Origin of the sequence: Micromonospora sp. PLK6-60, assembly GCF_019890675.1 — a bacterium.
Taxonomy (GTDB): domain Bacteria; phylum Actinomycetota; class Actinomycetes; order Mycobacteriales; family Micromonosporaceae; genus Micromonospora.
In genome coordinates this window covers 225,654-283,324 of the sequence record NZ_JAIOAA010000007.1, presented here as the reverse complement: position 1 = coordinate 283,324, position 57,671 = coordinate 225,654, and the positions used below count along the sequence as shown (strand labels likewise).

General features: G+C 74.8%; 47 protein-coding genes and 1 tRNA gene (2 of these 48 cut by a window edge). 27 read left to right on the top strand and 21 right to left on the bottom strand.

All coding sequences use genetic code 11. The annotated features are described in order from the left end of the window. The 3 genes from K7640_RS16635 to K7640_RS16625 all read left to right on the top strand — a co-directional run. A protein-coding gene (locus tag K7640_RS16635) for a HAMP domain-containing sensor histidine kinase (RefSeq protein WP_222955741.1) crosses the window boundary here: on the top strand, positions 1-622 show its end. Its footprint begins 935 nt before the window's first position; 622 of the gene's 1,557 nt are visible here — the last part of the coding sequence; the start codon falls outside the window, past its left edge; its stop codon occupies positions 620-622. 62 nt (positions 623-684) lie between these two features. Further along, positions 685-2,352, top strand: a complete 1,668-nt coding sequence (locus tag K7640_RS16630) for a trypsin-like peptidase domain-containing protein (RefSeq protein ID WP_222955740.1) — start codon at positions 685-687, stop codon at positions 2,350-2,352. A 269-nt stretch (positions 2,353-2,621) separates the two neighbouring features. Then, positions 2,622-3,665, top strand: a complete 1,044-nt coding sequence (locus K7640_RS16625) for a glycosyltransferase family 4 protein (RefSeq protein WP_222955803.1) — start codon at positions 2,622-2,624, stop codon at positions 3,663-3,665. A gap of 50 nt (positions 3,666-3,715) precedes the next feature. Here the strand turns inward: K7640_RS16625 and K7640_RS16620 are convergent, their stop codons facing one another. Then, positions 3,716-5,191 carry a serine/threonine-protein kinase gene (locus tag K7640_RS16620; RefSeq protein WP_222955739.1) on the bottom strand — a complete coding sequence of 492 codons (1,476 nt, stop codon included), beginning with the start codon at positions 5,189-5,191 and terminating at the stop codon, positions 3,716-3,718. A gap of 170 nt (positions 5,192-5,361) precedes the next feature. Here K7640_RS16620 and K7640_RS16615 point away from each other — a divergent pair, with 170 nt between their 5' ends. Genes K7640_RS16615 through K7640_RS16600 form a run of 4 tightly spaced genes read left to right on the top strand, consistent with a single transcriptional unit; the run spans position 5,362 to position 11,252 of the window. Next, on the top strand, positions 5,362-6,195 hold the full coding sequence (locus K7640_RS16615) for a patatin-like phospholipase family protein (RefSeq protein WP_222955738.1): 834 nt from the start codon (positions 5,362-5,364) through the stop codon (positions 6,193-6,195). Then, on the top strand, positions 6,195-7,217 hold the full coding sequence (locus tag K7640_RS16610; RefSeq protein WP_222955737.1) for a 1-acyl-sn-glycerol-3-phosphate acyltransferase: 1,023 nt from the start codon (positions 6,195-6,197) through the stop codon (positions 7,215-7,217). The genes K7640_RS16615 and K7640_RS16610 overlap by 1 nt, the downstream gene beginning before the upstream one ends. A gap of 9 nt (positions 7,218-7,226) precedes the next feature. After that, complete coding sequence (cutA, locus tag K7640_RS16605) at positions 7,227-7,547, top strand: divalent-cation tolerance protein CutA (RefSeq protein WP_222955736.1); 321 nt, start codon at positions 7,227-7,229, stop codon at positions 7,545-7,547. 48 nt (positions 7,548-7,595) lie between these two features. After that, positions 7,596-11,252, top strand: coding sequence for an SCO7613 C-terminal domain-containing membrane protein (locus tag K7640_RS16600; RefSeq protein WP_222955735.1), 3,657 nt, complete (start codon positions 7,596-7,598; stop codon positions 11,250-11,252). Between the two features lie 67 nt (positions 11,253-11,319). Here K7640_RS16600 and K7640_RS16595 read toward each other — a convergent pair whose 3' ends face one another. Further along, positions 11,320-12,093, bottom strand: a complete 774-nt coding sequence (locus K7640_RS16595; RefSeq protein ID WP_222955734.1) for a hypothetical protein — start codon at positions 12,091-12,093, stop codon at positions 11,320-11,322. A 280-nt stretch (positions 12,094-12,373) separates the two neighbouring features. On the opposite strand from K7640_RS16595, the gene K7640_RS16590 reads away from it, so the two are divergent. After that, a complete protein-coding gene (locus K7640_RS16590) occupies positions 12,374-13,522 on the top strand; it encodes an FHA domain-containing protein (RefSeq protein ID WP_222955733.1) in 1,149 nt (382 codons plus the stop codon). A gap of 60 nt (positions 13,523-13,582) precedes the next feature. Here the strand turns inward: K7640_RS16590 and rocD are convergent, their stop codons facing one another. The 3 genes from rocD to K7640_RS16575 all read right to left on the bottom strand — a co-directional run bounded on the left by rocD (position 13,583) and on the right by K7640_RS16575 (position 17,046). After that, complete coding sequence (gene rocD, locus K7640_RS16585; protein WP_222955802.1) at positions 13,583-14,797, bottom strand: ornithine--oxo-acid transaminase; 1,215 nt, start codon at positions 14,795-14,797, stop codon at positions 13,583-13,585. Then, on the bottom strand, positions 14,797-15,651 hold the full coding sequence (gene ddaH / locus K7640_RS16580) for a dimethylargininase (protein ID WP_374198096.1): 855 nt from the start codon (positions 15,649-15,651) through the stop codon (positions 14,797-14,799). The genes rocD and ddaH overlap by 1 nt, the downstream gene beginning before the upstream one ends. 282 nt (positions 15,652-15,933) lie before the next feature. After that, a complete protein-coding gene (locus tag K7640_RS16575; protein WP_222955732.1) occupies positions 15,934-17,046 on the bottom strand; it encodes a thrombospondin in 1,113 nt (370 codons plus the stop codon). A gap of 505 nt (positions 17,047-17,551) precedes the next feature. Between K7640_RS16575 and K7640_RS16570 the strand changes: the two genes are divergently transcribed. Continuing rightward, positions 17,552-18,361 carry a DNA-formamidopyrimidine glycosylase family protein gene (locus tag K7640_RS16570; protein ID WP_222955731.1) on the top strand — a complete coding sequence of 270 codons (810 nt, stop codon included), beginning with the start codon at positions 17,552-17,554 and terminating at the stop codon, positions 18,359-18,361. A gap of 58 nt (positions 18,362-18,419) precedes the next feature. Here K7640_RS16570 and K7640_RS16565 read toward each other — a convergent pair whose 3' ends face one another. From K7640_RS16565 to K7640_RS16550, 4 genes are all read right to left on the bottom strand, one after another. After that, complete coding sequence (locus K7640_RS16565) at positions 18,420-19,286, bottom strand: aminoglycoside phosphotransferase family protein (RefSeq protein WP_222955730.1); 867 nt, start codon at positions 19,284-19,286, stop codon at positions 18,420-18,422. A 79-nt stretch (positions 19,287-19,365) separates the two neighbouring features. Next, entirely contained in the window at positions 19,366-20,787 is a 1,422-nt protein-coding gene (locus K7640_RS16560) for a WGR domain-containing protein (RefSeq protein ID WP_222955729.1), read from the bottom strand. A 135-nt stretch (positions 20,788-20,922) separates the two neighbouring features. Further along, on the bottom strand, positions 20,923-22,293 hold the full coding sequence (locus K7640_RS16555; RefSeq protein WP_222955728.1) for an FAD-dependent oxidoreductase: 1,371 nt from the start codon (positions 22,291-22,293) through the stop codon (positions 20,923-20,925). A 41-nt stretch (positions 22,294-22,334) separates the two neighbouring features. Continuing rightward, positions 22,335-23,471, bottom strand: coding sequence for a glutamate--cysteine ligase (locus K7640_RS16550; RefSeq protein ID WP_255609252.1), 1,137 nt, complete (start codon positions 23,469-23,471; stop codon positions 22,335-22,337). A gap of 185 nt (positions 23,472-23,656) precedes the next feature. Here K7640_RS16550 and lysX point away from each other — a divergent pair, with 185 nt between their 5' ends. The 5 genes from lysX (at position 23,657) to K7640_RS16525 (ending at position 30,309) form a co-directional block, all read left to right on the top strand. Continuing rightward, positions 23,657-26,980, top strand: coding sequence for a bifunctional lysylphosphatidylglycerol synthetase/lysine--tRNA ligase LysX (gene lysX, locus K7640_RS16545; protein ID WP_308042572.1), 3,324 nt, complete (start codon positions 23,657-23,659; stop codon positions 26,978-26,980). Next, the gene (locus K7640_RS16540; RefSeq protein ID WP_222955726.1) at positions 26,977-27,627 is read left to right on the top strand and encodes a DUF998 domain-containing protein; all 651 of its coding nucleotides are present in this window, start codon (positions 26,977-26,979) and stop codon (positions 27,625-27,627) included. The genes lysX and K7640_RS16540 overlap by 4 nt, the downstream gene beginning before the upstream one ends. 23 nt (positions 27,628-27,650) lie before the next feature. Next, positions 27,651-27,962, top strand: a complete 312-nt coding sequence (locus tag K7640_RS16535) for a DUF6412 domain-containing protein (RefSeq protein ID WP_222955725.1) — start codon at positions 27,651-27,653, stop codon at positions 27,960-27,962. 124 nt (positions 27,963-28,086) lie between these two features. Further along, positions 28,087-28,809, top strand: a complete 723-nt coding sequence (locus tag K7640_RS16530) for a membrane protein insertase YidC (protein ID WP_222955724.1) — start codon at positions 28,087-28,089, stop codon at positions 28,807-28,809. Positions 28,810-28,914: 105 nt separating this feature from the next. Further along, positions 28,915-30,309, top strand: a complete 1,395-nt coding sequence (locus K7640_RS16525; RefSeq protein ID WP_222955723.1) for a chitinase — start codon at positions 28,915-28,917, stop codon at positions 30,307-30,309. 23 nt (positions 30,310-30,332) lie between these two features. On the opposite strand, the gene K7640_RS16520 is transcribed toward K7640_RS16525, so the two are convergent. Further along, on the bottom strand, positions 30,333-30,995 hold the full coding sequence (locus K7640_RS16520; protein ID WP_222955722.1) for a DedA family protein: 663 nt from the start codon (positions 30,993-30,995) through the stop codon (positions 30,333-30,335). A gap of 95 nt (positions 30,996-31,090) precedes the next feature. Next, on the bottom strand, positions 31,091-31,693 hold the full coding sequence (locus K7640_RS16515) for a DUF1349 domain-containing protein (RefSeq protein ID WP_222955721.1): 603 nt from the start codon (positions 31,691-31,693) through the stop codon (positions 31,091-31,093). 84 nt (positions 31,694-31,777) lie between these two features. On the opposite strand from K7640_RS16515, the gene K7640_RS16510 reads away from it, so the two are divergent. Continuing rightward, positions 31,778-33,424, top strand: a complete 1,647-nt coding sequence (locus K7640_RS16510; protein ID WP_222955720.1) for an alpha-amylase family protein — start codon at positions 31,778-31,780, stop codon at positions 33,422-33,424. A 112-nt stretch (positions 33,425-33,536) separates the two neighbouring features. Next, positions 33,537-34,295, top strand: a complete 759-nt coding sequence (gene fabG, locus K7640_RS16505) for a 3-oxoacyl-ACP reductase FabG (RefSeq protein ID WP_222955719.1) — start codon at positions 33,537-33,539, stop codon at positions 34,293-34,295. Positions 34,296-34,728: 433 nt separating this feature from the next. On the opposite strand, the gene K7640_RS16500 is transcribed toward fabG, so the two are convergent. Beyond that, positions 34,729-35,133 carry a hypothetical protein gene (locus K7640_RS16500; protein WP_222955718.1) on the bottom strand — a complete coding sequence of 135 codons (405 nt, stop codon included), beginning with the start codon at positions 35,131-35,133 and terminating at the stop codon, positions 34,729-34,731. Beyond that, positions 35,126-35,530, bottom strand: coding sequence for a hypothetical protein (locus K7640_RS16495; RefSeq protein ID WP_374198095.1), 405 nt, complete (start codon positions 35,528-35,530; stop codon positions 35,126-35,128). The genes K7640_RS16500 and K7640_RS16495 overlap by 8 nt, the downstream gene beginning before the upstream one ends. Before the next feature lie 201 nt (positions 35,531-35,731). On the opposite strand from K7640_RS16495, the gene K7640_RS16490 reads away from it, so the two are divergent. Together K7640_RS16490 and erm are read left to right on the top strand one after the other, a co-directional pair. Then, a complete protein-coding gene (locus tag K7640_RS16490; protein ID WP_222955716.1) occupies positions 35,732-36,631 on the top strand; it encodes a Gfo/Idh/MocA family protein in 900 nt (299 codons plus the stop codon). Positions 36,632-37,121: 490 nt separating this feature from the next. Further along, positions 37,122-37,922 carry an ErmE/ErmH/ErmO/ErmR family 23S rRNA (adenine(2058)-N(6))-methyltransferase gene (erm, locus tag K7640_RS16485; RefSeq protein WP_222955715.1) on the top strand — a complete coding sequence of 267 codons (801 nt, stop codon included), beginning with the start codon at positions 37,122-37,124 and terminating at the stop codon, positions 37,920-37,922. A gap of 4 nt (positions 37,923-37,926) precedes the next feature. On the opposite strand, the gene K7640_RS16480 is transcribed toward erm, so the two are convergent. After that, on the bottom strand, positions 37,927-38,118 hold the full coding sequence (locus K7640_RS16480; protein ID WP_222955714.1) for a DUF2795 domain-containing protein: 192 nt from the start codon (positions 38,116-38,118) through the stop codon (positions 37,927-37,929). An 80-nt stretch (positions 38,119-38,198) separates the two neighbouring features. Here K7640_RS16480 and K7640_RS16475 point away from each other — a divergent pair, with 80 nt between their 5' ends. Beyond that, the gene (locus tag K7640_RS16475) at positions 38,199-39,455 is read left to right on the top strand and encodes an erythromycin esterase family protein (protein ID WP_222955713.1); all 1,257 of its coding nucleotides are present in this window, start codon (positions 38,199-38,201) and stop codon (positions 39,453-39,455) included. 67 nt (positions 39,456-39,522) lie between these two features. Here the strand turns inward: K7640_RS16475 and K7640_RS16470 are convergent, their stop codons facing one another. The 3 genes from K7640_RS16470 to K7640_RS16460 all read right to left on the bottom strand — a co-directional run bounded on the left by K7640_RS16470 (position 39,523) and on the right by K7640_RS16460 (position 42,741). Beyond that, a complete protein-coding gene (locus K7640_RS16470) occupies positions 39,523-41,700 on the bottom strand; it encodes an MMPL family transporter (RefSeq protein WP_222955712.1) in 2,178 nt (725 codons plus the stop codon). A gap of 21 nt (positions 41,701-41,721) precedes the next feature. Next, positions 41,722-42,264 carry a TetR/AcrR family transcriptional regulator gene (locus K7640_RS16465; protein ID WP_222955711.1) on the bottom strand — a complete coding sequence of 181 codons (543 nt, stop codon included), beginning with the start codon at positions 42,262-42,264 and terminating at the stop codon, positions 41,722-41,724. 84 nt (positions 42,265-42,348) lie between these two features. Beyond that, positions 42,349-42,741, bottom strand: a complete 393-nt coding sequence (locus K7640_RS16460; RefSeq protein WP_222955710.1) for a helix-turn-helix domain-containing protein — start codon at positions 42,739-42,741, stop codon at positions 42,349-42,351. Positions 42,742-42,818: 77 nt separating this feature from the next. Here K7640_RS16460 and K7640_RS16455 point away from each other — a divergent pair, with 77 nt between their 5' ends. The 3 genes from K7640_RS16455 (at position 42,819) to K7640_RS16445 (ending at position 46,092) form a co-directional block, all read left to right on the top strand. Beyond that, on the top strand, positions 42,819-44,237 hold the full coding sequence (locus K7640_RS16455; RefSeq protein WP_308042571.1) for an MFS transporter: 1,419 nt from the start codon (positions 42,819-42,821) through the stop codon (positions 44,235-44,237). A 77-nt stretch (positions 44,238-44,314) separates the two neighbouring features. Then, the gene (locus K7640_RS16450) at positions 44,315-45,085 is read left to right on the top strand and encodes an isocitrate lyase/phosphoenolpyruvate mutase family protein (RefSeq protein WP_222955708.1); all 771 of its coding nucleotides are present in this window, start codon (positions 44,315-44,317) and stop codon (positions 45,083-45,085) included. 50 nt (positions 45,086-45,135) lie between these two features. Further along, positions 45,136-46,092 (top strand): DNA polymerase domain-containing protein, encoded by a 957-nt coding sequence (locus K7640_RS16445; RefSeq protein ID WP_222955707.1) that lies wholly within the window; start codon positions 45,136-45,138, stop codon positions 46,090-46,092. A gap of 56 nt (positions 46,093-46,148) precedes the next feature. Here the strand turns inward: K7640_RS16445 and K7640_RS16440 are convergent. The 4 genes from K7640_RS16440 to K7640_RS16425 all read right to left on the bottom strand — a co-directional run bounded on the left by K7640_RS16440 (position 46,149) and on the right by K7640_RS16425 (position 48,881). Next, positions 46,149-46,223 (bottom strand) — tRNA-Arg (locus tag K7640_RS16440). 105 nt (positions 46,224-46,328) lie between these two features. Further along, positions 46,329-47,024 carry a winged helix-turn-helix domain-containing protein gene (locus K7640_RS16435; RefSeq protein WP_222955706.1) on the bottom strand — a complete coding sequence of 232 codons (696 nt, stop codon included), beginning with the start codon at positions 47,022-47,024 and terminating at the stop codon, positions 46,329-46,331. Positions 47,025-47,383: 359 nt separating this feature from the next. After that, positions 47,384-48,052, bottom strand: coding sequence for a DUF305 domain-containing protein (locus K7640_RS16430; RefSeq protein ID WP_222955705.1), 669 nt, complete (start codon positions 48,050-48,052; stop codon positions 47,384-47,386). Positions 48,053-48,059: 7 nt separating this feature from the next. Continuing rightward, positions 48,060-48,881, bottom strand: coding sequence for a DUF3105 domain-containing protein (locus K7640_RS16425; protein ID WP_222955704.1), 822 nt, complete (start codon positions 48,879-48,881; stop codon positions 48,060-48,062). Between the two features lie 97 nt (positions 48,882-48,978). Here K7640_RS16425 and argS point away from each other — a divergent pair, with 97 nt between their 5' ends. From argS to K7640_RS16400, 5 genes are all read left to right on the top strand, one after another. Next, entirely contained in the window at positions 48,979-50,646 is a 1,668-nt protein-coding gene (gene argS, locus K7640_RS16420) for an arginine--tRNA ligase (protein ID WP_222955703.1), read from the top strand. Positions 50,647-50,650: 4 nt separating this feature from the next. After that, positions 50,651-52,036: a diaminopimelate decarboxylase gene (gene lysA, locus K7640_RS16415; RefSeq protein ID WP_222955702.1), complete on the top strand. Its 1,386-nt coding sequence runs from the start codon at positions 50,651-50,653 to the stop codon at positions 52,034-52,036. 8 nt (positions 52,037-52,044) lie between these two features. Further along, positions 52,045-53,358, top strand: coding sequence for a homoserine dehydrogenase (locus K7640_RS16410; RefSeq protein ID WP_222955799.1), 1,314 nt, complete (start codon positions 52,045-52,047; stop codon positions 53,356-53,358). Between the two features lie 96 nt (positions 53,359-53,454). After that, complete coding sequence (gene thrC, locus K7640_RS16405; RefSeq protein ID WP_222955701.1) at positions 53,455-54,504, top strand: threonine synthase; 1,050 nt, start codon at positions 53,455-53,457, stop codon at positions 54,502-54,504. Positions 54,505-54,686: 182 nt separating this feature from the next. Then, positions 54,687-57,671: the 5' portion of an efflux RND transporter permease subunit gene (locus tag K7640_RS16400; RefSeq protein ID WP_222955700.1), read on the top strand. Its footprint extends 456 nt past the window's final position; only the first 2,985 of its 3,441 coding nucleotides appear in the window; its start codon is at positions 54,687-54,689; its stop codon lies beyond the right edge, outside the window.

Below are 57,671 nucleotides of genomic sequence, written 5' to 3'. Positions count from 1 at the left end.
CGCGGCCCGCGAGCCGGAGCAGACCGGCGACCTGCTGCGCCGGATCGAGGACGAGGCGGCCCGGATGGGGCTGCTCGTCGAGGACCTGCTGCTGCTCGCCCGGCTGGACCGGGAGCGCCCGCTGTCGCTCGCGCCGGTGGAGCTGCCGGTGCTGGCCGGCGACGCGGTGGAGGCGGCCCGGGTGGTCGCGCCGGACCGGCAGATCGAGCTGGACATCGAGCCCGGCGCCGGCCCGCTGGTCGTGCGGGGGGACGACGCCCGGCTGCGCCAGGTGATCGGCAACCTGATGACCAACGCGCTCACCCACACCCCGCCGGAGGCATCGGTCGTGCTGCGGCTGCGCGCCGAGCCGGGCAACCTGGCGGTGATCGAGGTGGCCGACACCGGCCCCGGCCTCACCTCCGAGCAGGCCGAACGGGTCTTCGAACGGTTCTACCGGGCGGACAAGGCGCGCACCCGGCGGGCGGCCGGCGTGACCAGCACCGGCCTCGGCCTGGCCATCGTCGCCGCCCTGGTGGCGGCCCACTGGGGCACCGTGGAGGCGGCGGAGACCCCGGGCGGCGGCGCCACCTTCCGGGTGCGGCTGCCGCTGGCGCCCGACGCCGAGCGGGGCAACGAGTGACCCTCAGCGAACATTCAGGTGGATTCCAGGCGGATCGCAGAGCCGAGGGGGAAGGTGTATCCATGAGCGAGTACGAGACCGACCCGCAGCGCCGGCCGGGCCCCTCCGACGCCGAGCCGTCGCACCCCGCCGCCGAGCGCGGCCAGGCCGACTCCTCCACCGCCCCCGGTGACCCGTCGGTCACCGAGGCCGGCCGGGTCGACCCCCCCACCGTCCCGGGCTTCCCGCCCGCCTCCGGCGACGCGCCGACCTCGGCCTTCCCGGCCGCTCCGGGTGACGCGCCGACGTCGGCCCTCCCCGGCCACGCGCCGACCACCGACTACCCGGCGGCCCCGGGCGACGCGCCCAGCACCGGCTTCCCTGCCACCGCGCCGACCACCGGCTTCCCGGCCACCGCGCCGACCACCGGCCACCCGGCGGCCGCGCCGACCTCCGGGCCGTACGGCGGGTCCGGGTACGCCGGCTCCCCGTACGGCTCCGGGCCGGCGCCGGCCGCCGGCGGTTACCCCGGCTCGCCCTGGTATTCCGGGCAGCAGCAGCAGCAGTCGGGCTGGGCGGCGGGACACCCCGGCCACCCCGCCCCGGCCGGGCAGCCCGGCTATCCGGGCCAGTCGTACCCGGGCCAGTCGTACCCGGGCGGACCGGTGCCGCCGTGGGCGCAGGGTCCGCAGCAGCACCGGCCCGGGCGGGCGGTCAAGTTCGTCGGCGCCGGGGTGGCCGTGCTGGCGCTGATGTTCGGCTCCGGCGTGGCCGGTGGCGCGCTCGCGCTCGCCGTGGGCGGCGACGGCGGGACCACCCGCACCTACACCGCCGCTCCGGTGATCAACGGCGCCGACCTGCCGAAGATCGCGGCCGCGGTGCAGGACAGCGTCGTCTCGATCATGACGGACAGCGGTGAGGGTTCCGGCGTGATCCTCAGCGCCGACGGGTTCGTGCTCACCAACAACCACGTGGTCGCCTCGGCCACCGGGGACAAGGTCCGGGTGATCTTCGCCGACGGCAAGTCCACCGACGCCGAGATCGTGGGCACCGACCCGAAGACCGATCTGGCCGTGGTCAAGGCCGGCGGGGTCAGTGGCCTGAAGGCGGCCACGTTCGGCGACAGCGACGCCATGCAGGTCGGCGACCAGGTGCTCGCCCTGGGCAGCCCGCTCGGCCTGCAGGGTTCGGTCACCGCCGGCATCCTCAGCGCCCGGGACCGGACCATCCGGGCCGGCGAGGGCGGCCAGCAGCAGGATCCCCGACAGGGTGCCAGCTCGATCTCCGGCCTGTTGCAGACCGACGCCCCGATCAACCCCGGCAACTCCGGCGGCGCGCTGGTCAACACCCGGGGCGAGGTGATCGGCATCAACACCGCGATCGCCACCGCCGGGCAGGGCAGCACGGGCAACATCGGCGTCGGCTTCGCCATCCCGAGCAACAAGGCCAAGGACGTCGCGAGCAAGCTCCAGCGCGGCGAGAAGGTCAGCCACCCGTCCCTCGGGGTCAGCGTCAACGCGGCCGAGGGCGGCGGGGCGCTCGTCGCCGAGGTCGTCCCGGGCAGCGCGGCCGAGAAGGCCGGACTCCAGCGCGGCGACGTGATCACCAAGTTCGGCGACAAGATGGTCAACGATTCGGACGATCTGGTCGGTGCGGTGCAGGCCGGCAAGGTCGGCGACAAGGTACGGATGGAATTCAAGCGCAACGGTTCGTCCCAGACGGCAACCGTGACGCTCTCCGAGACGTCATAACGACATCGACTTCCCTTCGGGAGCGGAAGGGTGACGGGCCAAGGGGGTTGGTGCTGTCGCTCTTTCCTCCGGGTGGCGGGTGACGGGCCAAGGGGGTTGGCTCGTCACCCGCCACCCGCTTTTCTCCCCCCGGCGCCGGCCGGGGGGAACCGTTTGCCGTCACCCGGGCGGGGAATGCGCCGTCGAGCACCTTCACCCACCGGGGAGGACTCGTGGCCGCGCACCACCGACCGTCCGACCATGCCCACGAACGGCCGCTGCGGATCGCGATGGTCGTCCCGCCCTGGCTGACGGTCCCGCCACCCGGGTACGGCGGGCTCGAACAGGTGGTGGCCGGCCTGGTGGAGGCGCTGGTCGGGCACGGACACGCGGTGACCGTGTTCGGCGCGGGCGAGCGCCACGGCACCCCCGCCGGCTTCGTCTCCACGGTGCCCGAGCTCCAGTACGACCGGCTCGGCGAGTCGCTGCCCGAACTGGCGCACCTCGCCCGGGTCCGGCAGCAGGTCGGGCCGGCCGACTTCGACGTGGTGCACGACCACACCACCATCGGGCCGCTGGTGGCCGCCCGGCGTACGGTGCCGACGGTGGCGACCGTGCACGGCAACCCGGTCGGTGAGTACGGCGACGTGCTCAGTGACACCGACCCGGGGGTGGGCCTGGTGGCCATCTCGCACGCGCAGCGCCGGGCCAACCCGGGGCTGCCCTGGGTCGGCACCGTGCACAACGCGCTGGACGTGCGCGAGATCCCGCACAAGCGGAGCCCGGGCCGCGGGCCGGTGCTCTGGCTGGCCCGGTTCAGCCCCGACAAGGGCCCCGACGTGGCGATCCGGGCGTGCCGGGCGGCCGGGCTGCCGTTGACCCTGGCCGGCAAGTGCAACGAGCCGGCCGAGCGGCGCTACTACGAACAGGTCGTCTCGCCGCTGCTGGACGATGACGTGCAGGTGGTGCTCAACGCGGACCGCCAGCAGACGCTGCGGTTGCTGCTCGACGCGCGTTGCCTGATCATGCCGATCCAGTGGGAGGAGCCCTTCGGCATGGTGATGGTGGAGGCCATGGCGACCGGTACACCGGTGGTGGCGCTGGACCGGGGCGCCGTGCCGGAGGTGGTCCGCCCCGGCGTGACCGGGCTGATCTGCGCCACGGCGGACGAGCTGCCCGCGGCGCTGCGGGCGGTGGACCGGCTCGAACCGCCGGCCTGCGTGGCGCACGTGGCGGAGTTCTTCTCCACCGCGCGGATGGCCGAGGGCTACGCGGAGATCTACCGCAGGCAGGCGCTGATCGCGCCGGCCCGGCAGCCGGTCACCACCCGCTGACGCCCGCCGGCCCGCCGCCGGCCCGCCGCTGTTGCGCCGACGGGGCCGGGTCAGACGCGGGCGGCGCCGAGGGCGGCGATCGCGGCGTCGAGCTGCCGGGCGTACTCCGGGGTGATCGCCCCCTCGCGGAGGCGGACCGTGACCTTCTCGCGCAGCCGCGCCACCGGGGAGGCCGGATCGGTCCGCCCGTCGCCCACAGCGGCGGTCAGGTTGCGCAGCTCGTTGCGCAGGTCGAGGCCGACGTCGTCGCGGATCGCGCCGGTGCTCACCCCGTCGCCGATCAGCCCCTCCACCCGGGCGGCCACCTCGACCAGGTGTTCCGGCGCGGGCGCCGGCGCCACGGTGGACGGCGGCGGGCCGGTCGTCGGTGGTGGGTTCCCGGGGGTCGCGGGCGGGGTGGCGGCCGGTGCGGGTGCGGTCGTCGTGGGTCCGGCGGTCGGCGCCACCACGGGCGCGGCCCGTTCCGGGCGCAGTGCCGGCGCGGCGAGCGCCACTGCGGCGGCCAGCCCGACCCCCGCCACCAGCGCCGGCCGCACCCACCGGCGGCCGGCCGGGCGGGGCGCGTCCGGCGGTGGCCCGTGCGCGGGCGGCCGGGGCAGGTCCGGCCCGTCGGCGGGCGGCGCGCCGGGCGCGGGTCGCGGCGTCAACGGCAGGGTCATGGTCGGGGCCAGCATCGTCGCGGCCTGCGGGTCGGCCGGCAGGAGCTGGTCGCGCAGCGCCGCGGCCACCTGCCGGGCGGTGGGCCGGTCGTGCGGGTCGCGGACCAGGCAGCGGGCGCAGACCCCGGCCACCGCCGGTGGCAGCCCGGGTACGTCCGGCGGCTCCGGCGCGCCCTGGCGCAGGGCCTCCGCGAGCTGTTCCCAGGTGTCCGCCGGGTACGGCACCCGTCCGGTCAGGGTCTGGTACAGCAGCACGCCCAGCGAATAGACGTCGGCGGCCGGTTGGGCCGGCACCCCGTCCAGCCGCTCCGGCGCCACGTACGCCGGGGTGCCGAACGTGCCGCCGTCCTCGTCGTCGTCCGGTGCCCCGATCTGGGTGGCGATGCCGAAGTCGAGGACCTTCGCCCCGACCGAGGTGAGCATGACGTTGGCCGGGGTGACGTCCCGGTGCACGATGCCCAGCCGGTGCGCGGCGGCCAGCGCCTCGGCCACCTGGGCGCCCAGCTCCACCGCCGCCGGCCAGGCCAGCGGCCCCTCGGTCAGCCGGCGTTCCAGGGCCTCGCCGGTGAGCAGCTCCATCACCACGAACGCGGTGATGCTGCCGTCCGGCGCCAACGTCTCCCCGTAGTCGTGCACCGACGTCACGTGCGGGTGGACCAGCTGCGCGGCGGACCGGGCCTCCTCCCGCACCAGGTCCCGGAACCGGGCGTCGGCGGCCAGCGACGGGGCGAGCACCTTCAGCGCCACCACCCGGTCCAGCACCTCGTCGCGGGCCCGCCAGATCACCGACATGCCACCGGCGCCGATCTGGTCGATCAGCCGGTACCGCCGGGCCAGCAGGTTGCCGGCGTCCAGTGCTGCTGCCATGGTGATCGCACCTGCCTGGGGTGTGGGAGCCGTACCAGGTTGCGACAATGTGTCAGGGGTGTCAACGGGCGTCCGGTTTCCCGGCCACCGTCCGCGTCGGACCGGTGGCGGGACGCGACCGCGCTCCGCCCGGCCGGGCCGACGGGACCCGGCGTGCCAGGATGAACGACATGGTGAGCGGTCCGGTGGCGTTCGTGCTCGGCGGCGGGGGAGTGCTCGGCGCGGTCGAGGTGGGCATGCTCCGGGCCCTGTTCCGCGCCCGGATCCGCCCGGACATGGTGCTCGGCACCTCGATCGGCGCGGTCAACGGCGCGCTGGTCGCCGCCGACCCGACCGAGGCGGTCACCGACCGGCTGGTCCGGCTCTGGGCCTCGCCGGAGGCGAGCGAGGTGTACGGCGACTCGGTCGCCCGCCAGCTGCGCCGGTTCGCCGCGCGTACCCACCTGCACTCGCCCCGGCCGCTGCGCCGGCTGCTGGAGAAGGAACTGGGGGAGGAGACCACGTTCGCCGACCTGAAGGTGCCCTTCCGGTGCTGCGCGGCGAACATCGAACGGGCCGCCGAGTACTGGTTCCACCACGGGCCGCTGGTGCCGGCGGTGCTCGCCTCCGCCTCCGTGCCGGGACTGCTGCCGCCCACCGAGATCGGCGGCCAGCACTTCATCGACGGTGGGATCGTCAACTCGATCCCGATCGGCGAGGCGGTGATCCAGGGCGCGAAGCAGATCTTCGTCCTCCAGGTGGGCCGGATCGAGCGGGAGCTGACCCCGCCCCGGCGACCGTGGGAGATCGCCCAGGTCGCGTTCGAGATCGCCCGCCGGCACCGGTTCGCCCGGGAAATGGCGGCGCTGCCCGAGGACGTCGAGGTGCACGTCCTGCCCACCGGCGGGCTGGAGCCGCGCGACGACAGCCCGTGGGCGTACCGGGACATGGCCGCCGTGGGACGGCGGATCAGCCGGGCGTACACCGCCACCCGGCACTACCTGGCGACCAGGCTGGAGAGCTGATGCCGCTGCCCCCACGGTGGATCCGCCGGCTGCTGGTGGCGCCCGCCGTGGTGCTGCTCGCGGTGCTGCTGGTCAGCACGCTGCCCGCCTGGGCGCTGCTGGCCCTGGCCGTCTCGCCGTTCGTGCCCGGCCGGCTGCGCCCGCTGCGGCTGCTCTGGATCGGCTGCGTCTACCTGGTCTGGGACGCGGCGGCGCTGCTCGCGCTCTTCGGGCTCTGGCTCGCCTCCGGCTTCGGCGCGTACAAACGCTCCCCGGCGTTCCAGCGCGCCCACTACGTGCTCGCCGGCTGGTTCCTGAAGGTGCTGTTCTGGCAGGCCCGCTGGACGTTGCGGCTGAGCATCGACGTGGTCGGCACCGACCCGGACACGGCCCTGCCCGGCCGGCCCGAGCTGGTGCTCTGCCGGCACGCCGGCCCCGGCGACTCGTTCATCCTGATCCACGCGCTTGTCAACTGGTTCCACCGGGAGCCCCGGATCGTGCTGAAGGCGAGCCTGCAGTGGGACCCGGCGATCGACGTGCTGCTCAACCGGTTGCCCAACCGGTTCATCGCGCCCGGCCCGGACGGCAAGGACGCGGTGGTCCGGCAGATCGGCCACCTGGCCACCGGGCTGGACGACGACGACGCCTTCGTGATCTTTCCGGAGGGCGGCAACTTCACCCCCGGCCGGCGGCTGCGGGCCATCGCCCGGCTGCGCTCGCTCGGCATGGAGCGGATGGCCCGGCGCGCGGAGCGGATGCGACACGTGCTCGCCCCGCAGCCCGGCGGGCTGCTCGCCGCCCTCGACGCGGCGCCGGACGCCGGGGTGATCTTCGTGGCGCACACCGGGCTGGACCGGATGCTCACCGTCACCGACGTGTGGCGGGAGCTGCCGATGGACAAGCGGATCGTGATGCGCTTCTGGTCGGTGCCGCCGGAGGAGGTCCCGGCCGGCCGGCAGGAGCGCATCGAGTGGCTCTACGACTGGTGGGCCCGGATCGACGAGTGGGTCGCGGCCAACCGGGACGGCGTCACCGCCGCGTAGGGTGCGCTCGTGGAGCAGATCTGCGTGGTGACGACGGTGGTGGACGCGCGCTCGGTCGCGGACGTGCTGGCGGCGACCGCGGTCGCCGGCCGGCTGGCCGCCTGCGCCCAGGTCGGCGGACAGGTCGACAGCACCTACTGGTGGCAGGACCGGATGGAGACCACCACCGAGTGGTCGGTGCAGTTCAAGACCGCGCCGGACCGGGTGGACGCCCTGGTGGCCCAGGTCCGCGCCGGGCACCCGTACGAGGTGCCGGAGGTGCTGGTGACCCGGGTGGAGTGCGGCGCACCGGCGTACGCGGACTGGGTGCGCGAGCAGACCCGACCCTGAGTACGCGCACTCTGTCCGCCGGGTTGACACTCCCGTGAGGATGGCCCGGTGGAGAACACCGGCTATCCCTGCCCCCGCTGCGGCGCGCCCGCCGACCTCGTCGTCGGCTGTGCCCGCTGCGGCCTGGCGCCGTACCCGGCCGCCGCCGAGGTGATCCGGCTCGACCGGGAGATCGCCGTGCTCGGTCCGGAGGTGGAGCGGGCCCGGCAGGCGTACCAGGGGCTGGCCGGCCGGCTGGCCGCGGCCCGGCACCGGCGCGCGGAGCTGGCCGCCCAGGTCCGCGCCGTGCTGCCCGCGTCGGGCCCGGTCCCGGTGGCCGGGCCGCCCGCCGCCCCGGCCCTGCCCGGCGGTCCGGCGCTCCCCGCCGGCCCGGCCCTGGCGCTCCCCGCCGGCGCGGCCCCGGCGCCGCCCGTCGGCCCGGCCGCCGGCCGGCCGGAGACGTCGACCCGGGCGGTGCAGGGCCTGCTGTTCGTCCTCGGTGGCCTGCTGCTCGGCACCGCGGCGGTGGTCTTCACGGCGGTGGCCTGGGCGGCCGTCGGGGTGGCCGGCCGGGCGTTGATCCTCGCCGCGGTCACCGCCCTGGTCCTGGCCGCCCCGCTGGTCGCGGCGCGGCGGGGGCTGCGGGGCACCGCGGAGACGTTCGCCGCCGTCGGCCTGCTGCTGGTGCTGCTCGACGGGTACGCCGCGTGGACGGTGGACCTGTTCGGGGTGGCCGGCTGGCCGGGCGCCCGGTACGCCGGCGCGGTGGCCGCGTTCGCCACCGTGGTCGCCGCCGGTTACGGGCGGCTCAGCCGGCTGGTGGTGCCCTGGTACGCCGCGCTGCTGACCGTCCAGCCGGTGCTGCCGCTGCTGGTCGCGCCGGCCCGGCCGGACGCGACCGGCTGGGCGGTGGTGTTCGTCGGGGTGGCGCTGCTCGACCTCGCCGTGCTGGTGACGCTGCGCCGCCGGGGGGTCGGCCTCGCGAGGGGGGAGGCCGGGGTGGCGCCGATCGGGGGCCCGGCGGCCGGCGGGGGGCCGGTCGCCGGGGCGTCGCCCGGATCGGCCGCCGCGGTGGCCGGGCTGGTGCTCGCCGGGCTGGCGTACGGCGTGGCGCTGACGATCGCCGCCGGGTTCGCGCTGGTGCCCCTGGTGGTGGGCCGCGCCCTGGGCTCGCCGCTGCTGGCCGGGGCGCCCCTGCTGGTGGTGGCCCTGGCGCTGCTCGCCGGGGCGGTCCAGGTCCGGCTCCGGGCGCCCCGGCTGATCGCCGGCGGGCTGCTGGTGCCGGTGCTGGCGCTGGCGTTGCTGCGGCCGGCGGTCGAGCTGCGGCCGGGGCTGTCCACCGTGGCCGCCGGCGTGGTGGCGGCGGGACTGGCCGGTGCGGTGCGCCTGCTGCCCGCCCGGCTGCGTACCGGTCCGCGCGGGGGAGCGCTGGCGGTGGCCGGCGCGGTGCTGCTGCCCGCCGGGCTGGTGGCCGTCGTGGCCGCCGGCGGTGCGGTCGCCCGGTCCCTGCCACCGTGGCACGGCGCCCCGGCGACGCCCGCGCCGGGCTGGGGCTGGCAGCTGCTGGTGCTGGTGGCGCTGACCGTCGGCGCGGTGGCGCCGCTGCTGCCCCGGCCGGGCCGCCCGGCCACCCTGGTCGCCGGCGCGGCGCTGGCCGGCTTCGCGGCGCCGGTCGCCGCGGCGGTGCCCTGGCCGGTGGTGGTCGCCGGTGACCTCGGGCTCGGCGTCGCGCTGCTGCTGGCCGCCGTGACCGTGGCCCGCCGACCGTTGACGGTGGGCGTGACCGGCGCGGCCGGGACGGCACTGATCGGGCACGGGCTGCTGGTGGGACTGGCCGCGCCGGCCGGTGCCGGGGCCGCCCTGGCCGTCGTGCTGGTCGCCGGGGCGGCGACGGCGGCGGTGGGCCGGCGGGGCGGCGGCGTCCAGCGGCTGCTCGCCGGGGGCGCGCTGGCCGCGGCGCTGCTCGCCGTACCGGCCGGGGTGCTGGTCGCGCTGATCGGCGCCGGGGCCGCCCCGTGGTGGCAGGCCCGGGCCGGTTTCGCCGCCGTCGCGGTGCTGGCCGGGGCGCTGCTCCTGGTCCGTCGGCACTGGCCGGACCTGACCCGGTACGCCGTGCTGGCGACCGCCGCCGCCCTCGGGCTGGCCGGCCTCGCCCCGCTGGTCGTACCGGGGCGGGAGCCGCTGGTGCTGTACGCGGCCGGGGCGGCCCTGCTCGCCGCGGTGGCCGGTCCGACCGCCCGGCCGGCGCTGCGGATTCCGGGGCTGGTGCTGGCCGGGGTGGCCCTGCTCGCCGCCCTGCCGGCCACGCTCACCATGCTCGCCACCCCGTACGGCGCGCCGCCCGTGCCGTGGTCGGGCGCCCCGGAGAGCGTGCCGCTGCCCGGGGCGCTGCCGGCCGGGTTGGCGCTGCTGGCGCTGGCGGCGGCCATCGGGCCGCTCACCCGCCCGGCCGGTCCGGCCACCGACTCCGGCCCAACCCCGGTCACCGCGCCGGACCCGGTCTCGACCACCGCGCCTGCGCCGGGCACCGGCGCCACGGCGGCGACAGTCCCGACCCCGGTCACCGCTTCGGCCCGGGGAACCGTGCCGGCGCTGATCGGCGGGGGAGGGTGGGCCGCCGTGCCGCTGCTGGCGGCCGCGCTGCCGCTGCTGCTGGCCGCGGCCCGGGCGCCGTGGCCGGTGCTGCCGGCGGTCACCCTGCTGATCGGCCTGGCCGCCCTGCTGGCCGGCGCGCTGCCGGTGCCCCGGGTCGACCGGGTGGCGGCGCTGGTGCCGGTCGGTGCGCTGTGGACGGTCGCCGGTCTGGTGGGGCTGCTGCCCGCCCGGGCCGGCACGCTCGCCGGGCTGGGCGGGCTGACCGTGGCGGCGGTGGTGGCCGGGGCGGTCGCCCGTACCGTCGCGGCCCGGCTGCTCGGCGCCCTGCTGGCCGTCGCCGCCGCCACCGGGTTCGCGGTCACCGCGTCGCTGGCCGGTGGGCTGCCGCTGCGTACCGCGGGGTTCGCCGTGCTGGCGGTGGCGGTGGCGGTGCTGTACGTCGCGCCGTCGCGCGGCCGGCGGGACGCCCTGCCGGGGCGGGCCCTGGAGGCGGCGGCCCAGGCGGTGGCCCTGGTGGCGCTGCTGCTCACCGTCCCCGCGCCCCGGCACGCCGCGGCGATCTGCGTCCTCTGGGGAGCGGCCGTCGCGGTCCGGGTGCTGCGGCGGGGCGAGTCGGCCGGCCGGCGGCGGGTGTTCGCCGGCATCGCGGGTGGCAGCGAGCTGCTCGGCTGCTGGCTGCTGCTGGCCGACGGTGGGGTGGTGCTGCTGGAGGCGTACACCGTGCCGGCCGCCGGGCTGGCGCTCGCCGCCGGTCTGGTGGCGTTGCGCGGCCGGCCGGGGTTGACCAGTTGGCTGGCGCTGGGCCCGGGCCTGGTCGCCGGGCTGGCGCCCAGCCTGGTGTCGGTGCTGGTGGCCGCCGAGCCGCAGCCGTGGCGCCGGCTGCTGCTCGGGGTGGCCGCGCTGGCCGCCGTGCTGGGCGGGGCGGTGCGCCGCTGGCAGGCGCCGGCGCTGCTGGGCGGGGCGACCCTCGCGCTGCTCGCGCTGCACGAGCTAGGCCGGGGCTGGGACCTGCTACCCCGGTGGATCTATCTGGCCGTCGGCGGGCTGGCGCTGATCGGCCTGGCCGCCACCTACGAGCGGCGCCGGCGGGACCTGGTCCGGTTGCGGTCGGCGGTCGGCCGGATGAGTTGAGACCGGCCGGCGGGACGTGGCGGGGCGGTGCCGTCGGCCGGCACCGCCCCGCAGCTCGCCTACCGGGTCAGTTGCCGAACGCCTTGACCAGCGACTCGGGGGCCGGGGCCGTCTCGCTCGCCGCCGGCTTCTCCGCCTTGACGTCGACGCCGAAGTCCGAGTAGGTGGTGGTCAGCTTGCCCAGCGACTGCTGGAGCACGCTGGTGTCCACCACCAGTTGGGTCAGCCGGCCCTCGTCGTCCACCTTCGCGGTGAAGGGCACCTTCTTGGCCTTCTCGCCGAGCGCCGCGATCTCCTTCTTGCCCGGGTTGGCCTTGGTGTAGTCGAGGGTGCCGGAGAAGCTGTTCGTGCCGGTCTCGGTCACCTCGACGATGCCGTCGACCATCTTCTTCGCGCCCCCGGCGTCGCCGTCGGGCATCAGGCTGGTGCGGGACTCCGGGCCGAGCTTGGTGGCGTCCATGTGCATCCACTTGTCCGGCAGGCCGGAGCCGGACATCCCGGTGACCTTCAGGTAGGCGTCGTTGCCCACGATCATGAAGCGGATCTTGCCCTGCCCGCCCATGTCCATGGTCATGTCGGCGGTCTTGGACTTCGGGTCCATCAGACCGGTGGACTTGAGGAACGACGAGTCGATCTTGAGCCGCATGCTCTCCTCGTTGAGCTTCAACGTGGCGGCGGTCAGCTTGTCGAGGGCGCTCGCCGGGGCCGTGGTGACCTCGGGCGTGTCGGCGCCTCCGGCGGCCGGGGTGTCCGCTCCGGTCTGGTTGCCGCAGCCGGTGAGACCGAGTGCGAGCGCGGCGACGAGTGCGACCCCCGTGGTAGCCAGCCGTCGGTTCTTCATACCTGGATGTCTCCTCCTGAAGGGTGGGTCCGGACCGATGCCGGGCATCCGTCCCGACCGGGCCGCGGGTCAGCGTAACGGGCGAAGGCGACACCGGGGGGCGACCCGACCGTCGGGCGGTGGCCGACCGTACGCCCGCGCTCACCTCCGGTGAGGGTGTGCACCGGGTGTGGCCGTGGCACGTCGGGCGCGTCGGCGCCGGCCGGTAGGGTCGGGCCATGGCAGACCTGCTCACCGCGACGGCGGTGCGACAAGCCGACGAGTTCGTGCGGAGCGCCCGATGAGATTCGAGATCAGCAAGGTGTTGGACGCCATCGAGGGCCGGGTCTGCACCGACCCGGCGCTCGCCCGGGCGGTGGTCGACCTGGCCGAGGTGATCCGCTGGCAGGACCTGGACGGCGGCCGCCCGGCCAGCCTGCTCCGGCTGGGCATGGTGCTCGACGCGCTGGCCCGGCAGATGGAGGAGGACAGCGTCCCGGTCTACGCGATCGTGCACCGGGCCCTGCTCTCCGACGCCGACCTGACCTCCAACGAGCGGATGGTGGTCCGGCGCTGGGCCGACGACGGCCTGGTCGAGGTGCTGGACCAGCCCGGCGACCGGGTGCTGGAGGTGGCCGACCTGCTGGGCCTGCCGGTGCTCACCCGGGTGCGCTTCGACGGGCTGACCGGGCGGCTGCCGTGGCTCGGGCAGGCGGGCCGGTTGCTGGCCCCGGTGCCCGGCGCCGGCGGCCCGGTCTTCATCGCGCACGTCGGTGGCGGGCAGGCGCCGTCGACCGGCCCCCGGTCGGCGGCCGGCCAGCAGTTACTGACCCGGCAGTGGCGCTGCCCCGAGCCGGGCTGCGCCCTGTTCGGCGCCGGTGGCGGGGGCGGGGCCTTCGCCGACCTGGCCCGGGTGGAACGCAGCCCCGCCGGCCAGCCGCCGCCCACCCTGCGCGGCGGGGCGCCGGCGTGTCCCCGGCACGGCGTGCGGCTGAGCGACGGCGGGCCCCGGCCGCGCACCGAGGTGCTGGCGGTACGGATCGGCGGCCTGGTGCGCCGCCGGTTCGTGGTCACCGAGGACCAGCCGGTCGTGGTGGGGCGGGCACCGGAACAGGCCGGCGGGATCGTGCTCGGCCAGTGGCTCAACGACGAGGCGCGCCGGTGGATCAGCCGCGGGCACGTCCGGTTCGAGCTGCGGGTGGGCGAGGTGGTGGTGACCGACACCAGCACCAACGGCTCCGGCATCCGGCCGGGCGGCTCGCTGGCCGAGGCGGACCGGGTCGCGCTGGCCCCCCGGCAGTCCCGGGTGCTCGGCGAGGGCGACTTCGTCGAGCTCTACCCGGGGGTGCAGATCGGTCGGGCGGAGGAACTGCCCAGCGCGGCCAAGTTCACCCCCGCCTCGGTGATGGCCGAGGCACCGACCATGGCGATGCGCCTGCCCCGGGTCTGAGGCAGACGACGCAGGGCGCCGGGACCGTCGCGGTCCCGGCGCCCTTTCGCGTACGGGGTGTCAGCCGGCCAGCACGGCGGCGAGCTGGGCCACCGCGTGGTCGATCTCCTCGGCCGTGATCACCAGCGGCGGGGCGAGCCGGATGGTCGAGCCGTGGGTGTCCTTGGCCAGCACACCCCGCTCCATCAGCCGCTCGCAGGCCTGCCGGCCGCTCATCAGCGCCGGGTCGATGTCGACGCCGGCCCAGAGACCGCGCACCCGCACGGCGACCAGACCCTTGCCGACCAGCCCTTCCAGGCCCGCCCGCAGCCGCTCGCCCAGCTCGGCCGACCGCCGCTGGAACTCGCCGGTGGCCAGCAGCCGGACCACCTCGGTGGCGACGGCGCAGGCCAGCGGGTTGCCGCCGAAGGTCGAGCCGTGCTGGCCCGGCTTGAGCACGCCGAGCACGTCGGCGTTCGCGGCGACCGCGGAGACCGGCACGATGCCGCCGCCGAGCGCCTTGCCCAGCAGGTACATGTCCGGGGTGACGCCCTCCAGGTCGCAGGCGAAGGTGCTGCCGGTGCGGCCCAGACCCGACTGGATCTCGTCGGCGATGAAGAGCACGTTCCGCTCGGTGCAGACCTCGCGCACGCCCGGCAGGTAGCCCTCCGGCGGCACCACGACGCCCTGCTCACCCTGGATCGGTTCGAGGAGCACGGCCACGGTGTTCTCGTCGATCGCCGCCGCGAGCGCCGCCAGGTCGCCGTAGGGGACCACGGTGAAACCCGGGGTGTACGGCCCGAAGTCGGCCCGTGCGTCCTCGTCGGTGGAGAAGCTGACGATGGTGGTGGTCCGGCCGTGGAAGTTGCCCTCGGCGACCACGATGTTGGCCTGGCCCGGGGTGACGCCCTTGACCTGGTAGCCCCACTTGCGGGCGACCTTGATGCCGGTCTCCACCGCCTCGGCGCCGGTGTTCATCGGCAGCACGAGCTCCTTGCCGCACAGCTCGGCCAGCTCGCGGCAGAAGTCGGCGAACTGGTCGTGGATGAACGCCCGGCTGGTCAGGGTGAGCCGGTCGAGCTGCGCGTGCGCGGCCTCGATCAGCTTCGGGTGCCGGTGGCCGAAGTTCAGCGCCGAGTAGCCGGCCAGGCAGTCGAGGTAGCGCCGGCCGTCCACGTCGGTCAGCCAGGCGCCCTCGGCCGACGAGATCACCACCGGCAGCGGGTGGTAGTTGTGCGCCGTGTGGCGCTCGGCGTCCCGGACCGCGGACGGCGTCCGCAGCATGTCGTCGACGATCACTTGACTGCCTTTCCCTGACGGAGTCGCAACGTGCAGCACTTCGGTCCGCCGCCGGCCTTGCGCAGCTCGGACAGGTCGATCCCGATGGTCTCGTAGCCCCGGTCGCGCAGCTTCGCGGCCAGGTCGGTGGCCTGGGCGGGAAGCACCACGTGCCGCCCGTCGCTGACCGCGTTCAGGCCGAGCACCTCGGCGTCGGCCAGGGTGGCGTGCACCGCGTCCGGGAAGAGCCGGCGCAGCACCGCCCGGCTGCCGGGCGAGAACGCCTCCGGCAGGTACGCCACGGTCCGCTCGTCGAGCACGGTCAGCGCGGTGTCCAGGTGGTAGAAGCGGGGATCCACCAGCTGCATGGTGATCACCGGGTAGCCGAAGACCTCCTGGAGCTGGGCGTGCGAGGCGTGCGCGGTGCGGAACCCGGTGCCGGCGAGCAGGTGGTCGCCGACCAGCAGGACGTCGCCCTCGCCCTCGTTGACGTGCTTCGGGTCGTACATCTCGAAGCCGGCGGTCTCGAACCAGGCGCGGTAGGCGGGGGCCTCGTCGGCGCGCTGCGGGTCCCGGAACTGCACCGCCATGGCCTTGCCGTCGATCACGGTGCCGCCGTTGGCGGCGAAGACCATGTCCGGCAGGCCGGCGACCGGCTCGATCAGCTCCACCTCGTGGCCCAGGTCGAGGTACGTCTGCCGGAGCCGCTCCCACTGGCGGATGGCCAGGTCGGCGTCGACCGGCGCGGTCGGGTCCATCCACGGGTTGATCGCGTAGTCGACGGCGAAGTACGTCGGCCGGCACATCAGAAAGCGCTGGCGGATGGCGTCCATCGTCATGTCCTGCTCCTGGGGTCGGGCGCGCCCGGCCACCGTCGGCTCGCGGGCTGGCGCCGTTGTTCAACGTTATGCGCCGGGAGCAGGCGACATCCACCGCCGGACCTTGCGTACGGCAGCGGAACGTTGCGTGTGGCGGACGACGAGCGGCGGATCGTTGCGTAGCGTCGGTCAGCGACGGATGGGCACCCGATCCGACCCGGACACGCTTCGAGGGGCGGCGCACCGCCGCCCCTCGTAAGGATGCGTGCCCGGCTGGTGAACCACCAGACTGATCGAGCGTCGCCGGCGCATCGTCGGCGAACGAATAGTTGCCCCTCAGAAACGATTCACAAACTGTGAATCAAGCCACTCACGGAACCGGTTCACCCAGTCGCCGTCCGTGGTGGGCCAGTCGAAGATGCCGGTCATCGCCAGTACGCCGAGCACCACCGCGCCCAGGCCGAAGAGGATGCCGAACAGCGCGTCCGTCTTACCGGCGATGTGCCGCCGCCGGGTGGCGATCAGGCCCAGCACGGACAGCACCGCGCCGACCGCGCCCAGCCCGATGCCGTACCCGGCCAGCGCGCCGGTCAGCACGAACAGCGCGCCCGCCACCCCGAGGATCAGGCCGAGCGTGGCAAGCAGGCTCGCCCGTGGCTTCGGCCCGGCGGCCACCGGGGCCCCGGCCCGGGTCCGGTCGAGGTCCGCCTCCCGGCGGTCGACCACCCCGTCACCGTCGAGGTCGGCGCCGCGCCGGTCCGGCACACCGTCGCCGTCGAGATCGGTGGGGCGCCGCCCGACCACGCCGTCGCCGTCGAGATCGGTGGGGCGCCGCCCCACCACGCCGTCGCCGTCGAGGTCGGTGGTGCGCCGCCCCACCACGCCGGCGCCGCCGACCCGCCGCCGGTCCGGCACGCCGTCGCCGTCCAGGTCGGCACCGCGGCGTCCCCGGTCCAGGTCCGCGCGCTCCCGATCCAGGTCCGCGCGCTCCTGCGCCAGGTCGGTGGTGCGCTCGGTGGCCGGATCGGTGGTCGCGGCGCCGGTCACCGGGGCGGCCGGCGCGGTGCTGCTGCGGTACGTGGCCCGGTCCGCCTCCCGGTCGGTGACCCGGGGCCGGCCGGCGGTCGGGTCGGTGACCCGGGGCTGCGCGACGGTGTCGTCGGCGGTGGAGTCGGCGACGCGGGGCTGCGCGGCGGTGGAGTCGGTGACCCCGGACCGCGTTGCGGTGGAGTCGGTGACCCCGGACCGCGTGGCGGTGGAGTCGGTGACCCCGGACCGCGTGGCGGTGGAGTCGGTGACGCGGGGCTGCGCGGCGGTCCGCTCGGTGTCCGCCGGTCGCTCGACGGTATCCATGGTGGCCGTCGCGTCGTCCGCGTCGACGCGGCCGTCGCCGTTCACGTCCCGGTCGGACGCCGCCTTGTTCCGGCGTGACAGCAGGGGAAAGTTCATCTCGACACCTCCTCGTCCATGCGTGGAGGCCTCGGAGGCGCCGCGGCTGCCACGCGGTTCTGCGGATGACGTACCCAACCGCGCCGTTTGCGACACCCGACGCCGCCGCCCACGGCACCCGAGCCCTGAGTTGGGCGGCGGGTGGCGTGTGGCGGCCGGCGTTGCCGCTGTCCGCGCTGCCCGCCGCCGTGCGGCGCGCCCAGGTCGGCCAGGGGTCGGCCCGGCCCACCGTGATGATCAGGGGCAGGATCGCCCGGGGCCGGCGGGGTCGGTGTCGCACGCTTTGCTCTGCTTCAGCGGAGGCAACAGGCACGCGGCGTGAGCGGGTGGTCGGCCGGGCGCGCCGCGTGTCCCGGGTGCAACGGCTGGTCAGCGCGGTGTTGCGTGGGCTGAAGCAGAGCAAAGGCGGCGGCAGGGGTGTGTCGGGGTCCGTCTGGGTGGCTACGAAGAGTGGTCGGTGCGCGCCGAGTCAGCACCTCGTGCCGCCCGGACTACCCTTGGCGTCGTGCCAGAGGGACACACCATCCACCGCCTGGCGGCCCGGCACGCCGCGCTGTTCGCCGGCGACAAGGTGCAGGCCGCCAGCCCGCAGGGCCGCTTCGCCGAGGGCGCGGCCCGGCTCGGCGGCACCGTCCTGGAGAGCACCGAGGCGTACGGCAAGCACCTGCTGCACCACCACGCCGGGGAGCTGACCCTGCACGTGCACCTCGGGCTGTACGGCAAGGTCACCGACGGTCCCGGCGAGCCACCGCCCCCGGTCGGCCAGATCCGGTTGCGGCTGACCAGCGACGCGTACTGGCTGGACCTGCGCGGGCCCACCGCCTGCGAGGTGCTCACCCCGCCCGAGGTGGCCGCGCTGCGCGCCCGGCTCGGCCCGGACCCGCTGCGCGGTGACGCCGACCCCGAGCGGGCGTACGCCCGGATCCGGCGCAGCGCGACGCCGCTGGCCGCCCTGCTGCTCGACCAGTCGGTGGTGGCCGGCACCGGCCTGATCTTCGTCACCGAGGCGCTGTTCCGGGCCGGGCTGCCGCCGCTGCTGCCCGGCCGGGAGCTCACCCCGGCCGGCTGGGCGGAACTCTGGGCCGACCTGGTCGAGCTGATGACCGTGGCGGCGCGGCACGGCCGGATCGACACGGTCCGCGACGCGCACCTGCCAGCGGCGATGGGACGCCCACCCCGGGTGGACCGGCACGGCGGCGAGGTGTACGTCTACCGTCGGCCCGGCGCGCCCTGCCACGTCTGTGGCACCAAGGTCAGCCGGGGTGAGCTGGTCGGCCGCCACCTCTACTGGTGCGCCACCTGCCAGGCCGGTTGACCGAGGGCGACGGCCCGACCGCCGGGGCCGGCCCGCCGGTCCGGCGTCCGGGGACCGCTCACTCCTCGCCGAGCAGCCAGCGGACCACCTCGATCTGGTGCGGGAAGACCTGCCCCGCGCCGATGCTCCACGCGGTGCAGTGCACGATCGTCCAGCCCCGGACCCGCTCCCGGTCCAGGCCCAGTTCGGCGCTGAGCCGGTCCAGCCGGTACCGGACGGCCGACGGGGAATGTCCCAGCTCCATCCCGCGTACCAGCGGCACCGGGGCGAACTCCCGCTCGCCGGCCAGCGGCTTCGGGTCGATCGCCAGCCACGGCTCCCGGTCGGACCGGAGGATGTTGCCGGCATGCAGGTCCTGGTTGACCAGCACCGGCTCGCCCTGACTCGACACCAGCTCGGCCAGGATCGCGAGGCCGGTGTCCAGCAGCCGCCGGTCGTACGGGCGGCCGGCCTGCGCCCACTGGGCGGGGATCCGCTCCGCCCAGCGGGCCGCCTCCTCGGCCAGCGGGGTGAACCCCGCGCCGGCCGGTACGCCGAGCCGGGGCAACAGGTCGACCGCCGCCGCCAGCGCCGCGTCGGGTGGCAGCTCGTACAGCGGGGTGCCGGGCAGGCAGCGCTCCACCAGCAGCGCCCGGCGGGCCGGGTCGTGCGCGAGCAGCCGGATCGCGCCCCGGCCGGCCCAGTGCGCCAGCGCCGCCGCCTCCTGCACGCTGTCGTCGTCCGGGTACTGGAGTTTCAGCACCGCCGGCATGCCGTCCGGCAGTTCCGCCGGCACCGCCAGCGACGCGAAGGCCCCGCCGTACGGCCGGCCCACCCGCAGGTCCCACCGTTCGACGCACTCCGCCAGCAGGCCCGGCAGCGCCGCGCGCCACGCCCGGCCGGCCGGGATCCGCTCGGTCCACCGCAGGCTCTCCGGGATCTCCACCCGGTCATCCTGACGCGCCCCACGTCGGGTCCGCTGACCGGTCCGCCGGCGGTCCCGCGCCGCCGGCGGACCGGAGTCCTCAGCGCAACCGGCGGATGTCGCCGTACGCCCGGTAGAAGCCGCCACGGCCGGCCTCCCGGAGCTCGGTGACCAGATAACGCGCCCCGGCCTCCCGGATGCCCTTCGGGAACTGCACCGACCAGCCCCGGTCATACCCGTCGGAGAGCACCCGGACGCGCAGCCGGCCGCCCTCGTCGACGCACTGCACCACCACGCCGCCGCGGGCGTCGCTGGTCACCTCCACCGACGCCCAGGCGGCCGGCTCGGGCAGCCGGGCCGGTGCCTTGACGTCCACCACGTCGGGCACGCTGCCCGCCTCGGCCGCCCGGATCGCCGGCTCGCTGGCGTCGATGCAGGCCAGGTGGCCGCTGGTGGTGACCACGTAGAGCCGCTCGTCGTGATATTGCATCGAGTACGCCGAGCCGCAGCCGGTGCCGAGCTTCCACAACCGGGTGCCGGCTTCGTCGAAGCAGTAGATCGAGGAGGCGCTGTCGCCGGCGAAGACGTACCGGCCGCCCTCGGCGGTGGCGCAGGAGAAGACCGCGGCGTCGCAACGGTACGTCCGCTCGGCCCGGCCGTCCTTGCGCAGTCGCACCACCTCGCGGGTGCCGGTGCCGGCGAACACGGTGTCGCGCTCCTGCCAGCCGAAGAGCACCGACCCGGTCCGGGTGTGCCACAGCTCCCGGCCGGTCCGCCAGTCGTAGCCGGTGACCCCCTGCGAGTGGCCGTGGTAGAGCGCGTCGGTGTCGCAGCGCACCATCCACGCGGAGCGGCCCCGCCCCGCCCGGCGCCAGAGGAACTCGTCCTCGTGGTCGATCGCGGCGATGCCGCCGTCCCGGTCGGAGACACCCAGCACGCCGTCGTGGATGTCCAGCCAGTAGATGTCGATGTCCGGGGCGATCGCGTACGCCGCGCGGGGCACCTTGCCGGAGAGGTCGTAGACGTTGCCGTCGTCGCAGCCGGCGTAGATCCAGGCGTCGTCGGCGACGATGCACTTGACCCCGTCGGGGAGCCGGACCTGGTTCAGCACCCGGGCGTCGTGGTCGAGCGTGGTGATCACCCCGTGCTCGTTGCCCACCAGGCAGCTCTGCCCGTCGACGAAGATGCCGAACGCGGGCGCGCCCGAGGCGTACCGCCAGAGGACGGGGGCGGTGCGGGCGGTGGAGCGGGTGCTGACGATCTGCCGGCGGGAGACCGTGCGCTTCTGGCGTACGCCGGGCACCGCCGGCGCGTACCCCTTGCGGACCTTCTCGCCGATCTTCTTCGCGGCGGCGGCCCGGGCGCGGGCGTTGTCCGGATAGCTGGTGGTCTTGACCTGGCCCTGGTCGCCGATCCGGCCGTAGCGCACGGTCATCGCGGTGTCGGCCACCACCACCTCGTAGAACTTGTGCGCCCCACCGTCCACTTCGGACAGTTCGAGGTAGGTCGTCTCCTGCGACATGGTGATGCCTCCGAGGGGAAGTGCCGGACCCGGCAACGCGACTGCCCGCACAAGCTAACGCCACCCCCCGACAAGATCAGGGGGTGTTAAGCGGGGGCCCCGCCTATGCAAAAGGCGTTAACAAGGTGCCCTTCCTTACCGGGCGAGGGCGTCGACGGCCTTGCGGGCGGCGATCAGCACCGGGTCCCACACCGGCGCGTACGGCGGGGCGTAGCCGAGATCCAGGGCGGTCATCTCGTCCACCGTCATCCCGTTCCACAGCGCCACCGCGAGGGCGTCGATCCGCTTGGCCGCCTCCGACCAGCCGACGATCTGCGCGCCGAGCAGCCGGCCGGTGGGCCGCTCCGCGATCAGCTTGACGTGCATGGTCCGCGCGCCGGGGAAGTAACCGGCCCGGTTGGTCGACTCGGCCACCACCGAGACGAACTCGAACCCGGCCGCGGCGGCGTCCCGCTCCCGCAGGCCGGTGCGCCCCACCTCCAGCTCGCAGACCTTGGTCACCGCGGTGCCGATCACGCCCGGGAAGGCGGCGTACCCGCCGCCGATGTTGATCCCCGCGACCCGTCCCTGCTTGTTGGCGTGGGTGCCCAGCGGGATGTGCACGGGCAGCCCGCTGACCCGGTGCAGGCTCTCCACGCAGTCGCCGGCCGCCCAGACGCCGGGCACCCCGGGCACCCGCATCCGCCGGTCCACCCGGATCGCGCCGCTGGGGCCGAGCGGCAGCCCGGCCGACTCGGCCAGCCCGACGTTGGGGCGTACGCCGAGCCCGAGGACCACCACGTCGGCCGGCACCGGCCCCTCGGCGGTCTCCACCGCGGCGATCCGCCCGTCCCGTTCGGTGAGGCCGGTGACCGCGAGGCCGGTGCGGATCTTGATGCCGACGCCCCGCATCGCCTCGGCGACCAGCTCGGCCATGTCCGGGTCCACGGTGGACATCGGCTGGTCGGCCTGCTCCACGAGGTTGACCGACAGGCCGCGCTGGATCAGCGACTCGGCCATCTCGACGCCGATGTAGCCGCCGCCGATGACCACCGCCCGGCGGGGCCGGGGCTCACCGTCCAGCCAGGCCCGCAGGGCCGCCCCGTCGTCGAGGGTCTGCACCCCGAAGACGCCGGGGACCGGGGTACGCGCCCAGTCCGGCGTGATCGGCACCGCGCCGGCGGCGTAGACCAGGCTGTCGAAACCCTCGCGGAGCTCGCGGTCGGCGTCCAGGTCCCGGGCGATCACCTCGCGGCGGTCCAGGTCGATGCCGGTGACCTCGTGCCGCAGCCGCACCTCGATGTCGAACGACTCCCGGAACGTCGCCGGATCCCGGGCGACCAGCTGGTCCCGCTCCGGCACCACCCCGCTGATCCAGTACGGGATGCCGCAGGCCGAGTACGAGGTGAAGTGTCCCCGCTCGAAGGCCACGATCTCCAGGTCGTCGCGGGCGCGGCGGCGTCGGGCCTGGGACGCCGCGGCCATCCCGGCCGCGTCCCCGCCGATCACGATCAGCCGTTCCGCCACGCCGCCCATCCTGTCACGCGGGCGATCATTCCGGGCACAGCTCAGCCGCGGGTCTGTCGGGCGACGTCGGCGACCACGTCGACCAGCCGGCCGGTCCGGGCGAAGATTGCCCGCTGCCGGGCCGCCCCGCTGCCGTGCCGGCGCAGCCCGCCGAGCAGGTCGGTCACCGTGGCCAGGTCACCGTGTCGCTCCAGCTCGGGCTTGAGCCGGTCGACCAGCCGGTCCAGCAACTCCCAGGTCGGCCGCAGCTCGCCGTCGATCACGTCCACGCCGTCGCCCTCCAGGCCGTCGTGGGCGGCCCGCCAGTGCGCGGCGACCAGCAGGTGGTGGTCGGTGTTGATCGGCGGCCGGCCGGCCTCGATGTCCGCCATCGCGGTCGCCACCAGGGCGCGGACCAGGGCCGCCACCAACACGGTGTCGTCCAGCGAGGGGCAGACGTCGCCGATCCGGATCTCCACGGTGGGATACTTCGCGGACAGCCGGGCGTACCAGTAGAGCATCCCCTCGTCGAGCATCACCCCGGAGGCGATCAGCTGCCGGATCAGCCGCTCGTAGTGCTCGTGGGAGGTCAGGAACGGGGTCGGCGCGACCGACGGCCAGCGTTCCCACTCCACCGACCGCCAGCTCGCGTAGCCGGTGTCCTCGCCCCGGGCGAACGGCGAGTTGGCGGTCACCGCGGCCAGGATCGGCAGCCACGGGCGGACGTGGTTGAGCACCTGCACGCCGGTCTCCTGGTCGGGGACGCCGACGTGCACGTGCATGCCGTTGTTGCCGGGCCCCGGCACCAGCAGCCGGAACCGCTCGATCATCCGGTCGAAGCGGGGCTTGTCGACCACCGGTGGCACCGGGCCGTCCACCGGGCCGGTGCCGATCGCGAGCAGCCGTACGCCGGCCCGCTCGGCCGCCTCGGCCAGCGCCCCGCGCAGCACCCCCAGCGAGTGCCGGATCGAGGACAGCTCCAGGCCGGGCGGGCTGCCGATCTCGATCTGGCTGGTCTGGAACTCCCGCTCCACCTGCCCGCGCAGCTCCGCCGGCACCTGCTCCATGACCAGGTCGACGGCGGGCACGGCCGACCCGACGTGCGGGTCGACGAGCAGGAACTCCTCCTCGACGCCCACGGTGAGCAGGTCGCTCCCGACCGGCGTCGCCACCTGGCGCTCCGCCACCCCGCCCGCCATGGCCACCACCGTCCGTTCCTGCCGGTCGCGGCGCGCCGCCGCGATGTCGACGGCAGCATTACCCAGGGTGTCGTTCGGGGGAAACGTTCCGGTTCGGAGCGGGCTGCCCGGATGCTTACGATGGGCCGGTCGATCCGGTACGGCGCGGCCCGGCACCGGGAACCGGCGGCCCGAGGGAGGTCCGGGTGACCGCTGACGACGCCCCGCGCGGGGTGACGGCACGGCGGGACTGGCGGCGGCAGGTGCCCCGGGTCTTCGCCACCCTGCTCTGGGTCCTCGCCACCGTCTGCGCCCTGGCCGCGTTGAGCAGCGCGTTCCGCGCCGACGTCCAGCCGGTCCGGACGTTCATCGACACCCTGCTGCTGCCCGCGCCCGCCAACCTGGCGTACGCGGTCTTCCTCGGCACGCTCGCGGCGGCGGTGCTGCGTCGCAAGCGCCTGGCGTACCGGGTGCTGGTCGGGTACTTCTCGCTCAGCCTGGTGGGCGGGCTGCTGGCCGGCGTGCTGCTGGCCGTGGTGGGTGCGGACCGGCTCACCGACGACACCGGGCGGCGGGTCTTCAACCTGATCGAGACGGTCGGCGTCTGGGTCGGCGTCGGGTTCGCCGCGCTGGCGCTGGCCCTGCTGCTGGCGGCCCGGCGGGAGTTCTACGCCCGGGTGCGCCGCGGCAGCGCCTGGCGCGCGCTCGGCGTCTTCGGCGGGCTGGCGGCCGTCGCGGTCGGGCTGGGCTACCTGCTGCTCCTGGTCGAGCCGGGCAGCCTGCACGGCTGGCCGGGCCGGCTCGGGTACGCCGTCGAGAAGGTGTTCGGCGGCGCGGTCACCCTGGACGTCACCCGGCGGGGGTCGGCGCCGGGCTGGGTGAACCTGCTGCTCGGCGCGTTCGGCGCGGTCGCCCTCGTGGCCGGGTTGTTCACCCTGCTGCGGTCCCAGCGGGCTGCCGCGGTGCTGCACCCGGAGGAGGAGGAACGGATCCGGGCCCTGCTCGCCCGGCACGGCGGGCGGGACTCGCTTGGCTACTTCGCCACCCGGCGGGACAAGGCGGCGATCTTCTCGCCCAGCGGCAAGGCGGCCGTCACCTACCGGGTGGTGAACGGGGTCAGCCTGGCCAGCGGCGACCCGATCGGCGACCCGGAGGCGTGGGGCCCGGTCATCGCGGCGTGGCTGGAGCAGGCCCGCGCGTACGCCTGGACCCCGGCGGTGATCGGCACCAGCGAGGCCGGGGCCCGGGCCTACCACCGGTACGGGCTGAAGGTGCTGCACCTGGGCGACGAGGCGATCCTGGTGGCCCGCGAGTTCGACCTGGACGGCCGGGACATGCGCCCGGTGCGGCAGGCGGTGCACCGGGTCGAGCGGGCCGGTTACACGGCCCGGGTCCGCCGGCACGCCGACATCCCGCCGGGGGAGCTGGCCGAGGCGGCCCGGCTCGCCACCGGCTGGCGGGACACCGAGAACGAGCGGGGTTTCTCGATGGCGCTGGGCCGCCTCGGCGATCCGGCCGACGGCGACTGCGTACTCGTCGAGGCGGTCGACCGGGACGGGCGGGTCCGGGCGCTGCTGTCGCTGAGCCCGTGGGGCACCGACGGGCTGTCGCTGGACCTGATGCGCCGGGACCGGGCCGCCGAGAACGGGATCGTGGAGTTCATGGTGGCAGCGCTGCTCGCCGCCGCCCCCCGGTTGGGCGTCGAGCGGGTGTCGCTGAACTTCGCGGCGTTCCGCGCGGTCTTCGAGCAGGGCGCCCGGATCGGCGCCGGCCCGGTGATCCGGCTCTGGCGGGGCCTGCTGCTGTTCTTCTCCCGCTGGTGGCAGCTGGAGTCGCTGTACCTGTCCAACGCCAAGTACCAGCCGCACTGGGTGCCGCGCTACCTGTGCTTCGGCGAGCGCCGGGAGCTGGCCCGGGTGGGCCTGGCGGCGGTGGCCGCGGAGGGCTTCCTGGCGCTGCCCGGCGGCCGGCCCACCCCGCTGCGCGGGGTGCCACCGGCCGGCGGCGGCGTGCACTACGTGCCGCCGTCGGCCGCGACCGTCCACCCGGTCGCGGCGGAGCCGGCCCCGGAGCGCCGCCCGGAACAGGCCCGGGTGCGGGAGGCGAAGCTGGACCGGCTGCGCGCCGAGGGCGTCGACCCGTACCCGGTGAACTATCCGCGGACCGCGTCGTGCGCGTCGGTGCGGGAGCGGCACGCGGGCCTGGCGCCGGACACCGGCACCGGCGAGACCGTCGCGGTGGCCGGCCGGGTGGTGCTGGTCCGCGACCACGGCGGGGTCTGCTTCGGCACGGTGCGCGACGGCAGCGGGGACCTGCAACTGGTGCTGGAGCACGACCTGGACCGGTGGCGGGCCACCGTCGACATCGGCGACCACGTCGGGGTCACCGGCGAGGTGTACGCGACCCGGCGCGGCGAGGTCTCGGTCCGGGTCACCGACTGGCGGCTGACCGCCAAGTGCCTGCGCCCGCTGCCGGACAAGCACCGCGGGCTGGCCGACCCGGAGGCCCGGGTCCGCCGCCGCTACCTCGACCTGGCGATCAACCCGGAGGCCCGGGAGCTGCTGCGGGCCCGGGGCGCGGTGCTGCACAGCCTGCGCGGCACGCTGGCCGGGCGGGACTTCCTGGAGGTGGAGACGCCGATCCTGCAACGGGTGCACGGCGGCGCCAACGCCCGGCCGTTCGTCACCCACAGCAACGCGTACGACCTGCGGTTGAGCCTGCGCATCGCGCCCGAGCTGTATCTGAAGCGGCTCGCCGTGGGCGGGGTGGAGCGGGTGTACGAGCTGGGCCGGGCGTTCCGCAACGAGGGTGTCGACCACAGTCACAACCCGGAGTTCACCGTGCTGGAGGCGTACCAGGCGTACGCCGACTACCACGCCATGCGGGAGCTGGCCCGGGAGCTGATCGTGGCGGCGGCGGTGGCGGTGCACGGCGCGCCGGTGGTCCGCCGGCCCGGCACCGACGAGCCGGTGGACATCGGCGGCGAGTGGCCGGTGCGTACGGTCGACGAGGCGGTCTCCGCGGCGCTGGGGGAGGAGGTCACCGCGGACACCGGGCCGGCCGTGCTGCGCAAGCTCGCCGACCGCGCCGGGGTGTCGTACGACCCGCGCTGGGGCCGGGGCGAGGTGCTGCTGGAGCTGTACGAGCGGCTGGTCGAGGCGCGTACCGGGGCGCCCACCTTCTATCTGGACTTCCCGACCGACACCTCGCCGCTGACCCGCCGGCACCGGGCCGATCCGCGGCTGGCCGAGCGGTGGGACCTGGTGGCGTTCGGGATGGAGCTGGGCACCGCGTACTCGGAGCTGATCGACCCGGTCGAGCAGCGGCGGCGGCTGACCGAGCAGTCGCTGCGGGCAGCTGGCGGCGACCCGGAGGCGATGGAGCTGGACGAGGACTTCCTCACCGCGCTGGAGTACGCCATGCCGCCCACCGGCGGGCTCGGCCTGGGGGTGGACCGGCTGGTGATGCTGCTGACCGGCCGGTCGATCCGGGAGACACTGCCGTTCCCGCTGGTCCGGGAGTCCTCGTGAGCCGGGCCCGGTCCGCGCCGGCCGCCGTGCTGGTGCTGGCGGCGGTGCTCTATTCCTCCTGGCTGCTCGGGCCGCTGCTCAACCCGGCGCTCGGGCTGGCCAACGGGTACGCCAGCGAGCTGGCCGCCCGGGACCAGCCGTACCACCTGGTGTTCGGGCTGGGGGACGCGCTGACCGGGCTGCTGGCCCTCGGCGTCGGCGTGGCGCTGGCCGGCCGGGTCCGGGGCGTCGCCCGGATCGCCTGGCTGGGCCTGGCGGTGTTCGGGGTGGCCACCGCGCTGGACGGCGGGTTGACGTCGATGGACTGCGCGCCGACGACCGACGACCGCTGCGCCCGGCTGGAGCGGCTGGGGGTGCTGTCCTGGCGGCACGAGGCGCACACGGTCAGCTCGGCGCTGGCGGTGGCCGGTGGAGTGGTCTCGCTGGTCGCGATCCTGGCCGTGCTGCGCGCGCCGCGCTGGCGACGGTGGGGGATCGCGGTGGCGGTGGTGCTGCTGGTCGGCACGGTCGCCACCCTGCTGGAGTCGGCGTACCCGGACGGCGGGCTGGGCGCCTGGCAGCGGGTGCAACTGGTCGGTCTCTCCGGTTGGCTGCTGCTGGCCGGCGCGGTCGCCGCCCGCCCGGACGTGCTGGCCGTCCCGACGTGACAGCGGGTACTAGCCTGGCCCCCGTGCCGGGAACGCTGTCGGTGGTGACGAGTCTGTGGGCGTACGCGCTCACCGGCCTCACGCTGCTCGCGGACCGTCCCGGCGACCTCCTGGCCGGCGCGGCGATGGTGGCCGCGCTGCTGCTCACCGCCCTGCTGGCGGCCCGTCCCCGGGCGCCGCGCGGGCCGGCCCGGGTCGGTCGCGCGGCCGGCGTGCGGGACCGGGCCCGGCGGCGCGGGGTGCCCCGCCAGGTCGATCCCGACGCGGCGGGCCGGCCCCGCCCCCGCGCGCCGGGTCACCGCCCCTCGGTCGGGTGGCGTCCGGTCGCGTTCTGACCGGGTACGCCGCCGCCCGACCGGTTCCGTCGTCATCCCTCCCGTCACCGCCTCCGGTGGTCGCCCTCGTCTGGCGCCCCGGCCGGTCGGCGGGAGCGTCCGGAATCGACCGAGGGGTCTTCCCATGTTCGCCTTCGCACCGCTGTCCACCGCGGCCGGCGTCGCCGGCGCCGCCGTCGCCTGGCTCGCCGACACGCTCACCCCGCTGACCGGCGGGGCGGCCACCGCCGCCGCCGTCGTCCTGTTCACCGTCGCCGTCCGCCTGCTGATCTCCCCGCTGACCGTCGCGCAGGTCCGCGGCGAGCGGCGCCGCGCGGCGCTCGCGCCCGAGGTCCGCCAGTTGCAACGCCGGTACGCCGGTGACCCGGCCCGGTTGCAGTCCGAACTGTTCGCGCTCTACCGCCGGGCCGGGGCCAGCCCGGTGGCCGGCTGCCTGCCCACCCTGCTCCAGGCGCCGTTCTTCCTGGTCATGTACCGCCTCTTCGGCACCGGGGACGGCGGCGCGGGGCTGCTCGACGAGCGGCTGGCCGGGGTGCCGCTGGGCTGGCACCTGGGCGACGGGCTGACCGGCGGGGTGCTCGCCGTGTTCGGCGTGCTGGTGGCCGCCCTGCTGGCGCTGGCCTGGTTCTCCTCGCGGCGGATGCGGCGGGCCGGGGCGGTGACGGGTGCCCCGGCCGAGGGGCCGGGCGCGGCGGTGCTGGGTCGGGTGCTGCCGCTGCTGCCGTACGGGACGGTGCTGGTGGCGCTGGTGGCGCCGCTGGCCGCGGTGCTCTATCTGGTGACCACCACCGGCTGGACGGCGCTGGAGCAGGTGGTGCTGCGCCGGCCGGCGGTCGGGGTCGGCTGACCGGGCGGCCCGGCGGGACGGGGTGTCTGGACAGAAACAGTTAACAGTCCTAATAATAAACCGGCACGCTGACATGCACGGCCGTCGATGCCGCCGGGAGGGCCCATGAAACTGTCCAGATCCCTCGTCCTGTCCCTGGTCGCCGCCCTCGCGGCGACGGTCGGCGCGGCCTGGGTCACGCTGCCCGCGTACGCGGCCGGGGTGACCGCCGGTTTCGTCAAGACCGCCGACTGGGGCAGCGGCTGGGAGGGGAAATACACCATCAACAACGGGGGCGGCAGCACCCTCACGTCCTGGACGCTCTCGTTCGACCTGCCCGCCGGCACCACCGTCGGCACCTACTGGGACGCCCTGCTGACCACCTCCGGCCAGCGGTACACGTTCACCAACCGGTCCTGGAACGGCACCGTCGCGCCCGGCGCCTCGGTCTCCTTCGGCTTCGTCGCCAGCGGCGCCGGCTCGCCGGGCAACTGCCAGCTCAACGGCGCGTCCTGCGGCGGCGGCACACCCAGCCCGACCCCCACCAGCCCCACGCCCAAGCCGACCAGCCCCACGCCCACGCCCACGCCCACCCCGACGCCCACCGTCCCGCCGCCCGGTGGGCTGCCGAAGCACCTGCTGACCGGCTACTGGCACAACTTCGACAACCCGGCGGTCGAGCTGCGGCTGCGCGACGTGCCCGCCGAGTACGACATCGTCGCGGTCGCCTTCGGCGAGGCCACCACCGTCCCCGGCGCGGTCGCCTTCGCGGTCGATCCCGGGCTCGCCGCGGCGCTCGGCGGCTACACCGACGCGGACTTCACCGCCGACGTCCGCGCCCTGCGCGCCCAGGGCCGCAGGGTGATCCTGTCCGTGGGCGGGGAGGCCGGCCGGGTCGCGGTGAACGACGCCGCCTCGGCCACCGCCTTCGCCGACACCACGTACGCGCTGATCCAGCGGTACGGCTTCGACGGCGTCGACATCGACCTGGAGAACGGCCTCAACCCGACCTTCATGGCACAGGCGCTGCGGGCGCTGCGGGCCAAGGTCGGGGCCGGGCTGATCATCGCGATGGCCCCGCAGACCATCGACATGCAGTCACCCGCCGGCGGCTACTTCAAGCTGGCGCTGGACATCCGGGACATCCTCACCGTGGTGAACACCCAGTACTACAACTCCGGGGCGATGCTGGGCTGCGACCAGAACCGGGCGTACAGCCAGGGCAGCGTCGACTTCATCGTCGCGCTGGCCTGCCTCCAACTGGAGAGCGGTCTGCGCCCCGACCAGGTGGGGCTCGGCCTGCCCGCCGGACCGGGGGCGGCCGGCGGCGGGATCGTCGCGCCCAGCGTGGTCAACGCCGCGCTCGACTGCCTCGCCCGGGGCACGAACTGCGGCAGCTTCCGGCCGCCGCGCACCTACCCGGGCATCCGGGGCGCGATGACCTGGTCGATCAACTGGGACGTCAGCAACGGCAGCGGGTTCGCCCGGACCGTCAAGCCGCACCTGGCCACCCTGCCCTGAGCGGCGGGCGACGCGGCGTACGGTCAGCGGCCGGCGGTCATCGACTGCCGGTCGCGCCGGCGGCGGATCTTCTTCGCCGCCCAACTGACGATCATCACCGCGAAGACCGCGAAGATCGCGTAGTTGAACCAGCTGCTGTACCGGTCCACGTCCTCCCAGCGGGAGCCCAGCACGTATCCCAGGCCGACGATCAGGGTGTTCCACACGCCGCTGCCCAGCGTGGTGAACAGGACGAACTCCGACATCCGCATCCGGTTCGCGCCCGCCGGCACCGAGACCAGGCTGCGCACCACCGGCACCAGCCGGCCGATCAGCACCGCCCACCGGCCGTGCCGCTCGAACCAGCGGTCGGCCTTCTCCAGGTCCGACCGGTCCACCAGCGGGATGTGGTCCAGCCAGCGCTTCAGCCGTTCCTCGCCGAGGGCGGCGCCGAGCCAGTAGAGCACCAGCGCGCCGACCAACGAGCCGACGGTGGCGGCGAGCACGATCAGCACCACGTTGAACCGGCCCTCGTGGGCCAGGTAGCCGGCCATCGCCAGCACGATCTCGCTGGGGATCGGCGGGATGATGCTCTCCAGCGCCACCAGGAAGGCCACGCCCGCCGCGCCGAGCGAGTCGATGACGCTCGCCACCCACCCGGTCAGCCCGGTGAACTGGGCCGGGTCGACGTCCTGGGCGAGGGCCATGGCCATCCCTTCCGCGGTCTCCTGGGGATCCGGGAAAGGTACCCGCGCGCCGGCCCGTCACACCTGCCGGTGATCCACCCCACCGGCGGGCGGCCTCACGGGTGCAGCGCGCCGTCGGCCGGGCCGGTGCGCCAGCCGGTGAACCGCACCGCCAGGCCGCCGCGGCTGGGCGAGCAGCAGTACGGCCCGGCCGAGGCCACCGCGTCCGGGGGCAGCGGCGCGAGCCGGACCAGTCGCCACGGCTCGCCGGCCACCCGGGCCCGTACGGTCAGCGCGTCCCCGGCCCGGCTGACCCGGACGGTCACCGCCCGGCCGGTCCACTCCGGCACCGGCGCGACCGACCAGTCGGAGAACTCCCGGGTCACCACCGCGCCGAGCTGCGGCCGGCCGTCGCTTACCTCGACGCCGGCCTTGACCCAGTGCCGCTCGTCCACCCGGACCAGCACGCCGGCCTGGTCGAACTGCTCGCCGTAGTCCAGCTGGAAGGTCACCTCGACCGCCCGGCCGGTGGGCAGCGGGGCGAGCAGCGCCGAGGCGTCGTCGTGCACGAAGCCGTAGCTGGTGTGCCGCCACAGGTCACTGCCCTCGGCCGGCTCCACCACCAGCTCGCCGGCGTCGGTGCGGTCGGCGCGTACCGGGGGGTTCAGCCAGCTGCCGTCGGCCCAGCCGACCGGCCGGGTGGTCGCTGCCTCGTCCATGCCGGGATCCTCCCACCCCACGCGCACCTGAGTGGACCGGCGTTCACGTTTGCCGGGCCGGCGGATCGGAGAAGTTAACCGGGCATGGCTGACAGGTGGTACTCGGAGGCGGTCGTCTACTGCCTCGACATCGACACGTACGCGGACTCCGACGGCGACGGCGTCGGTGACATCCCGGGCCTCATCAGTCGCCTCGACTACCTGGCCCGGCTCGGGGTGACCTGCCTCTGGCTCAACCCCATCCACCCGTCGCCCAACCAGGACGACGGGTACGACGCCACCGACTTCTACAACGTGGACCCGCGGCTGGGCACGCTCGGCGACTTCGCCGAGCTGCTGCACCAGGCTCGCAACCGGGGCATCCGGGTGATCATCGACCTGGTGGTAAACCACACCTCGGACCAGCACCCCTGGTTCCAGTCGGCCCGCTCGTCGCCCGACTCCCCGTACCGGGACTGGTACGTCTGGGCCGACGAGGAGCCGTCCGACCGCCACCAGGGCATGGTCTTCCCGGGTGAGCAGCACGAGACGTGGAGCTACGACCGGACGGCGAAGGCCTGGTACTACCACCGGTTCTACAAGTTCCAGCCGGACCTGAACATCAACAACCCGAAGGTGCGCGAGGAGATCAAGAAGATCACCTCGTTCTGGCTCCAGCTCGGCGTCTCCGGCTTCCGGATGGACGCGGTGCCGTTCATCATCGAGCAGACCGAGCCGGGCAACCCCAACTCGCCGAAGGACTTCGACTTCCTCAGCGACCTGCGCCAGCACGTGCAGTGGCGGCGCGGCGACGCCGTCCTGCTGGCCGAGGCGAACGTCGAGCCGGACGAGCTGCCGACCTACTTCGGTGACGGCAGCGGCTCGGGCAACCGGATCCACATGCTCTTCGACTTCATGCTCAACGGGCGGCTGATGCTCGCGCTGGCCCGGGAGGACCCGGAGACGATCATCGACGCGCTGCGGGACACCCCGGTCCTGCCCACCGGCGGGCAGTGGGCCACCTTCCTGCGCAACCACGACGAGATCGACCTGTCCCGGCTCACCGCCGACCAGCGCAACGACGTGCTGGCGAAGTTCGGCCCGGACGAGCACATGCAGCTCTACGGCCGGGGCATCCGGCGCCGGCTCGCGCCGATGCTCGGCAACGACCGGCGGCACATCGAGCTGGCGTACTCGCTCCAGTTCTCGCTGCGCGGCACGCCGGTGCTGCGCTACGGCGAGGAGATCGGCATGGGCGAGGACCTCTCGCTGCCGGGCCGCGACGCCATCCGTACCCCGATGCAGTGGTCGTACGAGCCCAACGGGGGCTTCTCCCAGGCCGAGGCGGAGAAGCTGGTCCGGCCGGTGATCGACAAGGGCGACTTCAGCTACGAGAAGGTCAACGTGACCGCCCAGCGCAAGGACCCGCGGTCGCTGCTCGGCTGGTTCGAGCGGATGATCCGGACGCTGCGCGAGGCGCCGGAGGTCGGTTCCGGCTCGACCACCCACATCGACGTGCCGATGCCGCGCGGCGTGCTCGCGCACCGGGCCGACGGCCCGACCGGCACCATGGTCTTCCTGCACAACCTCGGCACCGAGGACGTCGAGGTGGACCTGAGCAGTGTGCAGGCGGAGGCGGAGCTGCCGATAGACGTGCTCTCCGACCGGGGCTACCCGGAGGTGGGCAAGCTGGATCGGGTCGCGCTCGCCGGCCACGGCTACCGCTGGATCCGGCTGCGCCGCACCTGGTAGGACGACCGCAGGCCGTCGCCCACGGCCCGCCGCCGGTGCTCGGCGGCGGGCCGTGCCGCGTACGGCTGGGTTAAGCTCCTCCGATCGAGCCACAAGTTACCGGGAGGTAGTCATGTCGGAGGAGCAGCGGGTCGCCATCGTCACCGGCGCCGCGCGCGGCATCGGTGCGGCCACCGCCCGGCGGCTGGCCGCCGACGGGCTGGCCGTCGCCGTGGTCGACATCGAGGAGTCGGCCACCAAGGAGACGGTGGAGGCGATCACCGCGGCCGGCGGCCGGGCCCTCGGCGTCGGCGCGGACGTCGCCGACCGGGCCCAGGTCGAGGCCGCCGTGCAGCGGGTGGCCGCCGAGCTGGGCGCGCCGACCGTGCTGGTCAACAACGCCGGTGTGCTCCGCGACAACCTGCTGTTCAAGATGACCGACGCCGACTGGGACACCGTGCTGGGGGTGCACCTGCGCGGCTCGTTCCTGTTCAGCCAGGCGACGCAGAAGCACATGGTCGAGGCGAAGTGGGGCCGGATCGTCAACCTCTCCAGCACCTCGGCGCTGGGCAACCGCGGCCAGGCCAACTACTCGGCGGCCAAGGCCGGGCTCCAGGGCTTCACCAAGACCCTGGCCATCGAGCTGGGCCCGTTCGGGGTGACCGTCAACGCGGTCGCGCCGGGCTTCATCGTCACCGAGATGACCGCCGCCACCGCCGCCCGGATGAAGGTCAGCTTCGAAGACCTCCAGAAGCACGCCGCCGCCGAGATCCCGGTCCGCCGCACCGGCCGCCCGGAGGACGTCGCGCACACCGTGTCGTTCCTCGCCAGCGAGGGCGCGTCCTTCGTCTCCGGCCAGGTCATCTACGTCGCCGGCGGCCCCAAGGACTGACCGGGCGCCGGGTGCGGCAGGTGGGCGGTCCTCGGCGGGGGATGCCCCGGTATGCGGCAGGTGGGGCGAACCCCGGCTGGGGATGGGCCGATGTGCGGCGGGTGGGGCGGTCCCGGGCGAGCCAGGCGGTGGCCGGGCTGGCCGGTGGGAACGACGTGGCCGGTCGCCCGCCGTGCGCCGGTGCCGGCGGATCCCTTCGTGAGCGTGATACCTCTCGGGTATCAATATGACTCTGAGGTATCAGGCTCGCGCAGGCCCAGGCTTCCCGACCGCGACACGCCCGACGGATGAGCCGATGCCCGCCAGGTGGTGTCCGGCGGGCCGCCGACGGGCCTACCCGTGGGCGCGGGCTACCGAGGCGGGACTCGCCCGGCGCGCGAGCGGGACTCGCCCGGCGCGCGAGCGGGACTCGCCCGGCGCGCGAGCGGGACGGTCAGGTGGCGGTGGTGCGGGTGCGCCAGAGCCAGAGCAGGCCGAGGACCGGCAGCACCAGCGGCACGTAGCCGTACCCGCTGCCGAACTGGGACCAGACCGTCTCGTCCGGGAAGAGCTGCCGGTCGGCCAGGCTGAGCACGCCCACCCCGAGCACCCCGACCAGCTCGATCGAGCAGCAGAGCAGGGCGGTCCGCCGGCCGGCGTGCCCGGCCCGGGCCAGCCCGACCGCCGCCACGATGTAGATCAGCGCGGCCACCGCGGAGAGCAGGTACGCCACCGGCGCCCGGTCGAACTTGGTGGCGATCTGCAAGCCGGCCCGCGAGGTGGCCGCGATGGCGAAGAGGATGTAGATCGCGATCAGCAGCCGGCCCGGCCCCCGGTTGGTCGCCTGCGGCTCAGCCACCGACCACCTCCCAGGTCTGCTGGAGGCGGACCACGACCACCGGGGTCACCAGGCAGATCGCGCAGACGATCGCGGAGCCCCAGCGGGTCGGCTCCATCCGGGCCAGCACCCAGGCCAGCGGCGGCAGGCAGACCAGGGTCACCAGATAGCCGAAGAAGGCGCCCGGCTCGCCCGGCCGCTCGCCGCCGCCGAGCGCGACCAGCGCCACCACGGCGAGGCCGAGCAGCGCCAGTTCCAGCAGCGCCAGGCCGGCGAACTGGATCCGGTCCGGGGCGCGGTGCCGCAGCGTCGCCACCAGCGCCCACCCGGCAAGTACGAGCGACAGCACGATGCCGGCCGTCGCGAGGAGCCCGTGCACCGGCGAGCCGGCCGCCGCGGCGCTGGTCATCGGCGCCATCCCGGCGCGGTACGGTTCACCGGCACAGCCTACTAAGCCGCGTAGTAGCGACCGCCGCCCGGCTCTCCCGCCGGGTCGACGCCCGTCGGCCGGGCCGCCCGGCTCTCCCGCCGGTCGCCGCCCGTCGGCCGGGCCGGCCGGATAGCGTGGGATCACGGTCACCGGCGCAGGCCGGGGCGGAGGACGACGGCTGGGGGATGCGTGCTGCGGTTCGGCTTGTTCGGCACCGGTCACTGGGCGGCGGAGACGCACGCCGCGGCCATCGACGCCCACCCCCGCGCCACCCTGGCCGGGGTCTGGGGCCGCAACCCGGAGCGGGCCGGCGCGCTGGCCGCGCGGCACGGCGTACCGGTGTTCCCGGACGTGGACGCGTTGATCGACGCGTGTGACGCGGTCGCGGTGGCGTTGCCGCCGGACGTGCAGGCCGACATCGCCTTCCGGGCCGCCACCGCGGGGCGGCACCTGCTGCTGGACAAGCCGCTGGCGCTCAGCCTCGCCGACGCCGACCGGGTGGTCGCCGCGGCGCAGCAGAGCGGCGTCGCCTCGGTGGTCTTCTTCACCCAGCGGTACCACCCGAACATCACCGGCTTCCTGGCCGCCACCGCCGCGGCGGGCGGCTGGCAGCACGCCCGGGGCACCCAGTTCGCCTCCATCTTCCAGCCCGGCAACCCCTACGGCGAGTCGCGCTGGCGGCACGAGAAGGGCGCGCTGTGGGACATCGGCCCGCACGCCCTGTCGCTGGTCCTGCCGGTGCTCGGCCGGGTCACCCGGGTCGCCGCCACCGACGGCCCGAGCGGCCTGGTCCACCTGCTGCTCACCCACGACGGCGGCGCGACCAGCTCGCTGTCGCTCACCCTGGACGCGCCGCCCGCGGCGGTCACCCGGGACTTCGTCTTCTTCGGGGAGAACGGCGTCGAGGTGGTCCCGCCCGGCGACGGCAGCGCGCTGACCGCCTACGGCACCGCGATCGACCAGCTGCTGGAGGAGATCGACGCCGGCACCCGGGACCACCGCTGCGACGTACGGTTCGGCCGGGAGGTGGTGGCGGTGCTGTGGGCCGCCGAGGTCGCCCGCGCCCAGTCCCGCACCGTCGAGGTGTAAGGAAGGGCCCCCTGTTAACGCATTCGGTAGTAGCGGGGCCCCTTATTAACACCTGCCGCGCCGGGCATCCGCCTGCCGCGCGGGGGCACGGTCCGGCAGGCCGGGGGCGCGTGGGGTGGGGCGGGCGCCGGGTGGGCGCGTGCCGGCGGGCGAAATTGCGTCGCCGGGCAGCGACCGGGCGACTAGCCTGGCCGACATGTTCGCGCACGCCCTGATCAACGTGGCCGCCGCGCCGGCCACGGGGGGCCTTCTCCTGGTCGCCCGTCCGTGGAACCGGCGCCCGGCCCTGGCCGGCCGGGACGCTCGCCGCGCCTGACCTGACCTGATCGGCCGCCGCCGCCCCGTGACCGGGTGCGGCGGCCGCCCTCGCGCGCGCCGACGCGTACCGCCGACCGCCCAGGGTCGTCCGAGTCCCGATCCGCTCGGACAGGCCCCGCTCCGCGCTGCCTGTCCGTACCGCCGCCGTCCGGCGGCAGACAGGACGATCTCCGTGGCGCCCCGCCGTACCCGCACCACCGCACGCGACCGGACCCGTCGCGTACTGTCCCAGAATTTTCTCGCCGACCCGGCCGCCGTCGCCCGCGTGGTCCGCGCGGCCCGACCCGACCCCGGCGACCTGATCGTCGAGGTCGGCGCCGGGCGTGGCCAGCTCACCCGGCCGCTCGCCGCGGCCTGCGACCGGCTAATCGCGTACGAGGTGGACCCCGCCGTCGTCGACGAGCTGGCCGGCGTCGGGCGCGACCATCCGGGGGTGACCGTCCGGCACGCGGACTTCCTCGCCGCCGACCCGCCGGACGAGCCGTTCGCCGTGGTCGGCAACATCCCCTGGTCGCTGACCGCCGCGGTGGTCCGGTGGTGCCTCGCCGCACCGGGGCTGCGCGCGGCGACCCTGCTGACCCAGCTCGAGTACGCGCGCAAGCGCACCGGCGAGCGCGGCCGGTGGAGCCGGCTGACCGTGTCGACCTGGCCCGAGTACCACTGGCGGCTGGCCGGGCGGGTGCCCCGGGCCGCGTTCCGCCCGGTGCCCGCCGTCGACGGGGGGATCCTGCGGATCGACCGCCGGCCCGAGCCGTTGCTGTCCCGGGCCGCGCTGCCGGCGTACCGAAGGATGGTGGAGCTGGGCTTCGGCGGGGTCGGCGGCTCCCTCGCGGCCTCGCTGCGGACCGCTCACCCGCGGGCCCGGGTGGACGGCGCGCTGCGGGCGGCCCGGCTCGACCCGGCCACCCCGGTCGGGCTGGTCTGGCCCGAGCAGTGGCTGGTGCTGTTCCGCCTGCTGCACGCCCCCCGCTGAGCGCTCAGGCGAGCGTGGCGAGCGCCCGGTGCAGCTCGGCGGGATCGTCGAACTGGTCCGCGGGCAGCGCCATCAGCAGCTGCAACAGCTCGGTGCTGGCGCCGTTCTCCTGGGCCCGGCGGAGCACGTCCTCCCGGGAGACCGGGTAGTCGAGCCCGGCCAGGTACTCCTGCATCTGCGCCCCGCTGACGGTCATGCCCACCGGCTACCCGCCCGCCGCGCCCGCACACCCGGACCCGCGCGGTTTGCCCGGCGGCGCGCCGGGTAGGCCGCGACATGCAGGTTCAGCGGCTCGGCTCACCGAGCGACTTCGATCCTCTGCTGGACCGGGTGCGGGACGCCCGGATCGTGATGCTCGGCGAGGCGACGCACGGCAGTTACGACTACTACCGGTTGCGCGAGCAGTTGACCCGGCGGCTCATCGCCGAGCAGGGCTTCGACTTCGTCGCGGTCGAGGGGGACTGGCCGGACTGCGACCGGGTGCACCGGTCGGTGGTGGCCGCGCCCGGCGGCGCGGCCGACCCGCTGACCGCTCTGGAACGGTTCGAGCGCTGGCCGACCTGGATGTGGGCCAACGCGGAGGTTGCCCGGTTCTGCCGCTGGCTGCGGGCGTGGAACGTCGAGCGGCCCGAGGGGGAGCGGGCCGGCTTCCACGGGCTGGACGTCTACAGCCTGTGGGACTCGATGCAGGCGATCTTTGACTATCTGGGCGAGGAGGACCCGGGCTCGCTGGAGGCCGCGCAGGACGCGTACCGGTGCTTCGAGCCGTACGGCAAGCGGGTCGAGGAGTACGGGGCGGCGAGCCGGTTCGTCTCCGCGCGGTGCGAGGAGGAGGTGGTGCGGCTGCTGGCGCGTACCCGGGAACAGGCCGCGGCGGACGGCCCGGACCGCTTCTCGGCCTGGCAGAACGCGGAGGTGATCGCCGGCGCGGAGCGGTACTACCGGGCCATGGTGCACGGCGGCCCGGAGTCGTGGAACGTGCGGGACACCCACATGGCCGACACGCTGGACCGGCTGCTCGACCGGTACGGCCCGGACGCCCGGGGCATCGTCTGGGCGCACAACACGCACGTGGGGGACGCCCGGGCGACCGACATGGCGGCCGACGGGATGGTGAACATCGGCCAGTTGGGCCGGGAGCGGCACGGCGACGCGGCGGTGGTGCTGGTCGGCTTCGGCAGCTACCGGGGCACGGTGGTGGCGGCGCCCCGCTGGGGTTCGCCCAGCGAGACGATGATCGTTCCGCCGGCCCGGGAGGGCTCGGTCGAGCGACGGCTGCACGAGCTGCTGCCGGAGCGGGCGGTGCTTGTTTTCGGCGGCCCGGACCAGCCGGAGTGGGTCACCGGCGAGGCCGACCACCGGGCCATCGGAGTGGTGTACGACCCCAGCTTCGAGTCGTGGGGCAACTACGTGCCGACCCGGCTGGGGGAGCGCTACGACGCGTTCATCTGGTGCGACGAGACGACGGCGCTGCACCCGCTGCCGGCGCTTACCTCGTTCGGCGAGATGGAGACGTACCCGGCGGGGGTGTGAGCGCTCGGCTCAGGTGTTAAGCGGGGCCCCCTGCTATGCAGAATGCGTTAACAGGGGGCCCCTCCTTTCACACGTTCGCGGGTTCGCGTTCGGCGAGGTGGGCGCGCAGGCCCTCGCCCTCCACGTCCACGTTGGGCAGGGCCCGGTTCAGCCAGCGGGGCAGCCACCAGGCGGCGTTGTTCAGCAGCGACATCACCGCCGGCACGATGGTCATCCGGACCACGAACGCGTCGATGGCGACGCCGATCGCGAGCGCGAAGCCCATCGACTTGATGATCGGGTCCTCCAGGAAGACGAAGCCGCCGAAGACCGAGATCATGATCAGCGCGGCGGCGGTGACCACCCGGGCGCCGTGCCCCATCCCGTTGATGGTGGCCTGCTGGGCGCTGTCGCCGTGCACGAAGTCCTCCCGCATCCGGGAGACCAGGAAGACCTCGTAGTCCATGGCCAGGCCGAACAGGATGCCGATCAGCAGGATCGGCAGGAAGCTGACCAGCGGGGCGGGGGTGTCCAGCCCGACCAGGTCGGCCAGGTGGCCCTGCTGGAACACCGCCACCGTGATGCCGAAGGTGGCCGCCACGGTGAGCAGGAAGCCGAGCGCGGCCTTCACCGGCACCAGGATCGAGCGGAACACCAGCATCAGCAGCAGCACCGAGAGGCCGACCACGAGCAGCAGGTAGACCGGCAGCGCGTCGGACAGCTTCTCCGACACGTCGATGCCGATGGCGGTCACGCCGGTCAGCAGGACGTCGGCGTTCTGGATGCCGCCCACCTGGTCGCGGATGTCGTGCACCAGCGTCTCGGTGGCCGCGTCGGTCGGGCCGGTCTTCGGGATGACGCCGAGCAGCGCGGTACGGCCGCTCGGGTCGAGCTGCGGCGGCGCGACCGCCAGCACCCCGTCCGTCTTCTGGATCAGCGCGGTGACCTGCGGCACGGCGGCCTGGGTGGCCTGTGGGGAGTCGGCGGTCACCACCACCGCGAGCCGGCCGGTGAAGCCGGGGCCGAAGCCTTCCTGGATCAGGTCGTTGCTGACCCGGGCCGGGGTGCCCTCGGCGGCGGCGGAGGCGTCCGGCAGGGCCAGCCGCATGTCCTGCGCCGGCAGCGCCAGCAGGCCCAGGCCGAGCAGGCCGACCAGGATGACCGGGATGCGCAGCCGGGTGACCCAGCGGGCCCAGCGGAAGCCGAAGCCGGAGCGGTCCTCGGCGGCCGGGGCGGTCTCGGCCGGTGCGGCGTCGCGCAGCCGGCGGGGGAGCACCTTGCGCCCGGCGAAGCCGAGCAGCGCCGGGGCCAGGGTGATCGCGACCAGCACCGCCACCGAGACCGTGCCGGCGGCGGCCAGGCCCATCACGGTGAGGAACGGGATGTTCACCACCGCCAGGCCGGCGAGCGCGATGACCACGGTGGCGCCGGCGAAGACGACGGCGGAGCCGGCGGTGCCCACCGCCCGGCCGACCGCCTCCTCCGGTTCCTGGCCGTCGAGCAGGTTCTGCCGGTGCCGGGAGGTGATGAACAGCGAGTAGTCGATGCCGACGGCGAGGCCGAGCATCAGGGCCAGGATGGGCGCGGTGCTGGTCAGCTCGACCGCGCCGCTGAGCGCGAACAGGCCGGCCATGCCGACGGCGACGCCGATCAACGCGTTGAGCATGGTCATCCCGGCCGCCACCAGCGAGCCGAACGTGATGATCAGGACGATCGCGGCGACCAGCACGCCGAGCGCCTCGGTGGAGCCGACCTCCGGCTCGCCGTTGAGCACCTCACCGCCGGGCGCGATCTGCCAGCCCTGCTGCTCGGCCCGCGCGCCGACCTCCTCGTACGCGGTGCGCTGCGCGTCGGTCACCTCGTCGGCCCGGCCGGCGAACTGCACCTGGATCAGCGCGTACCGGCCGTCCGGGCTGAGCGCCTTGACCTGGTAGGGGTCGACCGCGCCGACCACGCCGGGCAGGGTGGCCGCCTCCTGGGTGACCTCCTTGACCACCGCCTGCCCCTCGGGGCTGAGGAGTTGGCCCTCCTGCGGCGCCTTGACCGCGATGGTGCCGGTGGCCCCGCTGGCCGCCGGGAACCGGTCGGCGAGCAGGTCGAGCGCGCGCTGCGACTCGGTGCCGGGCATGGTGAAGTTGCTCGCCGTCGGGCCGCGCAGGGTGGCCGCGGCGAGGCCGAGGCCGACGAGTACGACGAGCCAGACGGCGACGACGAGTCGCCGGCGGCGCAACGAGGCCCGGCCGAGCCGGTAGAGCAGGGTCGCCATGGGATTCCTTTGTCCTCGGGGTCAGGTGGTTTCCAGTGCGCGGCGCGCCACGGCCAGCAGCGCGGGTCGTAGTTCCCCGTCGGGGATGTCGATGAACTCGGGGCAGGTCTCGGCGATCCCGGCGAGCAGCACCAGCGCGGCGATCCGCGCGGCCGGGCGGTCGGCCGGACCGGCCAGCGCGGCGATGAGCCGCTCGGACATCTGCTGCACGTGCGCGAAGGCGGGCTGCTGGAGCAGGTCGGGGAACTCGCCGCGGAGCAGGGCGATCTCCCGGCGGAAGCGCACCGCCAGGTCGACGAAGCCCTCGGCGGCGACCCGCTGGGCGGCGGCGCCGGTGTGCGCGGCGATCCGCGCGTCGAGCGCCTCCAGGGCGGCGATGGCGGGGGCCATCAGCTCGGAGAGCAGCGCCTCCTTGTTGGCGAAGTGGTAGAGCACGGTGGCCTTGGAACAGCCCACCTCGCGGGCGATGTCCTGCAACGAGGTGCCCTTGTAGCCGGTGACGGCGAACCGGCGCGAGGCGGCGGCCAGGATCTCGTCGTGGGTCTCGGGCAGGGCGCGGGCCATGCCGTCCAGCATGCCTGACCGATCGGTCAGAGCCTGACCGATCGGTCAGAGGAGTCGGGTGGGCTTCGCCACATCCCGCCCGGCTCAGGCCGGGGCGGCGTGCTCCCGGTCGTACGCCTCCCGGGCGTCGGTGATCGCGGCCCGGTGCCGCTCCGCCCAGGCGGTGAGCGCGACGAGCGAGTCGTAGAGCTCCAGCGCCATCGGGGTGGCGGTGTACTCCACCCTGGGCGGGACGGTGGGATAGACGGTGCGGTGCAGCAGGCCGTCCCGCTCCAGGTTGCGCAGGGTCAGCGTGAGCATCCGCCGGCTGATCCCCTCCACCTGCCGCTCCAGCTCGGTGAAGCGGACCGGCCCCTGGGCGGCGGCGACCAGGATGCCGATGCTCCACTTGCCGCCCACCCGGTCCAGCGCCTCCCGCACGGTGCAGGCCCGCGCCTGGTGCCCGCGCACGGTCTCACAGCTGTTCCTCTGGGACATGGAAGTGCCTCCTTATGCGCGCCCTCATGGTCACAGATGATGGCCCTGGTAACAAACCGTGCACCAAGGAGGCGCTCGTGCCCGAGAAGCATCGCCGGACCGCCCTGCTCGTGCTCTGCGCGGGCAGCCTGATGATCATCCTGGACGGCAGCGTGGTGGCCGTCGCCCTGCCGGCGATCCAGCGCGACCTCGGCTTCACCGCCGCCGGCGCGGCCTGGGTCGTCAACGCGTACCTGGTCGCCTTCGGGGGGTTGCTGCTGCTCGCCGGGCGGCTCGGCGACCTGCTCGGCCGACGCCGGGTCTTCCTCGCCGGGGTCACCCTGTTCACCCTCGCCTCGCTGGCCTGCGTCCTGGCGGCCGACCCGCTGACCCTGGTGGCCGCCCGGTTCGCGCAGGGCGCCGGCGGGGCGCTCAGCACCGCGGTCAGCCTCGGGATGATCGTCCGGCTCTTCCCCGAGCCGGCCGAGCGGGCCCGGGCCATCGCCGTGTTCAGCTTCACCGGCGCGGCCGGCGCCTCGCTCGGCCTGCTGGTCGGTGGGCTGCTCACCGGCCTGGTCGGCTGGCGGGCGATCTTCGCCATCAACCTGCCGATCGGCGCGCTGATCCTCGCCGCCGCGCTCCGCCGGATCGCCCCCGACCGGGGCATCGGCCTGCGCGCCGGCCTCGACCTGCCCGGGGCGGCACTGGTCACCGCCGGGCTGATGGCGGCCGTACTCGCCATCGTGGGCACCGCCGAGCACGGCTGGACCTCCGCCCGTACGCTCGGCGCCGCCGCCCTCGCCGCGCTGCTGCTCGCCGGCTTCGCGGCCCGGCAGCGGACCGCCCGCACCCCGCTGCTGCCCGCCCGGGTGCTGCGGGCGCCCGGCCTGGTCGCCGCCAACGCCGTGCAGTTCCTGATGGTGGCCGCCTACTTCGGCTTCCAGTTCCTGCTCGCCTTCCGGCTGCAACTGGTCGGCGGGCTCGACCCGGCGGCCACCGGCTTCGCCTTCCTGCCCACCCCGCTGGTCATCGCCGCGGTGTCGCTCGGGCTGGCCGGCCGGCTGATCGCCCGATTCGGCGCGCGGCCCGTGCTGCACACCGGTCTGGTCCTCGCGGTGGCCGGCTTCCTGCTGCTGGCCCGGCTGCCGGTCGACGCCGGCTACCCGACCGACGTGCTCCCGGCCATGCTGGTCTTCGGGGTGGCCGGCGGGCTCACCCTGCCCGCGGTGACCACCCTCGCCATGGCCGGCGCGGACCCGGCCGACGCCGGGCTGGCCTCCGGGCTGGCCAACACCACCCAGCAGGTGGGCGGGGCGCTCGGGCTGGCCGCGCTCGCCACCCTGGCCGCCGGCCGCACCGCCGGGCTGCGGGCCGCCGGGACCGACGAGGTGACCGCCCTCGCCGCCGGCTACCGGTCGGCCTTCGTGGTGGCCGCGGTGCTGGTCACCGCCGCCCTGCTGGTCGGCCTGGCCACCGCCGGCCGGCGGTCGGCCCCGGTCCCGGCCGCCGCGCGGTGAGCCGCGCCGACCGGCCCACTCCGCCGGCCCGGAATTGGCCCTGGGCCGGCGGTGGCCCGGCGGCCGACAATCGGGCCATGACGCCGACCGACCGGGCCGCCACGCTGCGCGCCCTGCACCGCCCGGGTGCGCCGCTGATCCTGCCGAACGCCTGGGACGCCGGGTCCGCCCGGGCCGTCGTCCGCGCCGGCTTCCCGGCCGTCGCCACCAGCAGCGGCGCGGTCGCCGAGTCGCTCGGCCACGCCGACGGCGAGGCCACCCCGGTGGCCGCGATGCTCGACGCGGTCGCCCGGGTGGCGGCCGCCGTCGAGGTGCCGGTCACCGCGGACATCGAGCGGGGGTACGGGCTGGGCCCGGCCGAACTGGCCGAGCGGCTGCGCGCCGCCGGGGCGGTCGGCTGCAACATCGAGGACTCCGACCCGCGTACGCACGAACTGGTCGACGTCGACGAGCAGGCGGACCTGATCGCCGCACTCCGGTCGGCGGCCGGCGCGGACCTGGTGATCAACGCCCGGGTGGACGTCTTCCTGCGCGGCGGCGGCGACCCCGGCGCGGGGTTCGACGAGGCGGTGCGGCGGGCCCGGCGCTACCGGTCGGCCGGCGCGGACTGCGTCTACCCGATCGTCCTGGCCGACCCGCCGCTGATCGGCCGCTTCGTCGCGGCGGTCGACGGGCCGGTGAACGTGATGGCCCGTCGTGGTGTGCCGGCCCCCGGCGAGCTGGCGAAACTCGGGGTGGCCCGGGTCAGCTACGGCTCCGGCGTGTACGCCGCCGCGCAGGCGGCGACCGACCGGATGCTCGCCGCCGTCCGGGACGGGCGCGACCCGTTCGCCCCGACGTCCGGCTGAACCCGTCGCGGCGGGTTGACCGGTGGCGGTCTGGCCGGGAGGGGGGGCGGATGAGCGGTGCCGACGAGACCCGGGACGGGGTCGCGCTGACCAGCCTCGACCAGCCGCTGTCCGATGTGACCGAGGCGAGCAAGCGGGACCTGGTGGACTACCTGGACGCGGTGCGTGACCGGATCCTGCCCGGGCTGCGGGGCCGCCCGCTGTCGGTGATCCGGGTCCGCCCGGGCCAGCCGCCGTTCATGCAGAAGAACCTGCCGAAGTACACCCCGGACTGGGTGCGCCGGACGGCGGTCTGGGCGGAGGCGTCCCGCCGGGAGATCTCGTACGGCCTCTGCGACGACCGGCGGACGCTGCTCTGGTTCGCCAACCAGCGCGCGGTGGAATACCACCCCACCCTGGCCACCGTGGACGACCTGCACCGCCCCACCCACCTGGTGCTGGACCTGGACCCGCCGGAGGGGGACTCGTTCGACGCGGCGGTCGCCGTCGCCCACCTGGTGCGGCGGGCGCTGGCCGACACCGGGCTGGCCGGGGCGGTGAAGACCAGCGGGGCGAAGGGCCTGCACATCGTCGTACCGGTCGACGGGGGCACCGCGGAGGAGATGGCGGCGGCGACCCGGGCGATCGCCGCCCGCGCGGAGCGGCTCGACCCCACGCTGGCCACCACCGCGTTCATCAAGGAGGACCGGGGCGGCCGGGTCTTCGTCGACTCCACCCGGGCGTACGGGGCGACGGTCGTGGCCGTCTACAGCCCGCGGCTGCGGCCCGGCCTGCCGGTGTCGTTCCCGGTGCCCTGGGCGGACCTGGCCGAGGTGACACCGGGTGACTTCACGGTCCGCACGGTGCCCCCGCTGGTGGCCGACCGGGACCCGTGGGGGGAGCTGCTGCCGGCCCCGCAACGGCTGCCGGAGGAGCTGGTGGCGCACGGCCGGACCATTCCGGTGGCCCGGGTGCAGGCGATGCACGAGGGGAAACGGCGGGCCCGCGCCCGCCGCGCGGCCGGCTGACCGGCTCCTGCTCGCGAAAAAACCCGGGCCAGCGGGCCCGGGCTTCGTCGTCTCTCTGGTGCCCCCGGCAGGATTCGAACCTGCGCCCCCGCCTCCGGAGGGCGGTGCTCTATCCCCTGAGCTACGGGGGCTCAGCGACCCGAGAAGAGTAGCAAACCCCCTCCCGGATCACCCAATCGGTACCGCCTCGCCCGTCCCGTGTCCTCGGCTGCCGTCTGTCCTCGGCTCGGCGGAGGTCAGGCGGCGATCAGGGTGCGACCGCAGCTGGGTAGGGGATGCAGGACGATGCGGCGGGGCAGCCGCCGGGGCCACTCGTTCTTGGGCCAGGACCCGTCCACGATGAGGTGCACGGTGTGCTCCTCGGGGCCGCTGAGCCGCAGCACGAAGTCGCGGGGCAGCGGCGGGTCGACCGACGGCGTGGTGATCATGAAGCGGACCCGGCCCCGGGACGACACCGCCGAGATCACATCCGCCGCGGGCATGGTGCCGCGCAGGCGTACCCGGCCGATCCAGTACACCTCGGCCAGGTGCTCCTGGGCGGCCCGGGTGATCGCCGGGTACTCGCCACGGACCCAGCGCTCGACCGCGCCCACGCAGAGCCCGCAGGCCCGCTCGCGGGGCTCGCGCGGACCCAACCCCCAGGCCCGCAGGTACGCCCCGACCTCGCCGGCGTCCATCCCGGTGGCGAACCGGCGCTGGATCAGCGTGGTGAGGCTCTGCCGCGTCCACAGCTGCTCGTCCAGGCCGAACTCGTCGGGGTAGGTGCCCCGCAGGGTGTCGATCAGTTCCAGTTCCTGTTCGCGGCTGAGCGTTCCCGGCTCGCCCTGCCGCTGTCCGCGACGGACGGCTGCCACCGCCCCGTCACCGCCGATGGTGTGGCGCCGGCACCAACTGGTCACCGACCGCCGTGCGTCTCTGAGTGCAACCCCCACGTCCTACGCAACGAGCCCGAATCAGAACCGGTCACGATATGTGGGGAGAAAAGTCTCCAAGCTCCGCAATGGGTGGTAAGCCACTAGATGCATGAAAGCCCCATCTCCGGACAAAGCTCACGGCGTGCCCGGGGGCGGACGGGCCGATGCGCGGCAAGTTGGCCGATCAGGGCGCTCGGAGAGGCCGGCCAGCGCGGCCCGAAAGCGCCCCATGCCGCACTCCGGCCCATCGCCGCCGTCCGAAGGCCCGACATCCCGCAGGTCGGGCCTTCCCGCGACGCGTACCGGATGTGCGCAGGCCCGCGTCCGCCGGGGCGGGACGCGGGCCTGCCGGGTCGAGCAGGGTCGGGGGCGTGCGGTCAGCCGCCCAGCCGGGTGAGCGCGGCCTGGAGGTTGGCCAGGTCGGTCTGCTGGGTGTTCTTCATGGTCTGGGCGACCCGGGTCACCTCGGGGTCGTCGCTGGCGTCGAGGATGCCGTCGATCATGTGCACCCCGCCCAGGTGGTGCCGGATCATCATGCGCAGGAACATGACGTCCAGCTCGCGCCCCTGGGCGGACTCCAGCGCCGCCATCTCCTGCGGAGTGGCCATCCCGGGCATCAGGCCGTTCTTCACCAGCTTGGCGCCGTCCGGCATCCAGGCCATCACCGGATCCGAACCGGCCGGGTCCAGCCCCCACGAGCGCAGCCAGGTCTGCATGGTGCCGATCTCGCCCTGCTGGCCGGTGGCGATGTCGACGCCCATCTGGCGTACCTCGGGGTCGGTGCCCCTCTGGAAGGCGATCAGGCCCATGCTGATCGCCTGCGCGTGGTGACTGGTCATGTCCCGGGCGAAGCCCGCCTCGGCCGAGCTGTCCCCGGGCCGGGTGAGCTGCGGGGTCAGCAGGCCGCCGGCGTACCCGAGGAGGAGCCCGACCACGACGGCGGCGGCCAGCGCGAGCGTGCCGAAGCGGCGCACGGACCGGCGGGCGCCGTCGTCGGCGACCGCCGTCTCGTCCGGTGCGTCAGCCGTCGTGGTGGGAGCCGTCATGAAGTCCTCATCCCTGGGTCTGGTCGCCCATCTGGTTGCCCATGTCGCGCGGCGTGGTGCCGGTGGCGGTCACGCCCTGGCTGCACAGCGCGTTCGGGCCCTCGATCGAGGCGTTCACCCGCAGCGTCTTGATGAACTCGTCGATCCGCTTGTCGTCGGCGTTGTCGACCTTGAGCTGGTAGCCCCAGGCCTGGAGCGCGATCGGCTTGTCCAGGCCCTCGTACGGGCTCATGAACAGCTTCTCCTTGCCCTCGACCTTGGCCTTGAGCGTGGCCACCTGGTCGGCCGGCAGGTCGGGGCGGTAGGTGACCCAGACCGCGCCGTGCTCCAGGCTGTGCACCGCGTGCTCGTTGGCGATCGGGGCGTCGTAGACGTCGCCCATGCAGTTCTGCCAGGCCGGGTTGTGCGGGCCGGCGACCGGCGGGGTGACCGTGTACTTGACCGTGCCCTGCTGGTGCTGGCTGCCCTTGACCAGCTCCGGGTCCTTCTCCCGGTAGTCGGTCACGCCGTTGATGTCGGCCGCGCGCTTCTCCCACGGCTTGGAGCCCTGGAACGCCGAGAACGCGGCGAAACCGATGATCGCGACGGTCAGCACGCCGACGGCGGCGAAGAGCGCGATCGGCCCCCAGGAACGGCCCTGGCTGACCTTGACCGGCGTGATCGGCTTACGGCCCTTGCCGCCCGAGGACTGCCGGGGTGCGCCCTTGCCGGCCCCGGCCTTGCCGCCGGCCGTCTTGTCCGCAGCGGCTGGCCGGCCACCCGCCGGCTTCTTACCGGTGCTGACCACGGTCGGACGGCGCTCGGGGCCGCCCGGGGTGCTGATGCTCATCGTGCCTCGTCAGGTCGGTCGGTCAGGGGGACGGCGGCCGGTGTGACGCGCAGGGTCGCCGCCGAGTGCCCGAGTCTACCCCCGATACCATGGGTCGGTGACTCCCGCAGAACTCGCCGTCGTCGTCCTCTCCGCTGCCCACGCCGTGTTCACGGAGCGCGGGCTGGACCGTTCCGTGCTGCCGGAGGGGACCACGGTCGAGCGTCCCCGCAACCCGGAGCACGGCGACTACGCCTCGACGCTGGCGCTGCAGCTGAGCAAGAAGGTCGGCGTGCCGCCCCGGGAGCTGGCCACCGCGCTGGCCGAGCAGCTCGGGCGGGCGCCGGGGATCAAGTCGGTGGAGATCGCCGGCCCGGGCTTCCTCAACATCCGGCTGGACGCGGCCGCCGCCGGCCAGCTCGCCCGGGTGATCGTCGAGGCCGGTGACGGGTACGGCCGCAGCGACCGGCTCACCGGCGAGAAGATCAACCTGGAGTTCGTCTCGGCCAACCCGACCGGCCCGGTGCACATCGGCGGGGTCCGCTGGGCGGCCGTCGGTGACGCGCTGAGCCGGCTGCTCCGGGCCACCGGCGCGGACGTCGGCACGGAATACTACTTCAACGACGCCGGCTCCCAGATCGACCGGTTCGCCCGGTCGCTGCTGGCCGCCGCGAAGGGCGAGCCGGCCCCCGAGGACGGGTACGGCGGGGCCTACATCGCGGAGATCGCCGAGGCGGTCCGCAAGATCCGCCCGGACGTGCTGGAGCTGGACGACGCGGCCGCCCAGGAGACCTTCCGGGTCGAGGGCGTGGCGCTGATGTTCGCCGAGATCAAGTCCTCGCTGGCCGCCTTCGGGGTGGAGTTCGACACCTACTTCAACGAGAAGGACCTGCACGACCGGGGCGAGCTGGAGCTGGCGCTCAACCGGCTGCGGGAGCAGGGCCACGTCTTCGAGACCGACGGCGCCACCTGGCTGCGTACCACCGATTTCGGTGACGACAAGGACCGGGTGCTGCGCAAGTCCAACGGCGAGTGGACATACTTCGCCGCCGACTGCGCCTACTACCTGGACAAGCGGGAGCGCGGCTTCGAGCGGGTCGTGATCATGCTGGGCGCCGACCACCACGGCTACATCGGCCGGATGAAGGCGATGGCCGCCTGCTTCGGCGACGACCCGGCCCGCAACCTGGAGATCCTCATCGGCCAGCTGGTCAACCTGGTCCGCGACGGCGCGCCGGTGCGGATGAGCAAGCGGGCCGGCACCGTGGTCACGCTGGAGGACCTGGTCGACGCGATCGGCGTGGACGCCTCCCGCTACGCGCTGGCCCGCTACTCCAGCGACTCGCCGATCGACATCGACGTGGAGCTGTGGACCCGGGCCACCCGGGACAACCCGGTCTACTACGTGCAGTACGTCGCCGCCCGGACCGCCGGCGTCGCCCGTAACGCCGCCGAGGTGGGGCTGACCCGGGGCGCGGCCGACGACTTCCAGCCCGAGCTGCTCTCCCACGACAAGGAGAACGAGCTGCTCAAGGCGCTGGCCGAGTTCCCCGCCGTGGTGGCCACCGCCGCCGAGCTGCGCGAGCCGCACCGGGTGGCGCGCTACCTGGAGGAGAGCGTGGCCGCGTCCTACCACCGCTTCTACGACAACTGCCGGGTCCTGCCGCAGGGCGACGAGGAGATCACCGACCTGCACCGGGCCCGGCTCTGGCTCAACGACGCCACCCGGGTGGTCATCGCCAACGGCCTGCGCCTGCTCGGCGTCTCCGCCCCCGAGCGGATGTGACGAGATGCGCGCGCACGAGGCCGGTGCCCTGCACGGCGACATCGGCAGCCGGGGTCCCGCCTGGCTGCGTGCCCCGATCGACGTCAACGCCCTGGTGCCGGCGCTCTGGCCGGGTAACGTCCGGCGCGCCGACGGCGGGGCGCTGACCGTCGCCGGGCTCGACGTCCGCGACCTGGCCGCCGAGTACGGCACCCCGGCGTACGTCCTGGACGAGGACGACCTGCGCGGCCGGGCCCGGGAGTTCCTGGCCGCCTTCGCCGACGCGGACGTCTACTACGCCGGCAAGGCGTTCCTCTGCCGGGCGGTGGTCCGGATGATCGCCGAGGAGGGGCTGCACCTCGACGTCTGCACCGGCGGTGAGCTGGCCACCGCGCTGTCGGCCGGGATGCCGGCGGAGCGGATCGGCTTCCACGGCAACAACAAGTCGGTGGCCGAGCTGACCCGGGCACTGGACGCCGGGGTGGGCCGGATCATCCTCGACTCGTTCGCCGAGATCGACCGGCTCACCGCGCTCGCCCGCGAGCGGGGGGTACGCCCCGGCGTGCTGATCCGGGTGACCGTCGGCGTGGAGGCGCACACCCACGAGTTCATCGCCACCGCCCACGAGGACCAGAAGTTCGGCTTCTCGCTGGCCGGCGGGGCGGCCCTGGCGGCGGCCCTGCGGGTGCTCGACGACGACGTGCTCGACCTGCGCGGGCTGCACTCGCACATCGGCTCCCAGATCTTCGACGCCAGCGGCTTCGAGGTCTCCGCCCGCCGGGTGCTCGCCCTCCAGGCGCAGATCCGCGACGCGCGCGGGGTGGAGCTGCCCGAGCTGGACCTGGGCGGCGGGTTCGGCATCGCCTACACCACCCAGGACGACCCGGCCGCCCCGCACGAGCTGGCCAAGCGGATGCGCAAGATCGTCGACGGGGAGTGCGCGGCGGAGCGGCTGGCCGTGCCGCGGCTGTCCATCGAGCCGGGGCGGGCCATCGTCGGCCCGGCGGTCTTCACCCTCTACGAGGTGGGCACGGTCAAGGACGTCGACGGGCTGCGGACGTACGTCAGCGTCGACGGCGGGATGAGCGACAACATCCGCACCGCGCTCTACGACGCGTCGTACTCGGCGACGGTGGCCAACCGGGCCTCGACGGCGGAGCCGCTGCTCGCCCGCGTGGTGGGAAAGCACTGTGAGTCCGGGGACATCGTGGTGAAGGATGAATTCCTGCCCGCCGACGTGCAGCCCGGAGATCTTGTCGCGGTGCCCGGCACCGGGGCGTACTGCCGGAGCATGGCCAGCAACTACAACCATGTCCCGCGTCCCCCGGTGGTCGCCGTCCGTGACGGTCGGGCCCGGCTGATCGTTCGCCGGGAGACCGAAGAAGACCTGCTGGCTTTGGATGTGGGATGACGTCACCTGTGCGCTTGGCGCTGCTCGGCTGCGGAACCGTCGGCAGTGAGGTGGTCCGGCTGCTGCACGAGCAGTCGGCCGACCTCGCCGCCCGGATCGGGGCTCCGCTGGAGATCGCCGGCATCGCCGTACGCCGGGTCGGCCGGGACCGGGGCGGCCTGCCGGTCGACCCGGCGCTGTTCACCACCGACCCGCTCGGGCTGGTCAAGCGCGACGACGTCGACGTGGTGGTCGAGGTGGTCGGCGGCATCGAACCGGCCCGGAGCTGGCTGGTCGAGGCGCTGCGCGCCGGCAAGAGCGTGGTCACCGCCAACAAGGCGCTGCTCGCCGAGGACGGCGCGACCCTGCACGACGCCGCCGCCGAGGGCGGCGCCGACCTCTACTACGAGGCCAGCGTGGCCGGCGCGATCCCGCTGCTGCGCCCGCTGCGCGAGTCGCTGCACGGGGACCGGATCAACCGGGTCACCGGCATCGTCAACGGCACCACCAACTTCATCCTCTCCGCGATGGACGCCACCGGCGCCGGCTTCGCCGAGGCCCTGGAGGAGGCCACCGAGCTGGGCTACGCGGAGGCCGACCCGACCGCCGACGTGGAGGGCTTCGACGCCGCCGCGAAGGCGGCCATCCTCGCCTCGCTCGCCTTCCACACCCGGGTCACCGCCGCCGACGTGCACCGCGAGGGCATCACCGAGGTGACCGCGGCCGACGTGGCCAGCGCCAAGGCGATGGGCTGCACGATCAAGCTGCTCTGCATCGCGGCCCGGGGCGCCGACGCCACCGGGCGGGAGACGGTGAGCGTCCGGGTGCACCCGGCGATGATCCCGTTGAGCCACCCGCTGGCCAGCGTGGGCGACGCGTTCAACGCGGTCTTCGTCGAGGCCGAGGCGGCCGGGCAGCTGATGTTCTACGGTCGGGGCGCCGGCGGCGCGCCGACCGCCAGCGCGGTCCTCGGCGACGTGGTGGCGGTGGCCCGTAACCGGCTCGCCGGGGCCCGGGCGTCCAGCGAGTCCGCGTACGCCGACCTGTCGGTGCGGCCGATGGGCGAGGCGCTGACCCGCTACCACATCAGCCTCGACGTGGCCGACCGGCCGGGTGTGCTGGAGGCGGTCGCCGGGGTCTTCGCCCGGCACGAGGTCTCCATCGCCACCGTGCGGCAGGGCCCGGCGGGCGGCGGGCCGGCCGGCCGCGGCTCCGACGCGGAGCTGGTGATCGTCACCCATGTCGCCCCGGACGCCGCGCTGGCCGCGACCGTACGCGCGCTGCGTGGGCTGGAGATCGTCCGCTCGGTGGCCAGCGTGCTGCGGGTCGAGGGCGGCGCCTGAACCGACCCGTCCCGCCAAGTGGATGACCATGGGTGTGCGGCCGGGCCGCGCCGCGGCGTGCGCCACCCTGACCGGGCCGACGATAGGAGCGACGACATGTGGCGAGGTCTGATCGACGCGTACCGGGAGCGGCTGCCGGTCACCGACGCGACGCCCGTCGTCACCCTGCACGAGGGGAACACGCCGCTGCTGCCGGCGCCGGCGCTCTCCGCCCGGCTGAACTGCGACGTCTACCTCAAGGTCGAGGGCGCCAACCCCACCGGCTCCTTCAAGGACCGGGGGATGACCCTCGCCGTGTCCAAGGCGGTCGAGGCCGGCGACAAGGCGATCATCTGCGCGTCCACCGGCAACACCAGCGCCTCCGCCGCGGCGTACGCGGCCCGCGCCGGGATCACCTGCGCGGTGCTGGTGCCGCAGGGCAAGATCGCGCTGGGCAAGCTGGCCCAGGCGCTCGTGCACGGCGCCCGGCTGCTCCAGGTCAGCGGCAACTTCGACGACTGCCTGGCGCTGGCCGGCAAGCTCGCCCAGGACTACCCGGTGGCCCTGGTCAACTCGGTCAACATCGACCGGCTGCACGGCCAGAAGACCGCGGCCTTCGAGATCGTCGAGGCGCTCGGCGACGCGCCGGACATCCACTGCCTGCCGGTCGGCAACGCCGGCAACATCTCCGCCTACTGGCTGGGCTATTCCGAGGACCTGCACCAGGGCAACGCGACCCGGGCCCCGAAGATGTACGGCTTCCAGGCCGCCGGGGCCGCCCCGCTGGTCAGCGGCAAGATGGTGGCCGAGCCGTCCACCATCGCGACCGCGATCCGGATCGGCAACCCGGCCAGCTGGACCAAGGCGATCGACGCCCGGGACGCCTCGGGCGGGCTGATCGCCGCGGTCACCGACCGGGAGATCCTGTCCGCGTACCGGCTGCTCGCCCGCGAGGTGGGCGTCTTCGTCGAGCTGGGCAGCGCGGCCAGCGTCGCCGGCCTGCTCCAGCAGGGGGCGGCCGGTCGGGTGCCGGCCGGGTCCACGGTGGTCTGCACGGTCACCGGGCACGGTCTCAAGGATCCGGAGTGGGCCATCTCCACCGCCCCCGCGCCGCTGACCATCGCCAACGACCCGCTGGCCGCGGCCCGCTCGCTCGACCTGGTCTGAGCCGCCGGGCGACCGTAACGGCCCGGACCTGCGGCCCGGATCGCCTCCGGGCGTCCTCGCGTCTTGCCCCCGGCGGTGGGGTCACCGGTTCGTCCGGTAGGGGGCGGGCTGGGGGTCGAAGTCCCCTTCCGGCACACTTTCCTCCCGAGCCTTCCCTTCCCCCTCAGGAGTGAGCCAGACCGATGTCGCTGCTCGCCAGATTCAGCCTCGCCAACCGGGGGCTGGTGGCCCTCATCGCGGTGGTCACCGCGGCGTTCGGCGCGTTCGCCGTGCCGTCGTTGAAGCAGCAGCTCCTGCCGTCGCTGGAGCTGCCGGCCGCGTTCATCGTGGCGGCCCAACCCGGCGCCGCGCCGGAGATCGTCGAGGCCCAGGTAACGGAGCCGATCGAGAACAGCCTGCGGGGCATCCCCGGGCTGGAGAAGGTCACCTCCACCTCCCGGGAGGGCTCGGCCACCGTCCTCGTCCAGTACGCGTTCGGCACCGACGCGGACGTCATGGTCAACAAGATGCAGGCCGCGCTGGACCGGATCGACGGCCAACTGCCCGACGGGGTGCAGCCGCAGGTGCTGGTCGGGTCGACGGACGACCTGCCCGCGGTGGTGCTGGCCGCCTCGGCCGCCGACGGCGACGAGCAGGCGCTCGCCGGGCGGCTGCGCGACTCGGTGGTGCCGGAGCTGGAGGGGATCGAGGGGGTCCGCTCGGTGGCGCTGACCGGCGCCCGCGACCCGATCGTGGTGATCGCCCCCGACGCGCGGAAGCTGGCCGCGTACCGGCTCGCGCCGACCGCCATCGGCGAGGCGCTCAAGGGCAACGGGGTGGCCGTGCCGGCCGGCACCGTGACCGACGGCTCGCGTTCGCTGCCGGTGCAGGTGGGCGGCCCGATCGGCAGCATCGAGCAGCTGCGCGAGATCGTGCTGGCGGCCCCGAAGGGGCGGCCGGTGACGCTGGGCGCGGTGGCGTCGGTGACCGAGGAGCTGGCGCCGGCCACCGCGATCACCCGTACCAACGGCCGGCCGAGCCTCGGCCTGGCCGTCACCGCGGCCCCGGACGGCAACGCGGTGCGGATCTCGCACGAGGTGCGGGACCGGCTGGCCGCGCTGAGCGGCGCCGCCGGCGCCGACCTGACGGTCGTCCTCGACCAGGCCCCGTACGTCGAGCGGTCCATCGAGAGCCTGACCACCGAGGGGCTGCTCGGCCTGGTGATGGCGGTCGTGGTGATCCTGGTCTTCCTGCTGTCGGTCCGCTCCACCCTGGTCACCGCGGTCTCCATCCCGCTGTCGGTGCTGGTCGCGTTGATCGCGCTCTGGGTCGCCGACTACTCGCTGAACCTGCTCACCCTGGGCGCGCTGACCATCGCCGTGGGCCGGGTGGTCGACGACTCCATCGTGGTGCTGGAGAACATCAAACGACACCTCGGGTACGGCGAGCCGAAGCGGGACGCGATCCTCGGCGCGGTCCGCGAGGTGGCCGGCGCGGTGACCGCGTCGACGCTGACCACGGTCGCCGTCTTCGCCCCGATCGCGCTGGTCGGCGGCCTCGTGGGGGAGCTCTTCGCGCCGTTCGCGATCACCGTCACGGTCGCCCTGCTCGCCTCGCTGCTGGTCTCGCTGACCGTGGTGCCGGTGCTGGCGTACTGGTTCCTCGGCTCGCGCCGGGCCGGCGCGGAGGACCCGGCGGTGCGCCGGGCCGCCGAGGAGCGGGAGCTGCGCAGCCCGTTGCAGCGGGCGTACCTGCCGGTGGTGCGGTTCGCGGCCGGCAGCCGGAAGACCCGCTGGGCCACCGTGGCGCTCGGCCTGGTGGTGCTGCTGGGCACCTTCGGCCTCGCCCGCCAACTGGAGACCAACTTCCTCGACGACTCCGGCCAGGACACGCTGGCCATCACCCAGCGGATGCCGGCGGGCGCCGGGCTGGCCGGCACCGGTGCGGCGGCCGAGGCGGTCGAGGCGGTGCTGGCGCGGACCGAGGGGGTGAAGACGTACCAGGTGACCGTCGGCAACGCCGACCGCCCATGGGAGGGCGGCGGCGGCAACGACACCGCGCGCTGGTCGGTCGGCCTGGGCGAGGAGACGGACGCCGCGACCGTACGGCGGGAGCTGCGCCGCGAGTTCGACGCGCTCGGCGCGAAGGTCGGCGAGCTGACCTTCGGCCGGGGGCAGGGCGGGGCGTCCGGCAACGAGCTGGAGGTGGTGGTCCAGGCCGGTGACGCCGAGGCGCTGACCCGGGCCAGCGAGGCGGCCCGGTCGGCACTGGCCGGCCTGCCGGGCGTGGAGGACGTCACCACCAGCCTGACCGAGCGGGTGCCGCGGCTGGAGGTCGCGGTGAACCCCACGTTCGCCGCGCGGTTCGGGCTAGACGAGGCGACGGTCGGGCAGCTGGTCGCGCAGGCGTACCGGGGTGTTCCGCTGGGCCGGGTGACCTTCGACGACGTGCCGCGCCAGCTGGTGCTGCGGACGACCGCCGCCCCGCCGACGACGGTGGCGGAGCTGAAGGCGCTGCCGCTCGGCCCGGTGAAGCTGGGCGCCGTCGCCACCGTCGGCGAGGTCGACGGACCGCAGCAGGTGACCCGGATCGACGGCACACGCAGCGTGTCGGTGACCGGCACGGCCACCGGCTCGGACCTCGGCGCCATCACCAAGCAGTTGCGGGAGCGGTTGGCCGCGCTGGACGTGCCGGGGGCGACCTTCACCGTCGGCGGAGCCAGCGCCCAGCAGGAGGACGCGTTCGGCGACCTGTGGCTGGCGGTACTGGCGGCGATCGCCATCGTCTTCCTGATCATGGTGGCGACCTTCCGCAGCATCAGCCAGGCGCTGATCCTGCTGGTCTCGGTGCCGTTCGCGGCGACCGGCGCGATCGCGCTGCTGCTGGTCACCGGCACGCCGCTCGGGGTGCCGGCGCTGATCGGCGTGCTGATGCTGGTGGGCGTCGTGGTCACCAACGCGATCGTGCTGCTCGACCTGGTGAACCAGTACCGGGCGCGCGGCATGGGCGTGCGGGAGGCGGTGGTCGAGGGCGGCCGGCGCCGGCTGCGGCCGATCCTGATGACCGCGGTGGCCACCGTGTTCGCCCTGCTGCCGATGGCCTTCGGGCTCACCGGTGAGGGCGGCTTCATCTCCAAGCCGTTGGCGATCGTGGTGATCGGCGGCCTGATCAGCTCGACGCTGCTCACC

Bases quoted from the DNA above. Each gene is read 5' to 3' on its own strand.
- K7640_RS16515 (WP_222955721.1), bottom strand. From the start codon at position 31,693: ATGGACGAGGCAGCGACCACCCGGCCGGTCGGCTGGGCCGACGGCAGC.
- K7640_RS16425 (WP_222955704.1), bottom strand. From the start codon at position 48,881: ATGAGCATCAGCACCCCGGGCGGCCCCGAGCGCCGTCCGACCGTGGTC.
- K7640_RS16595 (WP_222955734.1), bottom strand. From the start codon at position 12,093: ATGAAGAACCGACGGCTGGCTACCACGGGGGTCGCACTCGTCGCCGCG.
- K7640_RS16590 (WP_222955733.1), top strand. From the start codon at position 12,374: ATGAGATTCGAGATCAGCAAGGTGTTGGACGCCATCGAGGGCCGGGTC.
- K7640_RS16630 (WP_222955740.1), top strand. From the start codon at position 685: ATGAGCGAGTACGAGACCGACCCGCAGCGCCGGCCGGGCCCCTCCGAC.
- K7640_RS16480 (WP_222955714.1), bottom strand. From the start codon at position 38,118: ATGACCGTCAGCGGGGCGCAGATGCAGGAGTACCTGGCCGGGCTCGAC.
- K7640_RS16510 (WP_222955720.1), top strand. From the start codon at position 31,778: ATGGCTGACAGGTGGTACTCGGAGGCGGTCGTCTACTGCCTCGACATC.
- K7640_RS16475 (WP_222955713.1), top strand. From the start codon at position 38,199: ATGCAGGTTCAGCGGCTCGGCTCACCGAGCGACTTCGATCCTCTGCTG.
- K7640_RS16560 (WP_222955729.1), bottom strand. From the start codon at position 20,787: ATGTCGCAGGAGACGACCTACCTCGAACTGTCCGAAGTGGACGGTGGG.
- K7640_RS16430 (WP_222955705.1), bottom strand. From the start codon at position 48,052: ATGACGGCTCCCACCACGACGGCTGACGCACCGGACGAGACGGCGGTC.
- fabG (WP_222955719.1), top strand. From the start codon at position 33,537: ATGTCGGAGGAGCAGCGGGTCGCCATCGTCACCGGCGCCGCGCGCGGC.
- K7640_RS16445 (WP_222955707.1), top strand. From the start codon at position 45,136: ATGAGCGGTGCCGACGAGACCCGGGACGGGGTCGCGCTGACCAGCCTC.
- K7640_RS16620 (WP_222955739.1), bottom strand. From the start codon at position 5,191: ATGGCAGCAGCACTGGACGCCGGCAACCTGCTGGCCCGGCGGTACCGG.
- K7640_RS16460 (WP_222955710.1), bottom strand. From the start codon at position 42,741: ATGTCCCAGAGGAACAGCTGTGAGACCGTGCGCGGGCACCAGGCGCGG.
- K7640_RS16450 (WP_222955708.1), top strand. From the start codon at position 44,315: ATGACGCCGACCGACCGGGCCGCCACGCTGCGCGCCCTGCACCGCCCG.
- K7640_RS16615 (WP_222955738.1), top strand. From the start codon at position 5,362: ATGGTGAGCGGTCCGGTGGCGTTCGTGCTCGGCGGCGGGGGAGTGCTC.
- thrC (WP_222955701.1), top strand. From the start codon at position 53,455: ATGTGGCGAGGTCTGATCGACGCGTACCGGGAGCGGCTGCCGGTCACC.
- K7640_RS16520 (WP_222955722.1), bottom strand. From the start codon at position 30,995: ATGGCCCTCGCCCAGGACGTCGACCCGGCCCAGTTCACCGGGCTGACC.
- K7640_RS16575 (WP_222955732.1), bottom strand. From the start codon at position 17,046: ATGAACTTTCCCCTGCTGTCACGCCGGAACAAGGCGGCGTCCGACCGG.
- K7640_RS16610 (WP_222955737.1), top strand. From the start codon at position 6,195: ATGCCGCTGCCCCCACGGTGGATCCGCCGGCTGCTGGTGGCGCCCGCC.
- K7640_RS16550 (WP_255609252.1), bottom strand. From the start codon at position 23,471: ATGGCGGGCGGGGTGGCGGAGCGCCAGGTGGCGACGCCGGTCGGGAGC.
- K7640_RS16625 (WP_222955803.1), top strand. From the start codon at position 2,622: ATGGTCGTCCCGCCCTGGCTGACGGTCCCGCCACCCGGGTACGGCGGG.
- K7640_RS16530 (WP_222955724.1), top strand. From the start codon at position 28,087: ATGTTCGCCTTCGCACCGCTGTCCACCGCGGCCGGCGTCGCCGGCGCC.
- lysA (WP_222955702.1), top strand. From the start codon at position 50,651: ATGCGCGCGCACGAGGCCGGTGCCCTGCACGGCGACATCGGCAGCCGG.
- K7640_RS16495 (WP_374198095.1), bottom strand. From the start codon at position 35,530: ATGGCGCCGATGACCAGCGCCGCGGCGGCCGGCTCGCCGGTGCACGGG.
- K7640_RS16470 (WP_222955712.1), bottom strand. From the start codon at position 41,700: ATGGCGACCCTGCTCTACCGGCTCGGCCGGGCCTCGTTGCGCCGCCGG.
- K7640_RS16525 (WP_222955723.1), top strand. From the start codon at position 28,915: ATGAAACTGTCCAGATCCCTCGTCCTGTCCCTGGTCGCCGCCCTCGCG.
- K7640_RS16465 (WP_222955711.1), bottom strand. From the start codon at position 42,264: ATGGCCCGCGCCCTGCCCGAGACCCACGACGAGATCCTGGCCGCCGCC.